53 protein-coding genes and 1 riboswitch (1 of these 54 cut by a window edge) are annotated in these 57,091 nt (G+C 72.0%); of the genes, 25 read left to right on the plus strand and 28 right to left on the minus strand.

Annotated elements, in window-relative coordinates:
- On the plus strand, positions 1–251 hold a 251-nt coding region (locus tag QJR14_09485; GenBank protein MDI3317829.1), incomplete at its 5' end, for a 2-oxo acid dehydrogenase subunit E2.
- A gap of 105 nt (positions 252–356) precedes the next feature.
- Here the strand turns inward: QJR14_09485 and QJR14_09490 are convergent.
- The 7 genes from QJR14_09490 to QJR14_09520 form a co-directional block, all read right to left on the minus strand.
- Positions 357–1,937 carry a hypothetical protein gene (locus tag QJR14_09490; protein MDI3317830.1) on the minus strand — a complete coding sequence of 527 codons (1,581 nt, stop codon included), beginning with the start codon at positions 1,935–1,937 and terminating at the stop codon, positions 357–359.
- A 240-nt stretch (positions 1,938–2,177) separates the two neighbouring features.
- The gene (locus tag QJR14_09495) at positions 2,178–3,149 is read right to left on the minus strand and encodes an undecaprenyl-diphosphate phosphatase (protein MDI3317831.1); all 972 of its coding nucleotides are present in this window, start codon (positions 3,147–3,149) and stop codon (positions 2,178–2,180) included.
- 39 nt (positions 3,150–3,188) lie between these two features.
- Positions 3,189–3,911, minus strand: a complete 723-nt coding sequence (locus QJR14_09500) for a ParM/StbA family protein (GenBank protein MDI3317832.1) — start codon at positions 3,909–3,911, stop codon at positions 3,189–3,191.
- A 33-nt stretch (positions 3,912–3,944) separates the two neighbouring features.
- Entirely contained in the window at positions 3,945–4,178 is a 234-nt protein-coding gene (locus QJR14_09505) for a helix-turn-helix domain-containing protein (GenBank protein ID MDI3317833.1), read from the minus strand.
- Positions 4,179–4,236: 58 nt separating this feature from the next.
- On the minus strand, positions 4,237–5,541 hold the full coding sequence (locus QJR14_09510) for a bifunctional DNA primase/polymerase (protein MDI3317834.1): 1,305 nt from the start codon (positions 5,539–5,541) through the stop codon (positions 4,237–4,239).
- Positions 5,542–6,198: 657 nt separating this feature from the next.
- The gene (locus QJR14_09515; protein MDI3317835.1) at positions 6,199–8,046 is read right to left on the minus strand and encodes a hypothetical protein; all 1,848 of its coding nucleotides are present in this window, start codon (positions 8,044–8,046) and stop codon (positions 6,199–6,201) included.
- The gene (locus tag QJR14_09520; protein MDI3317836.1) at positions 7,988–8,563 is read right to left on the minus strand and encodes a hypothetical protein; all 576 of its coding nucleotides are present in this window, start codon (positions 8,561–8,563) and stop codon (positions 7,988–7,990) included. Before QJR14_09520 ends, QJR14_09515 begins: the two co-directional genes overlap by 59 nt.
- A 141-nt stretch (positions 8,564–8,704) precedes the next feature.
- Between QJR14_09520 and QJR14_09525 the strand changes: the two genes are divergently transcribed.
- Positions 8,705–9,382 carry a helix-turn-helix transcriptional regulator gene (locus QJR14_09525; GenBank protein MDI3317837.1) on the plus strand — a complete coding sequence of 226 codons (678 nt, stop codon included), beginning with the start codon at positions 8,705–8,707 and terminating at the stop codon, positions 9,380–9,382.
- 192 nt (positions 9,383–9,574) lie between these two features.
- Here the strand turns inward: QJR14_09525 and QJR14_09530 are convergent, their stop codons facing one another.
- Positions 9,575–10,165 (minus strand): hypothetical protein, encoded by a 591-nt coding sequence (locus tag QJR14_09530; protein ID MDI3317838.1) that lies wholly within the window; start codon positions 10,163–10,165, stop codon positions 9,575–9,577.
- 11 nt (positions 10,166–10,176) lie between these two features.
- Positions 10,177–10,419: a hypothetical protein gene (locus QJR14_09535; protein ID MDI3317839.1), complete on the minus strand. Its 243-nt coding sequence runs from the start codon at positions 10,417–10,419 to the stop codon at positions 10,177–10,179.
- A 419-nt stretch (positions 10,420–10,838) separates the two neighbouring features.
- On the opposite strand from QJR14_09535, the gene QJR14_09540 reads away from it, so the two are divergent.
- From QJR14_09540 to QJR14_09565, 6 genes are all read left to right on the plus strand, one after another.
- A complete protein-coding gene (locus tag QJR14_09540) occupies positions 10,839–12,422 on the plus strand; it encodes a class I SAM-dependent DNA methyltransferase (GenBank protein MDI3317840.1) in 1,584 nt (527 codons plus the stop codon).
- Positions 12,412–13,677 carry a restriction endonuclease subunit S gene (locus tag QJR14_09545; protein MDI3317841.1) on the plus strand — a complete coding sequence of 422 codons (1,266 nt, stop codon included), beginning with the start codon at positions 12,412–12,414 and terminating at the stop codon, positions 13,675–13,677. The genes QJR14_09540 and QJR14_09545 overlap by 11 nt, the downstream gene beginning before the upstream one ends.
- Complete coding sequence (locus tag QJR14_09550; GenBank protein ID MDI3317842.1) at positions 13,674–14,762, plus strand: hypothetical protein; 1,089 nt, start codon at positions 13,674–13,676, stop codon at positions 14,760–14,762. The genes QJR14_09545 and QJR14_09550 overlap by 4 nt, the downstream gene beginning before the upstream one ends.
- Positions 14,759–17,878 (plus strand): type I restriction endonuclease subunit R, encoded by a 3,120-nt coding sequence (locus tag QJR14_09555; GenBank protein ID MDI3317843.1) that lies wholly within the window; start codon positions 14,759–14,761, stop codon positions 17,876–17,878. The genes QJR14_09550 and QJR14_09555 overlap by 4 nt, the downstream gene beginning before the upstream one ends.
- A gap of 94 nt (positions 17,879–17,972) precedes the next feature.
- A complete protein-coding gene (locus QJR14_09560; GenBank protein ID MDI3317844.1) occupies positions 17,973–18,185 on the plus strand; it encodes a hypothetical protein in 213 nt (70 codons plus the stop codon).
- Positions 18,186–18,470: 285 nt separating this feature from the next.
- Positions 18,471–19,730 carry an ATP-binding protein gene (locus tag QJR14_09565; protein MDI3317845.1) on the plus strand — a complete coding sequence of 420 codons (1,260 nt, stop codon included), beginning with the start codon at positions 18,471–18,473 and terminating at the stop codon, positions 19,728–19,730.
- 72 nt (positions 19,731–19,802) lie between these two features.
- Here QJR14_09565 and QJR14_09570 read toward each other — a convergent pair whose 3' ends face one another.
- Positions 19,803–20,057 carry a hypothetical protein gene (locus QJR14_09570; GenBank protein ID MDI3317846.1) on the minus strand — a complete coding sequence of 85 codons (255 nt, stop codon included), beginning with the start codon at positions 20,055–20,057 and terminating at the stop codon, positions 19,803–19,805.
- A gap of 259 nt (positions 20,058–20,316) precedes the next feature.
- Positions 20,317–20,769 carry a hypothetical protein gene (locus tag QJR14_09575; protein MDI3317847.1) on the minus strand — a complete coding sequence of 151 codons (453 nt, stop codon included), beginning with the start codon at positions 20,767–20,769 and terminating at the stop codon, positions 20,317–20,319.
- A gap of 815 nt (positions 20,770–21,584) precedes the next feature.
- Positions 21,585–21,753, plus strand: a riboswitch (M-box (ykoK) riboswitch).
- A 661-nt stretch (positions 21,754–22,414) separates the two neighbouring features.
- Here QJR14_09575 and mgtA point away from each other — a divergent pair.
- Complete coding sequence (gene mgtA / locus QJR14_09580; protein ID MDI3317848.1) at positions 22,415–25,117, plus strand: magnesium-translocating P-type ATPase; 2,703 nt, start codon at positions 22,415–22,417, stop codon at positions 25,115–25,117.
- Positions 25,118–25,227: 110 nt separating this feature from the next.
- Here the strand turns inward: mgtA and QJR14_09585 are convergent, their stop codons facing one another.
- From QJR14_09585 to QJR14_09605, 5 genes are all read right to left on the minus strand, one after another.
- The gene (locus QJR14_09585) at positions 25,228–26,406 is read right to left on the minus strand and encodes an ABC transporter permease (GenBank protein MDI3317849.1); all 1,179 of its coding nucleotides are present in this window, start codon (positions 26,404–26,406) and stop codon (positions 25,228–25,230) included.
- Entirely contained in the window at positions 26,403–27,125 is a 723-nt protein-coding gene (locus QJR14_09590; protein MDI3317850.1) for an ABC transporter ATP-binding protein, read from the minus strand. Before QJR14_09590 ends, QJR14_09585 begins: the two co-directional genes overlap by 4 nt.
- Positions 27,122–28,945 carry an HlyD family efflux transporter periplasmic adaptor subunit gene (locus tag QJR14_09595; protein MDI3317851.1) on the minus strand — a complete coding sequence of 608 codons (1,824 nt, stop codon included), beginning with the start codon at positions 28,943–28,945 and terminating at the stop codon, positions 27,122–27,124. Before QJR14_09595 ends, QJR14_09590 begins: the two co-directional genes overlap by 4 nt.
- A gap of 451 nt (positions 28,946–29,396) precedes the next feature.
- The gene (locus QJR14_09600) at positions 29,397–30,200 is read right to left on the minus strand and encodes an EAL domain-containing protein (protein MDI3317852.1); all 804 of its coding nucleotides are present in this window, start codon (positions 30,198–30,200) and stop codon (positions 29,397–29,399) included.
- Positions 30,201–30,345: 145 nt separating this feature from the next.
- A complete protein-coding gene (locus QJR14_09605) occupies positions 30,346–30,561 on the minus strand; it encodes a hypothetical protein (GenBank protein MDI3317853.1) in 216 nt (71 codons plus the stop codon).
- Between the two features lie 179 nt (positions 30,562–30,740).
- On the opposite strand from QJR14_09605, the gene QJR14_09610 reads away from it, so the two are divergent.
- The 3 genes from QJR14_09610 to QJR14_09620 are packed head-to-tail and all read left to right on the plus strand — an operon-like array spanning position 30,741 to position 33,068.
- Positions 30,741–31,682, plus strand: a complete 942-nt coding sequence (locus QJR14_09610; protein ID MDI3317854.1) for a hypothetical protein — start codon at positions 30,741–30,743, stop codon at positions 31,680–31,682.
- A gap of 20 nt (positions 31,683–31,702) precedes the next feature.
- Positions 31,703–32,569, plus strand: coding sequence for a carbon-nitrogen hydrolase family protein (locus tag QJR14_09615; protein MDI3317855.1), 867 nt, complete (start codon positions 31,703–31,705; stop codon positions 32,567–32,569).
- A gap of 25 nt (positions 32,570–32,594) precedes the next feature.
- Complete coding sequence (locus QJR14_09620; GenBank protein ID MDI3317856.1) at positions 32,595–33,068, plus strand: Fur family transcriptional regulator; 474 nt, start codon at positions 32,595–32,597, stop codon at positions 33,066–33,068.
- A gap of 239 nt (positions 33,069–33,307) precedes the next feature.
- Here the strand turns inward: QJR14_09620 and QJR14_09625 are convergent, their stop codons facing one another.
- The 12 genes from QJR14_09625 to QJR14_09680 form a co-directional block, all read right to left on the minus strand.
- A complete protein-coding gene (locus QJR14_09625; protein MDI3317857.1) occupies positions 33,308–33,538 on the minus strand; it encodes a hypothetical protein in 231 nt (76 codons plus the stop codon).
- A 178-nt stretch (positions 33,539–33,716) separates the two neighbouring features.
- Entirely contained in the window at positions 33,717–36,227 is a 2,511-nt protein-coding gene (locus QJR14_09630) for a CopD family protein (GenBank protein ID MDI3317858.1), read from the minus strand.
- A 24-nt stretch (positions 36,228–36,251) separates the two neighbouring features.
- Positions 36,252–36,863, minus strand: a complete 612-nt coding sequence (locus QJR14_09635; protein MDI3317859.1) for a copper resistance protein CopC — start codon at positions 36,861–36,863, stop codon at positions 36,252–36,254.
- 16 nt (positions 36,864–36,879) lie between these two features.
- Complete coding sequence (locus QJR14_09640) at positions 36,880–37,572, minus strand: response regulator transcription factor (protein MDI3317860.1); 693 nt, start codon at positions 37,570–37,572, stop codon at positions 36,880–36,882.
- Entirely contained in the window at positions 37,565–38,458 is an 894-nt protein-coding gene (locus tag QJR14_09645) for a histidine kinase (GenBank protein MDI3317861.1), read from the minus strand. Before QJR14_09645 ends, QJR14_09640 begins: the two co-directional genes overlap by 8 nt.
- Positions 38,455–40,179, minus strand: a complete 1,725-nt coding sequence (locus QJR14_09650) for a cytochrome c oxidase assembly protein (protein ID MDI3317862.1) — start codon at positions 40,177–40,179, stop codon at positions 38,455–38,457. Before QJR14_09650 ends, QJR14_09645 begins: the two co-directional genes overlap by 4 nt.
- A gap of 50 nt (positions 40,180–40,229) precedes the next feature.
- Positions 40,230–40,721: a copper chaperone PCu(A)C gene (locus tag QJR14_09655; protein ID MDI3317863.1), complete on the minus strand. Its 492-nt coding sequence runs from the start codon at positions 40,719–40,721 to the stop codon at positions 40,230–40,232.
- A 59-nt stretch (positions 40,722–40,780) separates the two neighbouring features.
- Positions 40,781–41,419 carry an SCO family protein gene (locus QJR14_09660; GenBank protein ID MDI3317864.1) on the minus strand — a complete coding sequence of 213 codons (639 nt, stop codon included), beginning with the start codon at positions 41,417–41,419 and terminating at the stop codon, positions 40,781–40,783.
- A gap of 247 nt (positions 41,420–41,666) precedes the next feature.
- Positions 41,667–43,019 carry an NCS2 family permease gene (locus QJR14_09665; protein MDI3317865.1) on the minus strand — a complete coding sequence of 451 codons (1,353 nt, stop codon included), beginning with the start codon at positions 43,017–43,019 and terminating at the stop codon, positions 41,667–41,669.
- Between the two features lie 96 nt (positions 43,020–43,115).
- On the minus strand, positions 43,116–44,654 hold the full coding sequence (locus tag QJR14_09670) for an amidase (GenBank protein ID MDI3317866.1): 1,539 nt from the start codon (positions 44,652–44,654) through the stop codon (positions 43,116–43,118).
- Between the two features lie 193 nt (positions 44,655–44,847).
- Positions 44,848–44,973: a hypothetical protein gene (locus tag QJR14_09675; protein ID MDI3317867.1), complete on the minus strand. Its 126-nt coding sequence runs from the start codon at positions 44,971–44,973 to the stop codon at positions 44,848–44,850.
- A gap of 123 nt (positions 44,974–45,096) precedes the next feature.
- Entirely contained in the window at positions 45,097–46,026 is a 930-nt protein-coding gene (locus QJR14_09680; GenBank protein MDI3317868.1) for a trypsin-like peptidase domain-containing protein, read from the minus strand.
- A gap of 229 nt (positions 46,027–46,255) precedes the next feature.
- Between QJR14_09680 and QJR14_09685 the strand changes: the two genes are divergently transcribed.
- The 13 genes from QJR14_09685 to greA form a co-directional block, all read left to right on the plus strand.
- A complete protein-coding gene (locus tag QJR14_09685) occupies positions 46,256–47,611 on the plus strand; it encodes a hypothetical protein (GenBank protein MDI3317869.1) in 1,356 nt (451 codons plus the stop codon).
- A 77-nt stretch (positions 47,612–47,688) separates the two neighbouring features.
- Complete coding sequence (locus QJR14_09690) at positions 47,689–48,249, plus strand: DUF2249 domain-containing protein (protein MDI3317870.1); 561 nt, start codon at positions 47,689–47,691, stop codon at positions 48,247–48,249.
- A 5-nt stretch (positions 48,250–48,254) separates the two neighbouring features.
- The gene (locus QJR14_09695) at positions 48,255–48,596 is read left to right on the plus strand and encodes a metal-sulfur cluster assembly factor (protein ID MDI3317871.1); all 342 of its coding nucleotides are present in this window, start codon (positions 48,255–48,257) and stop codon (positions 48,594–48,596) included.
- 308 nt (positions 48,597–48,904) lie between these two features.
- On the plus strand, positions 48,905–49,645 hold the full coding sequence (locus tag QJR14_09700) for a DUF2249 domain-containing protein (protein ID MDI3317872.1): 741 nt from the start codon (positions 48,905–48,907) through the stop codon (positions 49,643–49,645).
- A 9-nt stretch (positions 49,646–49,654) separates the two neighbouring features.
- Positions 49,655–50,155, plus strand: a complete 501-nt coding sequence (locus QJR14_09705; GenBank protein MDI3317873.1) for a copper resistance protein CopD — start codon at positions 49,655–49,657, stop codon at positions 50,153–50,155.
- A 113-nt stretch (positions 50,156–50,268) separates the two neighbouring features.
- Complete coding sequence (locus QJR14_09710; GenBank protein ID MDI3317874.1) at positions 50,269–51,321, plus strand: multicopper oxidase domain-containing protein; 1,053 nt, start codon at positions 50,269–50,271, stop codon at positions 51,319–51,321.
- 6 nt (positions 51,322–51,327) lie between these two features.
- On the plus strand, positions 51,328–51,573 hold the full coding sequence (locus QJR14_09715; protein ID MDI3317875.1) for a ferredoxin: 246 nt from the start codon (positions 51,328–51,330) through the stop codon (positions 51,571–51,573).
- Positions 51,574–51,683: 110 nt separating this feature from the next.
- Positions 51,684–52,388, plus strand: a complete 705-nt coding sequence (locus QJR14_09720) for a Crp/Fnr family transcriptional regulator (GenBank protein MDI3317876.1) — start codon at positions 51,684–51,686, stop codon at positions 52,386–52,388.
- Between the two features lie 233 nt (positions 52,389–52,621).
- Positions 52,622–53,767 (plus strand): TIGR04053 family radical SAM/SPASM domain-containing protein, encoded by a 1,146-nt coding sequence (locus QJR14_09725; GenBank protein ID MDI3317877.1) that lies wholly within the window; start codon positions 52,622–52,624, stop codon positions 53,765–53,767.
- Between the two features lie 63 nt (positions 53,768–53,830).
- Entirely contained in the window at positions 53,831–55,201 is a 1,371-nt protein-coding gene (locus QJR14_09730; protein MDI3317878.1) for a hypothetical protein, read from the plus strand.
- 26 nt (positions 55,202–55,227) lie between these two features.
- Positions 55,228–55,713 carry a M67 family metallopeptidase gene (locus QJR14_09735; protein MDI3317879.1) on the plus strand — a complete coding sequence of 162 codons (486 nt, stop codon included), beginning with the start codon at positions 55,228–55,230 and terminating at the stop codon, positions 55,711–55,713.
- 114 nt (positions 55,714–55,827) lie between these two features.
- Positions 55,828–56,184, plus strand: a complete 357-nt coding sequence (locus QJR14_09740; protein ID MDI3317880.1) for a helix-turn-helix domain-containing protein — start codon at positions 55,828–55,830, stop codon at positions 56,182–56,184.
- A gap of 750 nt (positions 56,185–56,934) precedes the next feature.
- Positions 56,935–57,091: the start of a transcription elongation factor GreA gene (greA, locus tag QJR14_09745; GenBank protein MDI3317881.1), read on the plus strand. 341 nt of this gene lie beyond the right edge of the window; 157 of the gene's 498 nt are visible here — the first part of the coding sequence; it begins with the start codon at positions 56,935–56,937; its stop codon lies off the right edge, out of view.

The following is a 57,091-nucleotide window of genomic DNA, read 5'->3' on the forward strand; positions in this document are numbered from 1 at the left end:
TCACCCTGACCAACCTGGGCATGTACCGGGTGGACGGGTTCACGCCCATCCTGAACGCGCCGCAGATCGCGACCTTGGGGGCGGGGCGGATCGCGCCCGAGGCGCGGGCCTTCGACGATGGCCGCATCGAGGCGCGGCCGGTCCTTCACCTGTCGCTCACCTTCGACCACCGCGCCGTCGACGGAGCGCCCGCGGCAGCCTTCCTGGACAGGTTGGTGCGCCGGTTGGAGGGCGCGGAGGGGCTCGAGTAGGCGGGTCCGCCGCCTGGCGGCCGTCGGGGGGAAGTCAGGCAGGGGTCTCACGGGCCGGCAGGCCGGGCGCAGGGACTGCCGGCCCCGCAGGACGCGCGGCCAGGCTCAGGGGCGCTCCCCCCGCTTGGCGGTCGCGGCCGCGGCCCCACTCGAGGAGCGCGGCGCTCCCCCCGGCTTCCTCCCCGTGTACAGGTGGGCACCCGCGAAGAGCAACGCGGCCAGCAACCATCCCGAGGCGTAGGAAGGCGCCGCTCCCCATCCGACCCGGGGCGCGTGCATCACGCCGAACCAGGCGAAGACCGAGCCCAGCACCGCCCAGGCGCCGGCGGCGTCGAAGCGGCGGTCGATCAGCTCGGTGATCACGGCCGCCGTCACCAGCACGATGAGGAGGAAGCCGTCCGCCAGCCCCCCGGCCGCCCGCCAGTAGACCGCCTTCTCCAGGACCGCGCGGACGTGGGGTGCCTCCGGGTCGATGTGGAGAGCGGTCAGCGCCGAGCTGAGCGGCGAGGTGACCAGGTAGCCGGCCGGGACCAGGAGCCCGAAGAGGAGGGCGGGGTAGTACTTCCTGTCCATGGCGCCGAGGGCGGTGTTGCCCACCTCCACCGCCACCCAGGCGGTGATGGCGGCCAGGATCGGCCAGGGGAAGAGTTCGGAGCCGAACCAGCCGAGACCGGCCACGGTCAGCGCCAGGTAGACGACGGGCGTCCAGAGCTGGAAGGCGGTGCGGGCTCCCAGCTTTTTGAAGGGCGGCTGAAGCGAGTAGATCAGGTTGGTGACGGGCGAACCGGCCAGGCCCCCCACCACGTTGGCCGCCCCGTCGGCCGCCAGCGCCCAGCGGACGTCGTAGCGGTCGCCGGTGGTGTCCGAGGCCTCGACGGCTGCCACGTCCTGGACAATCTGGTAGAGCGCCACGGGCAGGATGACCGAGAAGTACGGGAGGACGCGGAAGAGCGCCTCCAGGGGAGCGGGGGAGACGATCCAGGGCGCGGTGGGGTGGAGGCCCTGCCAGACCGGCCGGTGGTAGCCCACCGCCACGGCGAGGACCAGCGGGATCCACCAGACCACCAGGAAGCCCGGGATCCGCCAGCGGGTGAAGGGCAGGTCGGCGTAGAGGCCGACGAAGACCAGGGCCAGCGCCACCAGGCCGACGACGGGCTGGTCGAAGAGCCGGATCAGCAGGACCATGCCCAGGTAGGTGTACATGCCCGCCCCGAAGACCGTCATCACCGCCGGCCGCGGGATCCCGCGGCGGAGGAGGCGGCCGAAGGGCGCGGCCACCAGCTTGAGCAGCCCGGTCCAGACGGTGGCGGCGGCACCCATGGCCCAGGCGAGAAGCGGGTCGTGGCTTGTGCGGTAGACCGGCAGCATGATGGAGAGCGTGTAGGCGATCATGGCCGGCACGTTGCTCCCGTAGACCTGAGCCGTCACGTCGTTCCGCCTCTCGCGCGCGCCGAGCTTCAGCGCCATGCCCAGCATGGCCAGCGCGCCCAGGGCGAAGCCGAGCGCGCTCCCCGGCAGCATCCGGCCCACGGCCAGCGAGCGCGGGAAGCCCATCTCCACCAGAAGGAAGACGGGGATCGCGGCCTGCGCCACGTTGAACCCGAGCTCGATGACGAAGCCGTCCACGTCGCCCCGGCCCGGTCGCGTCCATGCCGGCAGCCTCTTGAACCCGCCCGCTTCCGCCATCGCTCTCGCCACCCCGGGCTAGGTTGCGCCCCGGGGAGAGGCGGCACTCGTGCGGACCGGCTCCCGCTCTTTTCGCGCGGCGGCGGGAGAGGGGACGGCTTTGCCTCCGCCTGGCTGAACGTTCGCCTGTCCGGCGCTCCGCGGAGATCCGTCCGGAACCCGGAAAACAAGTACGCTCCCGTGCTCCGGCGTGGCGAGCGGGCGGTTTCCGCCCCCCGCCCGGAGGACGCGCCGGGCTCTTCAGCCGCGCAGGACAAGCAACAGAAGCGAGACCAGCCCGGCCGCGGCGGAGTAGACCGCGAACGGCCAGAGCGTGCCCGTCCGGAAGTAGCGCGAGAGCCAGCGGACGCTGGCGTAGGCGGCGACGCCGGCCACGAGGCCCCCCAGCACGGCCGTGCCCAAGGCGCCGTGTACGCGCAGGAGCTTGGGGACCTCCAGCAACCCGGCCGCCAGGATCAGCGGCGCGCTGAGCAGGTAGGAGTAGGTGGCCGCCGTCAGCCTGGAGAGCCCCGCCCCCAACCCTGCCGTCATCGTCACACCCTCCCGCGAGAAGCCGGGCAGGAGAGCCAGCGCCTGCGTCACGCCCACCCAGAGCGCCTCGCGCAGGCCGAGCCGGTCGATCGCCATCTCGGCGTCGGGCAGGCGGGTACTGAGGGCTCCCGCGCCCTGGGAGAGCGCAGGCCGATCGCCCGCCTCCGCCGCCCGGGGGCCGACCGGCCGGAGCGCGCCGCCCGAGAGGCCACCGTCCGCGCCGCGTGCCCGCCCCGGGCGGCGGGCGTAGAGCAGCTCGCCCAGCGCCAGCACGCCGCCGTTCAGGAGGAGGAAGAGCGCCGCCAGCCGGGGCGAGGCGAAGAGGCGGGCCACCGGCTTTTCCAGGAGGAGACCCAGGAGACCCGTGGGAACGACGCCCACCACCACCAGCCAGGCGAGCCGGGCGGCCGGATCGGTCTCGGGCCGCCCCAGGCTCCGCCGGCCCAGGCTGCGGAAGAAGCCCCGGACCACCTCGACCCAGGTCCGCCAGTAGAAGGCGAGGAGCGCCGCGGCCGTCCCCAGGTGGAGCATCACCGCGAAGGGCAGGAAACTTGGGGCCGCCTGGTCGATCCGCCAGCCGGCCAGGGTGGGGAGGAGGACCAGGTGGCCCAGGCTCGAGACCGGAAAGAGCTCCGTCACGCCCTGGAGGAGGCCCAGGAGGACGGCTTGGAGCGTGTTCAATCGCCTCGCCTCCATCGCGGGTTACGGCCCGGAACGGGCTTACGCGCCGTGCTCCACGTGGCGCTCCGGGACCTCCAGGGCGGCGGCCCGCTCGGCCACCGCTCGGCGCACGCTGTCCACCACGGCGTGGTAGCCCACGTCGAGCGAGCCCGAGCGCCCCTCGTCCGGTACGGCGGCCCCGTCGGCGCCGGGGACGAGGAGCGAGAGGTCCGTCGTCCGGTAGCCGATGTCGATCACGCCCACTTCCGCCCCGGCCAGGCCGGGGTCGGTCCGCAGCGCGGTCAGGTAGGCCGTCAACGCTTGCGGCGCCACCGTCACGCCCGTGAACTCGACGTAGCGGGCGTCCTGCCCGTCCACACTGACCCAGGCACCGTGGCCCGCCAGCGCGTCGCGGAGCGCCCTCCGCTCGGCTCGCCGGATGTAGGCGGAGAGGGGGAGGCCGACCATCAGGCCCGCCTGCCCGTCCGCCCCAAGCAGGTAGGCCGCCGTCAGCACTAGCACCGCGTAGTCACGCCGCGAACTCGCGTCGCTCCAAGTCCGGCTCGCGCCTGCCCGGACGGCTGCCTCGCCAACCAGATACCGGCGGCTGTCACCGTCCAGCCCTTGGATCTGGACGACATGCTCCGACAGCCGCGCGCCAAGCGCGGCGGCGAGCTCGCCACTTCCGGCCGCCGCCGCCACCGCCGAGGGAAACATGAGCCGCCGCCCGTCTTGGGCGGCGGCCTTCGTGAAACCGTAACCCACGTCCGCCGCGACCAGCATCGACACCGCCCCCTCGAATCAATCTCTCGTCGCCTATTCAGCCGCGCCCCCGCCGGCGGCGCCATCGAGCATCGCCAACACGGCGCTCGCTGGGATGCGCAGGGCCCGCATCCCAGGCACCCGAACCGCCGCCAGCCGGCCCGACCACACGAGCCGGTACACGGTCATCTCCGACAGATCCAGCATCCGCGCCACATCGCGCACCCGGAGGTAGCGCTCGCCGCCGCCCCCCGGATCGCGCGCGGCCGCCCCCATCGCGCCCTTCATCGGAGCCACCTCCCCTCTGAGTCGTGCGTCCGCGCCGTCCATGACGGGCGGGCGGGGATCACCCCGCCCGCTCCCCGCCCTCGTCCCAATGCTCGGCCACCCACGCGGCCGCCCGCCAATCGGCCTTCATGGCGGCGTCGTCGCCCAGGGCGGCCGCGCCGAGCAGCGCCATGACCAGCCCCGGCGGGGCCCCGGCGCGGAGCATCAGAGCCGCCGCCCGCCGCCTGCGGCCCGGGGCGGTCGTCTCCGGGTCGAACGCGCGCGCGAGCTCGGGCGGCAGCCCGCCCGCCGCCTCGGCCCCGTCCAGGAACTCGGCCAGGGCGGCCCAGTCGGGCTCGGGAAATGGCGGGACGGCGGCCCGGTGCTTGGCGAGCATGTCGCCCAGGTACTTCCAGGGATCGCGCCGCTCGCGGAACTTGGCCGCTATCCCCCAGCCGGGCGTCAGATATACGGCGGCGATCAGGCGCTCCGGCACGCCCCGCTCGACCAGGTGGCGCGTCACCGCCCAGTCCGTCCCCGACCTGTCCCGCGCGCCATCCGGCCGCGCGTCGCCCTCCACGATCCGCCGGACGCACCACTCCGCCACGCCGTACCGGCGCAGCTCCTCCAGCAGCCCCTCGCCCCGCGGCGCGCCCTCGGCCGCCGCCGCCCCCAGGCCGGGCGCGGGGCCCATCGCCCTCCTGGCCTCGGGCTCCTCTAGGAACGCCACCGCCCAACCAGGCAGCGGGGAGAGCGGCGCGTCCAGCGCGAGCTCGTACCGCTCGCCCGACGCGTGGACGCTCGGCGGCGCGACCGTGTAGCCGGCGCTCAGAATGTCGATCTTGGCGGTGCGCCCGCGGCGCGTCGCCCTGGTGGCGGGGGCGCCGGGAGGGAGCAGGTAGTAGCGGTGCACGTGGTCGCCGCGCCGCACGACGGGGCCGGGCGGCAGCCCCAGCGCCTCCGCCTCCTCCACCGCCTCCCGCGAGTCGAGGTCCACCACCGCCAGGCCGCTCGGCCTCAGCGCGATCGCCACGTTGGCCTCGCGCCACGCGGACCACCGCAGCGTCCACGCCGGCGCGCCGTCCCACTCCATCTGGCGCAGGAGCCCGCCCGCCCTCACAACCGGCGCCTTGCCCACGCTGTGGGCCTTGGCGCCGCGGTGGTCGTGCCACCCGGCCGTGCAGCCCGACGGACCGGCCGGGTCCGGCGCGCACACCGGGATCGGGTGCAGCCCGGCGCCGTAGTAGATCCGCGCCGCCATCCACGGCGGGCGCCCCGCGGCCCTGGCGAAGACCCGCAGGTCGCGGGGCGGACTCGAGCGGACGGCGGCCGCCCACACGGCGGGGGCCGCGCCGGAACCGAGTGGATTTCCAAATTCGTCCATCGATCGCCCTCCTTCTCCCACCATCGACAGCGCCGGAACGCCCGCATCACGGCAGAAGCAGGAACCCCTAGAGCCAAGCGGGTTTCGGGAATTAAGGTCAGAAAAGGGCAAAACCAGCGCACCGCCGGTCGCGCCAAAGGCGGCGAAGCCGGGACGCCTAGAGCCGCAAGGCTTTCGGGAATTAAGGCAAGAGAAGGTCAAACACGCGCGCACGGCGCTTTTCGGCGTAGGGACGGCGCCCTCAAATCGGGCCGGTTTTCGGCCCTTTCCTCCCACCGATCGCCGGAAGCATTGATCCGCAAGGGTTTTAGGCGCCGCGCCACACCCGAACCAGGGGCGCGTGGGATCGGGCACCTGCGGGAGGTCCGCGGGAGGTCCGCGGGAGGTCCGCGGCAGACCTCCCGCAGCCGAAAGCCGCGCCGCTCAAGGCTTTCGGGGCCGCTGCGGGAGGTTGCGGGAGGTTTTTCGGACCCTATACACACGCGCGGGCGCGCGCGTGTGTGCGAAGGATCAGGAAAACCTCCCGCAACCTCCCGCACGTGCCCGCAATCCCGCGTCCCAAGCCGGTTTGGGCCGCGGGAGGTCGAGATCCCGACCTCCCGCAACCTCCCGCAACCTCCCGCGGACCTCCCGCGCCGATCCCGACCCGGCCGCGACTCAGAAGAGATCCACGTCGTCCGCGACGGCAGCCCCGGCGGCGACCTCTGCCGCGGGCGCGGCCCCCACGAGCCTGAAGACGGCCGATCCGGCGTGGCCGTCGCGCTCCCGGACGATCATCCTCCCGCCGATCACGCGCCCGGCGACGCGGCGCAGCGCGTAGCCCATCCTGGACGCCGCCGCCGGGCTCGCGTAGTCGTCGTGGCGGATCACCCGGCCGAGGAGCCCGCGCTCCGCCGCGATCCTGGCGACCTCCCTGGCGCCGACCGGCTCGTCGGCGTGCTCCTCCCACCACGCCTCGACCAGGGCGCGCCACTCGTCGGCCTCGGGGTCGGCCGACCGGATGAGCTCGTCACGATTCCCCAGGAATCCCTTGACGCCGGCGACGCGCAGGATCCCGCCGATCGCGGCCTGCCAGGACTCGTAGGAGCCCATCGTCATCGCAGGCGACGGATCCTCCGGCCGCCCGGCCGCGATCCACGCCTGGACCAGGGTGAGCGCCGCGCGGACCAGCTCCGCCAGGCGCTCCTCGGCCCACTCGAGGAGCCGCGGGTGCCGGAACCCGGTCCTCGTCCACGGCTCCTCGACGCGGGGGTCGATCCGGATGGGGACGACGCGGCGGGCCATCGTCCCGCCGTACTGGATGTTGTTCCCTGTGATGATCCAGGTCGTCAGGTTGGGCGCCCGGGCGGTCCGGGACTGCCCGAGGAGCCGCCCCTCGTACGCCGGCGCCGTAAGAACGGCCTCGAGCGCGTCGCCCCTGACCGTGGCGCCGTTGGCGTTGTCCCATACGACCGCGCGCTGGCCGCCGAGCAGCAGGGCCAGGAGCGTCTTGCCCGCCTCGGTCTCGTCCTCGGGCAAAGATCGCACGGGTACGACCTGCCCGACGCCCGGCAGGAGGAGGGCTTGGGCGAGGAGCGACTTGCCCGACCCCGCCTGCGGGGCGTCGATCGCCCAGAGCGGCGACGGCGGGCGGAACAGCGGCCGGCAGACCGGCTCGAGGAGCAGCCCGAGGGCGTTGGCGCGGCTCGCTTGGTCCACGAACGGGAAGTCGCCCAGGTACTCGCCGAGCAGCAGCTCCAACGCCCGCCGCACGGCGCCGTCCGACGGCTCGGGGTCCACGCGCAGGTCGGCGCCGGCCAGCCTGGGGTGCGGCCAGTAATAGACGCCGGTGGCGGGCTGGTAGCCGGGCTCGGCGTGGATGCCGTCCGCCGCCACGACGGGCACGCGCGAGACGTACTTCAGCGGCGCGGCGGGCTTGGTCGGCGCCGCCACCACGGCCTCGGCCAGCACGCGCGGCGGGCTCGCGCGCCGCGCCCCGTCCCGGGTGAGCCGCAACCAGTCCGCGCGTTCGGCCAGCCAGACCTCCACGGTGGCCGGCGTCATCGGCACGATGCGCGGCGCCCGCTCGCCGCCAGCCGGGTCGGTCTCCTCGCCAACGGTCACCAGCTCGCCGGCGCGCTCCCACAGGGTGGGCTTGTCCGAGGCCGCGTCGGCGGCGATCAGGCTCATCGCGACCCGGTAGGCCGCGGCGAGGTCGTCGACGCAGACTTCCGGCCGGCCGCCACCGCCCCCGCCGGCGGCGGCTTGGGCGGCGCCCCCGTCCTCGCCCGCGCCGCTGTCGGCCCGGCCCCGCTTGCCGCGCCCGCCCCGTCCGCGCCCGCCCCGGGCGCCGTCTCCGCCGCCGGACCGGGCGGCCAGCTCCCGGATCCGCGCGAGCAGTTCCGCGGGCGGCGCCGCCCGGCCGGCGGGTTGACCGCCGGCGTCGGGCTGACGTACAATCTTGCTGTCAAGGTCCGCAGCCCCGCCCGCCGAGCCGACGGCGGGCGCTGCCTTTTCCTGGTCCACGCTTCGTCACCTCCCCCCCTCCAGCGGCGGCTGCCCGGGCGGTCCGCCCCTCGGACGTCCTCCAGGGCGTCCGCGTCCGGTGGCGCTTGCGCGCCAGCGGCGCGGCCATCAGCCGCTCTACCGCCGCCCGGAGCTCATCGTCGAGCGCGGCCAGGAGCGCCGCGCCCCACGCCGCCCAGTCGGCCTCGCCCCACTTCCACAGCTCCGCCGGACCGGGCCAGGGCAGGCCCGCGGCCTCCGCCACGGCCGCCGCCGGCCGCGCGCCGACCAGGGCCAACGCCCCCTCCACCTCCCGCAGACGGCGGACCCTGGCGGCCACGGCGTCGCGCAGCGCCCGCGCCGTGCGCGGGTCCTCGGCGGCCCGCTCCTTGGTCTCGGCATCCGTGATCGGCGTCAACAGGACGATGGCCCCGGCGCCGCGCCAGACCGCCCGGCCCCGGCGCACCGCCCGGCGTGCGCGGCCCGGAGTGCAAGTCGAGACCAGCCGACCGCCAGGGTCATAGACCACCACCCGCATGTGGGCGCACTCCTCCCCCGGAGGTGTGTCGCGCTGTGGTCGACAGCGCGGGAGGAGATATAGTACCGTCATAGCTGGCAACTCCTCCGGTTCATAGTGGAGCACAGCCCGACGCGGCTGTCAACCGGAGCGGTTGGGAGGATGATCGACGTGGCTAGGAGGTATGGGGTGCTGCTGCGAAGGTGGCGGGAGCGCGAGGGGCTGTCGCTCCGCGCCGCCGCCCGCAGGTTCGAGTGCACTGAGATCTTCATCGCCGACGTGGAGCGGGGGAGGAAACGCGCACCCGCCTATTCACGGACCGCGTTCAAGATGTTCGAGCTTGTGAGGCCGGACCGCGCTGTGGATCGGCTGTACGAGGACCTTTTGTGGGACCTGACCGATGGCCGGAGAAACCAGCAGGTGGCGATCAAGGCGACCCAGGCGGTGTTGTCGGCGCTCGCCAGTCCGGTCGGGGACTGGCACGCCGTCAGCGACGCCTTGGTCGATGCGGCGCAAGCGGGCGATCTCGCGGAGGTGACGGTCGAGGGGGATCGGATGCGGTTGTCCGGCGCGGCCGCGTCTGTGTACGCTTGGCCGCGCTCCGTGCTGATCGACTTCCTGCTTGAGACGACCGATGAGTTGGTTTTCCGCTTCCATTCGGCGTCGGACCCGCATCACACGCTGATCCCTTGGGATGGCCAGCTCGGCGTGCGGATCCGGCCGGAGTTCGCGGACGAGCGCGCGCCGTGGGTCCGGGAGCACTTCCCAGATCTCATGCTCACGACCATCCTGGATTACGAGCCGGCGCCAGACGGGGCCGGCGGTGGGGCCGAGAGGTGAGGGGACGGCGTTCGTCCGTTCCGCTGGAGGGCCGGGCGGCCCCCCCCGTCGCACCCGGACGGAGTACCGGAAGAGGTGCTGGGGCTGCTGGGGGAGGGGCCGGGCGAGGAGAAAGGGGAGGAATGAGCGGCACGGAGGGCGGGCCGACCGGGGCGGGGAAGGCGGCGCAAGGCACGAACGCCCCGGTCACTTTCAGGGGCATTCTCCTTCTTTGGTCTCGATGCCAAGAACGTCTCCGGAGTCGGTGGCGATCGTCACGCGCGCGACGTACCTGTTCCCGTCTATGTCCGAGTACCGTACATAGAACGACCACGGGTTTTCCATCGGCTTTTTGTCGGCCTGATAGCCGAGAAGTACCTTGATCTCGAGCTCGTCGCCGGGGGCCAAGATGTTCGGGAGACGACCGGCATTCTGGAGATCAGCAACCCTCTCGTCGTCGGGCGGCGGGAATGGTGCGCGCCCCACAGCAGCTTGCTGCAACACGCTCAGGTCAGGGTCGCAAAAGAAGTTGGTGCCCAAGATGGCTGGCCCATGCCCCGCGTTGCGGATTGCGAAGTGATACCAGCGGGAGGACGGTGCGCCGCCCACAGCCGACTGTGTTGCAATGGGCTTGCCGCGCTTGTCGAAGGTCACCAGCGGTCGGATCTGGGCCTTGATGCCATTTTGGGCGGCCTGGACACCAGCTCTGGCGGCAGCCGCCGACCTCATTGTGTACATCGCCATCGCAAAGTTGGCCATGGCGACAAAGCCGTTCACGATGACGTTAGCAACCTGCCAGTCCATACAAGAATCCTCTAAGGGGAATGCAAGTCAAGGCCAGGCCAGGCCACATCGTCGGCGAGGTAGCCCCTGAACCACGCATCGAAACGCCGCCGGGCCTCCCGCCTCTCCTCGTCGGTCATGCGGGCCTCGAGGGCGGCCAGCTCGCGGCGGGCCGCCGCCGCGTCGCGCTCGGCCCTGTCCCAGTCGCCGGAGTCCTCCGCCTCGGTCAGCGCCCGGCGCGCCCTGACCCACCGCTCCACCAAGCCGGCGGCCATTCAGCGCTCCTCCTCCACGTCGATGCTCTTGATTTCCATGGCGTTCTCCGCCTCCCTGCACCGGATCTCGGTCACGGCAGAAGGATCATGGGTAATGCCCTGGTAGTCTCAGGCAACGAGCCCATGCTGGTGGAACGGCCTGCCACGGGGCGCGTAGCCGGGCGGGCGCGTGACGTTGGCTCTGCGGCTCCGGTGTCGTTGGCGGGAAAGGCAGGCTGCAACTCGTGGCAGTATCTCCGCCGATCCTTAGCGGCCAGCCGGCGTCTGCTAGGACGGTGGGGCGAACAGTCTTGGAGGTCCCGCCAGTGAGTTGGCGAATGATGTCAAATTGACGAAGGAGATCCCGGCCACTATGTCCCGGCCCGTGGGGATGCCATGAGAGGGATCTCTCCACGTGAAGCGAGGCTGCGAGGTGGGCCATGCCAAGGACCAGGAAGAACACGGCTAGCTCGAACGCCACGACGGCGAACGTCGGCTATGAGGCGGAGCTGTGGCAGATGGCCGATGCCCTGCGCGGCAGCATGGACGCGGCCGAGTACAAGCACGTCGTGCTGGGCCTTCTCTTCCTCAAGTACGTCTCGGACGCATTCGAGGAGCAGCGCGCCAAGCTCGAGGCGGAGAGGGCGCAGGGCGCCGACCCCGAGGACCCGGACGAGTACCGCGCGGTAAACGTCTTCTGGGTGCCGACCGAGGCGCGGTGGGCGCGCATCAGGGCCGCCGCCAGGCAGCCCAGCGTCGGCGAGGTGGTGGACGAGGCCATGGCCGCCGTCGAGCGCGCCAACCCGGCGCTGAGGGGCGTGCTGCCCAAGGAGTACGCCCGTCCGGCTCTTGACAAGCAGCGGCTCGGCCAGCTCGTGGACCTCGTAAGCAACATCAGGGTCGGCGACGGCGAGGCGCGGGCAAAGGACGTGCTCGGACGGGTGTACGAGTATTTCCTCTCCAGGTTCGCGAGCGCCGAGGGCAAGAAGGGCGGCGAGTTCTTCACCCCGGCATCCGTGGTGCGGTTGCTCGTGGAGATGATCGAGCCCTACCGGGGGCGGGTCTACGACCCCTGCTGCGGTTCGGGCGGGATGTTCGTCCAGTCGGTCCGCTTCATCGAGGCTCACGCCAACGGCAACGGGAACGGCGGCCGCGCCCGGTCGCAGATCAGCGTCTACGGCCAGGAGTCGAACTACACCACTTGGCGCCTGTGCAAGATGAACCTGGCCATCCGCGGCATCGACGGCAAGATCGAGCAGGGCGACAGCTTCCACAACGACCGCTTCCCCGACCTGAAGGCCGACTTCATCCTGGCCAATCCGCCCTTCAACGTGAGCGACTGGAGCGGGGAGCGGCTGCGCGAGGACAAGCGCTGGAAGTTCGGCGTGCCGCCGGTGGGCAACGCCAACTTCGCCTGGGTCCAGCACATCATCCACCACCTCGCCCCGACGGGAGTGGCGGGCTTCGTCCTGGCCAACGGCTCGCTGTCATCGAACCAGTCCGGCGAGGGCGAGATCCGGAAGAACATCGTCGAGGCCGACCTGGTGGACTGCATCGTGGCGCTTCCCGACAAGCTCTTCTACTCGACGCAGATCCCGGCCTGCCTCTGGTTCATCGCGCGGGACAAGAGGAACCACAGGTTCCGCGACCGACGGGGCCAGGTGCTCTTCATCGACGCCCGCAGGATGGGCGTGATGGTGGATCGCACCCACCGCGAGCTCACCGACGAGGAGATCGCGGACATCGCTCGCACCTACCACGCTTGGAGGGGCGAGCCAGGGGCGAGCGAGTACCAAGATGCCCCTGGCTTCTGTAAGAGTGCCACACGAGATGAAATCAGGCAGAACGCGTATGTGCTGACACCCGGGCGTTACGTCGGCACAGAGGCGCTGGAGGATGACTCCGAAGCAGTCGACGTGAAGATCAGGCGCTTGGCGGCCCAGTTACGCGCGCAGCAGGCCGAGGCGCGCCGGCTCGACGACATGATCGCTAGGAGCCTGGAGGAGCTGGGATATGAGGACTGAATACCCGGCTCGCCAGCTCGGGGAACTCGTCGAGAACCTGGATTCGAGACGGATACCATTGTCCAGTCGGGTCCGGGCACAACGGCGAGGACCGTATCCGTATTACGGGGCCACGGGCGTCATGGACCATATCGACGGCTATTTGTTTGATGGCTTGCATCTGCTTGTCGCTGAGGACGGCTCCGTGGAAAGAGAGGACGGAGCACCTTTCATCCAACTAGTGCAGGGCAAGTTTTGGGTCAACAACCATGCGCATGTCCTCCGGGGTGTTGACGACGAGGACACCAAGTATATCTACTATGCACTATCTACAGTACCGGTACGCCCGTTCGTGACCGGATCCGTGCAGCCTAAGTTGTCACAAGCCAACCTAAACCGGATACCAATTCCCTACCCGCCGGACCGCGCAACTCGGCGCGCCACTGTACGTGTCCTTTCGACGCTGGATGAGAAGATCGACCTCAACCGTCGGATGAGCGAGACGCTGGAGGCCATGGCGCGGGCGATCTTCAAGGCGTGGTTCGTGGACTTCGAGCCGGTCCGTGCGAAGATGGAAGGGCGATGGCGGAGGGGCGAGTCGCTGCCTGGTCTGCCGCAGCACTTATACGACCTGTTCCCTGAAGGATTCGCAGACTCCGAGCTTGGGGCGATCCCGGAAGGCTGGCGTGTGGAAGGGCTCAACGAGATCGCCCAGTTCCTCAACGGCTTGGCCCTCCAGCAGTACCGTCCCGGGACGGGACCGGCCTTGCCTGTGATCAAGATTGCCCAGCTTCGGAAGGGAGATACCGACGGGGCCGATCGGTGTAGTGCAGATGTGCCGGTAGAGTACATTGTCGATGATGGTGACGTGCTCTTCTCGTGGTCCGGTTCTCTCGAGTGCATCGTGTGGGCTGGGGGCAAGGGTGCTCTCAACCAACATCTGTTCAAGGTGACGTCCAACAAGTACCCTAAGTGGTTCTATTATTTCTGGATACACGAACATCTTCCAGAATTCCGCTCCATTGCGGCTGATAAGGCAACGACTATGGGCCACATCCAGCGCCATCACTTGGCAAGTGCACAAGTGGTGGTCGCTAGCGCGGACGTGATGGCCGCGGCAGATCGCGTCATTGCTCCAATGCTAGAGCGCGTACTTACCCTGCGGCTCGAGTCTCGGACCCTGGCCAGGTTGCGCGACGCGCTGCTACCTAAGCTCATCTCAGGCGAGCTCAGGTTAAGAGATGCTGAGCGGTTCATCGGGAGCGCCGTGGGATGAGACGGGAGGCGAAGCGCCTGCTGGAGAAGGCAACCGACTCGCTGCTGCTGAGCGTGGAACTGTTCAACCGGCCGCAGGATCGGGGCAGGGTCAGCGCGGTCCTCATCTTGCTGGATCACGCCTTCGAGATGCTGCTCAAGGCGGCAATCCTCCATCGTGGCGGGCGGATCAGGGAGCGACGCAGCAGGGAGACCATCGGGTTTGACAAGAGCGTGCGAATCGGGTTGAGCGATGGCAAGGTTAGGTTTCTGTCAGAGGAGCAGGTGCTCGTCCTCCAGACGATCAACGGGCTGCGGGACGCGGCGCAGCATCATTTGCTGGACGTCTCAGAGGGGCAGCTGTACATGCACGTGCAGTCGGGGGTCACTCTCTTTCGAGACCTGCTCAAGAGCGCGTTCGGGCAGGAGCTGACATTCTACCTGCCGACGCGCGTCCTGCCGGTCTCGACGGCGCCGCCCACGGATCTCGTGACGCTCTTTGACTTTGAGGTGGAGGAGATTAAAAAGCTGCTCGGCCCCGGACGAAGGCGGCACGTCGAGGCGCGGGCCAGGCTCCGGCCGCTGGCCATTCTGGACTCGACGCTGAGAGGGGAGAAGACGCAACCGAGCGATGGTGAATTGCGCCGGATCGGCCGAGAGCTCCTCGCGGGGAAGCACTGGACCGAGGTCTTCCCAGGGGTTGCGGCGGTCGAGATTACTCCCGACGGTGGCGGACCCGCGCTGTCGTTGCGCCTGTCGAAGAAGGATGGCGTCCCTATCCAGCTTGTTCCCGAGGGCACCCCAGGAGCGTCCGTCGTGGCCGTGAAGCGGGTGAACGACCTCGATTTCTACAACCTCGGGGCCAGACAGCTCGCCGAGAAGGTCGGCCTGACGGCGCCGAAGCTGGTGGCGGTCGTGGGGCACCTTGGTATCCGGGATGATCCCGATTGCTACAAGGAGATCAGGATCGGCAGGAGCGTGCACAAGCAGTACTCGCGGCGGGCGATCGAAAAGATCAGAAAGGCCCTGGCGGATGGTTTAGACGTGGAAGCGGTGTGGGCGGCCTGGCGGGGCCGCTGGCAAACCGATCGGAAGGTGGACCCATGAGATCGGGTATCGCGGAGTCCGACTTGGAAGAGGCCGCGCTCGAGTGGCTGGAGAGCCTCGGCTGGCAGGTCCAGCACGGCCCCGAAATCGCGCCGGGCGCGCCGGGCGGGGAACGGCCCGACTACGACCGGGTCGTGCTGGAGCAGCGGGTTCGCGCAACTCTCAAGCGGCTGAATCCCGAGTTGTCCCCCGAGGCGCTGGAAGACGCGTTCCGTAAGCTCACACGGCCAGAGGGCGCCACCCTGGAAGCCCGCAACCGCGCTGCGCACCGCATGCTCGTGGACGGCGTGACGGTCGAGTACCGTGCGGATGACGGCGGGATCCGCGGCGCCCAAGCGCGGGTGCTGGACTTCGAGCGCCCCGAGGCGAACGACTGGCTGGCCGTCAACCAGTTCGCGGTGAAGGAGAAGAGGCCGCACCGGGCGGACGTTGTGCTGTTCGTCAACGGCCTGCCTCTGGCCGTGGTGGAGCTCAAGAACCCCGCCGATGAGCAGGCCACCGTCTGGACCGCCTACCACCAGATCCAGACGTACAAGGAAGACGTCCCGTCCCTCTTCACCTACAACGAGGCGCTGGTCATCTCCGATGGCCTCCAGGCGCGCATCGGGTCCCTCACCGCGGACCGGGACCGCTTCATGCGTTGGCGGGTAATCAGCGGGGAGGATGTGGCCGACGCCAGCCTGACCGAGCTCGAGGTCGCGCTCCGCGGGGTCTTCGACAAGCGGCGGTTCCTGCAGATTATTCGGGATTTCATCGTGTTCGAGGACCGGGGCGGCGGCAACCTCACCAAGGTGATGGCGGGCTACCACCAGTTCCATGCGGTCAACGCGGCGGTGGAGGAGACGCTGCGCGCGGCGGCGGAGCAGGAGCGCGGTCCCGCGAGGGGGGGCCGCCAGGGCGGTGCCCCCGGTGACAGGCGCATCGGCGTGGTGTGGCACACGCAAGGCTCCGGCAAGAGCCTGACGATGGTCTTCTACGCCGGTCGGATCATCCGTCACCCCGAGTTGCGGAACCCCACGATCGTCGTGATCACGGACAGGAACGACCTCGACGGGCAGCTCTTCGGCGTGTTCTCGCGGTGCCGGGAGCTGCTGCGCCAGGACCCGGTGCAGGCGGAGTCCCGGGTGGACTTGCGGCGGCTTCTTGACCGGGAGGCGGGCGGGGTCGTCTTCACCACCATCCAGAAGTTCTTCCCGGACGAGAAGGACGCCAGCCACCCCGTCCTGTCCCGGCGGCGCAATATCGTGGTCATCGCCGACGAGGCCCACCGGAGCCAGTACGACTTCATCGACGGCTTTGCGAAGCACATGCGCGACGCCCTGCCGAACGCCTCGTTCATCGGCTTCACCGGAACGCCTATCGAGAAGGCCGACAGGAACACCCGCCAAGTCTTCGGCGATTACATCTCGCCTATCTATGACATCCAGCGGGCCGTCGAGGACGGGGTAACGGTCCCCATCTACTACGAGAGCCGGCTGGCGAAGCTGGAGCTGGACGAGGCGGAGCGCCCGCGGATCGACCCCGACTTCGAGGACGTCACGGAGGGCGAGGAGGTCGAGCGCAAGGAGAGGCTCAAGAGCAAGTGGGCGCAGCTCGAGGCCGTCGTGGGGGCCGAGAGGCGGATCCGGCTCATTGCCGAGGACGTCGTGGAGCACTTCGAGCGGCGGCTCGAGGCTCTCGACGGCAAGGCGATGGTCGTGTGCATGAGCCGCCGGATCTGCGTGGACCTCTACCGCGAGATCGTGCGGCTCCGCCCCGAGTGGCATAGCGACGACGACGACAAAGGCGTCGTCAAGGTGGTCATGACGGGCTCGGCGTCGGACCCGCTGGACTGGCAGCCTCACATCCGCAACAAGCAGAGGCGGGAGTTGCTCGCCAACCGGTTCCGCGACCCGAATGACCCCTTCAAGATGGTCATCGTCCGGGATATGTGGCTCACGGGCTTCGATGCGCCAAGCCTTCACACGATGTACGTCGACAAGCCGCTGCGCGGGCACGGGCTCATGCAGGCCATCGCGCGCGTCAACCGGGTGTTCCGGGACAAGCCCGGCGGCCTGGTGGTGGACTACCTCGGGCTGGCGCACGAGCTGAAGGAAGCGCTGGCGACCTACACCGAGAGCGGCGGCAAGGGGCGGGCCGCGATCGACCAAGAAGAGGCCGTGGCCGCGATGCTCAAGCACTACGAGGTCTGCTCCGACCTGTTCCACGGCTTCGACTGGTCCCAGTGGAAGACCGGAGGGTATCAAGGTCGCATCGCCTTGCTGCCCCCCGCCCAAGAGCACATCCTGGCGCAGCATGACGGCAAGGAGCGCCTCCTGGACGCCGTGTCCAACCTCTCGAAGGCCTTCGCGCTGGCCGTTCCCCACGAGGAGGCCCTGCGGATCCGGGACGACGTGGCCTTCTTCCAGGCCGTCCGGGCGGCCCTGGTGAAGCGCTCCGCCGGCGAGGCCAAGCCGGAGGAGGAGCTCGACCACGCGATCCGGCAGATCGTCTCCCGGGCCGTCGCGCCGGAGGGTGTCATGGACCTGTTCGAGGCCGCGGGCCTGAAGAAGCCCGACATCTCGATCCTGTCGGACGAGTTCCTGGCCGAGGTGCGCGGCATGCCCCAGAAGAACCTCGCGGTGGAGGTGCTGCGGAAGCTCCTCGAGGGGGAGATCTCCGCGCGCAGACGCAGGAACATCGTGCAGGCGCGCTCCTTCGCGGAGATGCTGGAGCAGGCGATCCGCCGATACCATAACCGCGCCGTCGAGGCGGTGCAGGTTATCGAGGAGCTGATCGCGCTCGCCAAGCAGATGCGCGAGGCCGACCAGCGCGGCGAGTCGCTCGGGCTCTCCGACGAGGAACTGGCCTTCTACGACGCCCTGGAGACGAACGACAGCGCGGTGAAGGTTCTCGGCGACGAGACGCTGCGCACCATCGCCCGGGAGCTCGTCGAAAGCGTGCGGCAGAACGCGTCTATCGACTGGACCGTACGGGAGGACGTGCGCGCCCACCTCCGGGTGCTGGTGAAGCGGATCCTGCGGAGGCACGGCTACCCGCCGGACAAGCAGGAGAAGGCGACGGACACCGTGCTCAAGCAGGCCGAGGCCTTCGCGGAGGAGTGGGCCGAGGCATGATGGCTGGGAAGGGCGGCGTGAGCCGCTATCTCGGATCGTTTGGCGCCTTCGCCCTACGAGGAGCGCTGGCGGTTCCTGGGAGGGTTCAGCGCCGTTGGACAGTGCTGACTTGGTCTTGAGGTGGGCGGCCGCTCGCCAGCGTCTGACGCTGGCGGAGGATTCGGGCGACTGGGCGGCGGCGGAACTGGAGGCCGAGGCGGGGCGGCGGGAGCTGGCTGAGCTGGAGGCCCGCATGACGGCGGGCGAGCTGCGCGAGGCGCGTCGGCTCTTCGACGCGTGGTTCAAGCGGTACTTGGAGGAGGACTAGCGGGTCGGCGGTGAGGGCGTGTGGCGCAACTGTCTGACGTCATCGCGGGCGGCCTCCTTACCCTCGCGGGCGCGCTGGCTGATCGGATCGCGGCCCATTGGCTCGACGGCAGGCGCGAAGCTCGGCGGGGGGAGGCCGAGCGCAGGAGGCGGGAGAGGGAGAGGAGCGGTCGAGCTCGGATGCTACCGCTTGGATGCTCACCAAGAGTCCGTTGGAGCGCGCTGCCGAATGGCGGAGCATGGTGTTGGCCGCAGCTAGTCCCGGGTGGAGGGCGGTAGGTACGACATGTCGCTGGTGGACGATCTTCGCGAGCGCCTTCGCGCAGCCGAAGCGGCCGGGCGGACCAGGGAAACTCTACTGGAATTCATCGCGCAGCGCCTGCCGGAAAGCACGGTCTTGGACTACAAGCGGACTCTCGACCTCGCTGAACCGAGGCACAGGCGGACTCTCGCCAGGACCGTGGCCGCGTTCGCCAACGCCCACGGAGGCGTCCTGGTACTCGGCGTGGCGGAGAAGGATCGGACCGGGGAGCCGGACGCAGAGGCCGAGTTGACGCCGGTGACCACGCCCGTAGGCGTCGATCTGTCCCAGCAGATCACGAACATTGTGAACGACTTGGTCCGGCCCACGCCACGGTACGATCTCGTGACGTTCCCGGCTGGCGACGGTCGCGGCGTCGTGGTGTTCGTGTGGGCCGGGGAAGACAGGCCGTACACCGTGCAGGACGGAGCCGACTTCGAAGTCCCGGTGCGGCGGGGCACATCGGTCGTGGGCGCGTCTCGCGAGGAGCTGGACCGGATCTACGAGGGGCGGACGATATCCCGGATGACTTTGGAGGCCGAAGGCGAAGCAGAATGCAGGCGATACGTGCCTGCTGCTCTGTTGGATGTGCCGCTCGCCTTTATCTACATCGTCCCGGACATCAGACGTCCAGATCTCCTTAGCCTGGAGAAATTGAACGCTAACAGGGTATGGAGACCGGAAGCGACATATGCGTATAGGAATCTGCCACCGGTATTCCCGATGGTTGATCGGTGGAGTGCGCACGAAGAAGCGGCTACGCACGAAGTATGGACAGGAGATCGAGAATCCTATTGGTCCAGCGTCGTGGTGTACCGCGATGGCAGATTGGCCGCTTGGTATCGTCTCTTGAACGTGACTGGGGAGCGGGTTTCCCCAGTGTACCTCATCCATGCGCTTCACGCTACTTTGGGCCCTTATGCGCGGGCCATCCGAGAGTTTGGGCTCCTGGCCGGCTTCAGTGTGATGCTGTCCCTCTGTAATGTGTCTAGGAGAGAGGTCGACCCGCTCGTTTCAGGCGATGGAGTGAAGGCGTTCGCGTACGCTCCCCGACCTCGATCCGGGCGTCTCCTGGCCGGAGCCAGCCACGAGGACGTCGATCGGCTCTGCTTCTGGCTTTGGGAGCAAGCGCTCCGGGCAGCTGGCGAGGGCCGTCAATTGCATGATTGGAGTGCGGATCCGATAGCTAGTGTAGTATACAACTACCTCTGGCACGCCGAACCTGCGGGGCTGCCTACAATCTGACGGCATATCGAGTTGAGCTTCGGCACCCGGATGAAGCGAACGAGGAACCCGTATCTCCGAGCCCGGGCCGATTCAGACGGGGCCGCCGACGAAGAGCGCCGTCGGCTCCACGACCGCGCCCTCGCCGAGCAGGAGGGCCTCGCATGCGATGTGCGCTCCGGCCGCCGGGCGGGCACCGGCCGCCAGCGCCGCGCCCCTCCCCGTCAGGGTGCGCACGCGCCCGGCCAGGTCGATGAGGGCCTCCCACGGCCGGTCGTCGGGGACGGAGGCGAACAGCGCGCGCTCGACGTCATCCGGGGAGGGGAACAGCTCCGTCAGCATGTCCACCGCTGCAGCCTGAGCGCCCGCGGATGCCGCAGCTCCGACGCGCCCACTACCCCGCGGCCGTCGAGGTGGCGCGCCACCGCCAGGCTGAGCGCTCGGCCCAGCCGATCCCGCTCCCGCAGCGCTGCCATCCTCCATTGCCGGGCCGCCGTCAGGCGAGTGGACGGCTCGTTAATGCCGCAATCCGAAGTCGGACTCATTTGCCGATCTCCCTCCGACGACATGTCCGCGCCGGCCGACAGAAGCGGGGGCCATGCGCGCGTCACAGCGCCTTGCCATGCCCGCCGACACCGTAGAGGATGTCCTTCACGCCGTCGCGCAAGCGCTCGCAGTACTCCGCGGCGGCCAGGCACGCTTCGGGCTCCAGACCGCGGCTCGTGATGGTCGCCAGGAATCCTTCGACCGTGCTGATCGAGGTGGGATCCGCCGCAACGCCCAGGGCAGCGCGGGCGCGGGGCCAGTTGCGACGCGGACCTCGCTGATCGAAGAACCAGCGGAAATCCGGGCTGCGGCGGTCCAGCTCAAGCCCGCCGCGTTCGGCCGCTTCCCGGAGCTTACGGCTCGTCATGTCCATGTCCACGGCGAAGGCGTGGAGCGCGCGCAGCTCCGCATCTCGGTTGGCACGGCTCCTCAGGTGCGACTGCCACGCGGACATCAGCAGCGGCAGGGCCGCTTCGGCCGATCTGATGAGAGCCGCCAGCTCGTCAGGTGTCATGGGAAGCGTTTCTTGACCACGGGTCTGATTCCTACGCGGTGTTCGCGAAGGCGCCCAACGGGTCTGGCGCGGTGTGGTTGGAGGGGCCGCCCCGCCTCGTTCTTGGGGGCCGGGCGAGCGCCCGGCGTGGAAGGATTTAGGCGAAATCTTGGGGACCGGATTGGGGACCGAAGCCCCCGTGGTCCCCGATTTCAGGCGGCGCTCTGCGCGGCGCCCGGCGCCGGGAGGCCGCGTCGTGCAAGGCTTGGCGCTCGTGGCGGTGTTCGCCAGAGCGCCGCCAGCCGAGTCCCACCTTCGGCACCAGAGAGTTCAGAAAGCCTTGTGCCAAGCCGCTTTCCGGCCTTGCCCCCGCTGGTTTTGGGGACGGATTGGGGACAGGGCCAGGGTGTGGTTTGGGAGCCGCTGGAATTCGCGGTACCGAATTCTGGCGGCTCTTCTTCTGTCCGAGGCTCTACTTCGCGCGCGGGAGCGCCCGAACGGGGGAGATGATCGCGTCGGCCGCCGCGGCCGCGCCTCCTGCCGGGCCGGCGGGATCTCGGTACCGGTTGACTTGCGCTCGCGGGCAACGCCCCGTCTTCCGTCGCGCAGCTCCCGGCCAAGGCGTCGAGCCACGCCCGCTCGGACGCCGCGCCCGGATTTGGCTGGCCCGCATGTCGCCCATCCTCCACGGCCAGGTCCCACCGCGCCAGCGCGACCTCTCCTTGCCGGTCCCCCAGGGATTCCACCCGGCCGTCCCACCGGTTGACCACTGGAAGCCCCCTCTTCGTTGACGCGCGGGTCTCCCGGCAGCATAATGGCCCACGGCAACAGGAGCCATCGCACCTCGTTAGGCGAGGCGTGCACGCAAACAGAGGCCGCTGACCGGAAACGTCGAGAGACGCCCACGGTCAGGACAGGCGAGGTCGGAGTAAGGCTTCGCCCGAAGCGGCTGGGGCCCGCGCCCTTACGTTGCGTGCTGCTGAAGCTCGACGAGAGGGGAGCGGTGGGCGGGCAGCGCCCAGCATGCCTCTCGCGTCGAGCGAGAGGCATTTTTCTTCTGTGCGTCGTGCGGGTCCACCGGGAGACCGCAGGCGGTCGACGCCGGCCCTGGGCCCCACGGCCGCCCGCATGGCCGGGCGGAGGTGCGCGCGGGGGAGACCCGCCGTCGCGCCGCGCGCCGGCCGGGCGGACCCGTCCTTCAGCCGCGGCGAGCCTCCATGGGACCTCGCCCGCCTCGGGAAAGGGGGGACAGTCATGAACCCGGGTGACCCGGCGGAATCTCCGAGCGACCGAAGACCTGGGAGCTCCCGCGGCCTCGACCACCCAGGGAAGGCTGTGGCATGGCTGTCCTCCGCGCCGACCGCGCGATGATCCTGCGAGCGTCGTTGCGACGACGCCTCCTCCGGGGGTGCAGGCAGCCCTCCTCGTGAGGGCAGGCATCGCACCGGCCCCTGCGGATCACAGCCCCCGGCATCCTCGTGACGGCCGGCAGCAGGCCTGCCGGGGCATCCTTGCGCATGCGGCCGCCGGAGCTCGCCGTTGGATCCGTCTTCTCCGTCTTTTGACCCGCTTTGACCCGGAGAACGGGATGGGGACATCGACCCGATCCGGTCTCTCCCGGCACGAAGATGACGCAGCGAAGGAGAGGAGGAGAGATCGCATGCTCATGTCCACGGTTCTGCAGCGCCGGTCCCGGACCGCCGTGGAGCGCCAGGACCACGAGAGGACGGATGCGCTCCTCCGCATGAGCGACCTTCCGGAGGAGCAGGTCGTCGAGGAACTGGGGACGACATGGAACGGCCTGAGCGATGCCGAGGCGGAGGCCCGTCTGGACCGTTACGGTCCGAACGAGGTCCCCGAGAGGCAGCAGCCCTCCTGGGCCAGGCGGCTGTGGGACGCCTTCGTCGATCCCTTCATCGTCGTGCTGCTCATCCTGGCCGCCGTCTCCACCTTCACGGACATCCTGTTCGTGGCGCCGAAGGAGCGCGATCCGTCGAGCGTGATCATCATGATGACCATGGTCCTCGTCAGCGGAGCGCTCCGCTTCCTCCAGGAATGGCGGTCTGACGAGGCGGCGAAGAGGCTCAGGGCCCTCGTGACCCTGACCGCCCTCGTCGAGCGCAGGGAGGCGGGCAAGCAGGAGAGGCCGTTCTCCGTCCTGGTCCCGGGGGACATCGTCCACCTCGCCGCGGGGGACATGATCCCGGCGGACCTGCGCATCCTCGTCGCCAAGGACCTCTTCGTCAACCAGTCGGTCCTCACCGGCGAGTCGGAGCCGGTGGAGAAGGTGAGCTCGCCCTGCGTCGGGGGGGCGGAGCGGCCTTCGGGCAACCCCGTGGAGCGCCCGAACCTCGCCTTCATGGGTTCCAACGTGGTGAGCGGCACGGCCGTCGGCGTCGTCCTGGCCACGGGCCGGCAGACCTACTTCGGCTCGGTGGCCGAGTCGCTGGCCACCCGGCGGGAGGCGACGGGCTTCGAGATCGGCGTCCGCCGCACGAGCTGGTTGCTCATCCGCTTCATGGTGGCGATGGTGCCCGTCGTCTTCTTCCTCAACCTGCTCACCAAGAGCGAATGGCTCGACTCGCTCCTCTTCGCCCTCGCGGTCGCCGTCGGGCTGACGCCGGAGATGCTGCCCATGATCGTCAGCGTCGGCCTTGCCAAAGGGGCCGTCATCATGAGCCAGAAGAAGGTGATCGTGAAACGCCTGGGGGCGATGCAGAACTTCGGCGCGATGGACGTCCTGTGCACCGACAAGACGGGGACCCTCACGCAGGACAGGGTCGTCCTCGAGTTCTTCCTGGACGTCCACGGCGACGAGGAGCCGCGCGTCCTCAAGCACGCCTATATCAACAGCTATTTCCAGACCGGGCTCAAGAACGTCCTGGACCGCGCGATCCTGGCCCATGCCGGCGAGGAGTTCGCCTGGATCGAGCAAAACTATGAGAAGGTCGACGAGATCCCCTTCGACTTCGTGCGCAAGCGGATGAGCGTGGTCGTCCGCGACAGGACCGGGAAGACCCAGCTGATCACCAAGGGTGCCGTCGAGGAGCTGCTCGCGATCTCTTCTCATGTCGAATACCGCGGGCAGGTCGTGCCGCTGACCGGCGAGCTGCGGGCGGAGATCCTCACGACGGTCCGGCAGCTGAACGAGAAGGGGCTGCGTGTGATCGCCGTCGCCCAGAAGACCAACCCGCCGGCGGCCGGTGCCTTCACCGTCGCCGACGAGAGCGACATGGTCCTGATGGGCTACCTCGCCTTTCTCGACCCGCCGAAGGAATCGGCTCCGCAGACGATCCGGACCCTGAGAGAGTACGGTGTCAACCTGAAGATCCTCACCGGTGACAGCGACGTGGTCACGCGCGCCATCGCCGGGAAGGTCGACATCCCCGCGGACCGCGTCCTGCTCGGCAGCGACGTCGACCGGATGGACGACGGAGCGCTTCGGCGGGCGGTGGAGGAGACCATGATCTTTGCCAGGCTCACGCCTGCCCACAAGGCGCGCATCGTCAGGGCGCTCCGAGCCAACGGTCACGCGGTGGGCTTCCTCGGCGACGGCATCAACGACGCCCCGGCCATGCATGCGGCCGACATCGGCATCTCCGTCGAGAACGCCGTCGACATCGCGAAGGAAGCGGCGGACATCATCCTCCTGGAGCGGGACCTGCGGGTCGTGGTGGACGGGATCATCGAGGGAAGGAGGACCTTCGGCAACATCGTCAAGTACATCAAGATCACCGCGAGCTCCAACTTCGGCAACGTCTTCTCGGTCCTCGTGGCCAGCTGGCTCCTGCCGTTCCTGCCGATGACGCCGCTGGAGCTGCTCTTCCTCAACCTCACCTACGATCTCGCCATGACCACCATGCCCTGGGATCGGATGGACCGGGAGTACCTGCTCCGCCCCCGCCAGTGGGACGCACCCGCCATCGGCCGGTACATGGTCTGGTTCGGGCCGACGAGCTCCGTCTTCGACGTGACGACGTACGCCCTCATGTTCTTCCTCGTCGCGCCGGCGACGGTCGGCGGCGCCTACGCGGTGCTGCCGGAGCCCCTGAAGGCGCAGTTCGTCGCCCTCTTCCAGAGCGGGTGGTTCGTGGAGAGCCTTTGGACGCAGACGCTGGTCGTCCACATGCTGCGGACCGAGAAGGTTCCCTTCCTGCAGAGTCTCGCCGGCTTGCCCGTGCTGCTGGCCACGGGTGCGGCGGTCGCCGTCGACACCGTCATCCCCTTCACCCGGCTGGGAGCCCACCTAGGCATGAGCCCCCTGCCCGCCTTCTACTTCCCGTGGCTCCTGGCCACGCTGCTCGGCTACCTGACCCTCGCCCAGCGCGTCAAGAGCCGGTTCATCCGGCGGTTCGGCGCGCTGATCTGAGGGGGAGGAGCCGGGGCGGGGAAGGATATGGCGAGGCAGGATGCCGCCGGCGCGCGGACGCCGGAGCAGCCGGCGGGCGGGAGGCACGCCCCGCCCGCCGGGCCCGCCGGTCACTCGTAGCGGAGCGCCTCCACCGGATCGAGCGCCGCCGCCCGCATGGCCGGGTAGACCCCGAAGAAGAGCCCCACTGCCGCCGCGAAGGCGAAGGCGCCCAGGATGGCGCTCCAGGAGACCACCGCGGGGAAGCCCATCAGCCGGTCGATCACCAGCGAGCCGGCCGTGCCCACCGCCATGCCGACGACGCCGCCCGCCAGGCTGAGCACGGCCGACTCGGTCAGGAACTGCGCCAGGATGTTCCGGCGCGTCGCCCCGAGCGCCTTGCGGATGCCGATCTCCCGCGTCCGCTCGCTGACCGTCACCAGCATGATGTTCATGATCCCGATGCCGCCCACCACCAGCGAGATGGCGGCGATGGCCGCCAGCATCAGGGTGAGCGTCTGCGTGGCCGTCCCCAGGGCGGAGAGGAGCTGCGTCTGGTTGAAGACGCGGACCGGCGGCTGGCTCTCGCCGGGCTGGCCGTGCTCCAGGTCCATCACCGTGGCGATGTGGTTGGCCGCCAGCTGGGCGTCCTGTGAGCTCCGCGCCTGGGCCATGATCTGGCCGACGCGGTCGGTCCCGGCCAGCTCCTGGGCCAGGCTGAGCGGTATGAAGACCACGTCGTCGTTGTTCTGGCCGAAGCTGGAGCCGACCGGCGCCAGCTCGCCCACCACCGTGACCTCGGTCCCGTCGACCTCCATCGTCTGCCCGACGGCGGGGCCGCCGCCGAAGAGCTCCTGGGCGACGGTCTGCCCGATCACCGCCACGGGCAGGCGGCGGTTCTCGTCCAGCGCCTGGAGGAAGCGTCCCCGCGCCACCTTCAGGTCGCGGATCGCCGCGTACTGCGGCCAGGTGCCCTCGACCGTGGTCGCGTAGCTGAGCCGCCCGCGGGCGACGGTGCCGTTCGGCACGGTGACCACCGGCACGGCCGCCGTGATGGTGGGCACACGCCCGACGAGCTCCTGCGCGTCGGCCGCGGTCAGCTGCACGCCGCCCGCCGGCGTCACCGAGATCAGGTTCGACCCCAGCCCCTCCAGCTGCGCGGTCACCGAGGAGCAGGCGCCCTGGCCGACGGAGACCAGCAGGATGACCGCGGCGACGCCGATGATGATCCCGAGCATGGTCAGGAAGGTGCGCAGCTTGTTCTCCCCGATCCGGAGCAGCGCGTCCCAGATCGACTCGACCCAGCTCACCTTCCCTCCCCCTCCCCGCCGCCGGCGGCTGCGGCCGCCGCAGGCGTCCGTTCGTCCGCCTCCAGTCGCCCGTCGCGGATGCGCAGCTGGCGCCGCGCCCTGGCCGCGACGGAGGCGTCGTGGGTGACCAGGATGACGGTCATGCCCTCGCGGTTGAGCCGCTCGAAGAGCTCCAGCACCTCCGCCCCGGCCACGCTGTCCAGGTTGCCCGTCGGCTCGTCGGCGAGGACGATCGCCGGCTCGGTCACCAGCGCCCGCGCGATGGCCACCCGCTGTTCCTGCCCGCCCGAGAGCTCGCTGGGCCGGTGATCCATCCGTTCGGCCAGCCCCACCGCCGCCAGGGCCGCCTCCGCCCGGGCGCGCCGCTGGCGCGCCGGCACGCCGGCGTAAAGGAGCGGCAGCTCCACGTTCTGGCGCGCCGTCAGGCGGGGAAGCAGGTTGAACTGCTGGAAGACGAAGCCGATGCGCCGGTTCCGGATCCGCGCCAGCTCCTCGTCGCTCCGGTCCTGCACCGGGATCCCGTCGAGCTTGTAGACGCCGGAGCTGGGCCGGTCCAGCGCCCCCAGGATGTGCATCAGCGTCGACTTGCCCGAGCCCGACGGACCCGTCAGTGCGAGGAACTCGCCCTTCTCCACCGAGAACGAGATCCCGCGCAAGGCATGCACGTCGATCCCGCCGCGGTGGTAGACCTTCTCCACCTGTTCAACCTCGATGATCACCGGCCGGAGCCTCCCGTGCCGCCGCCTGCGCCTCCCGTACCGCCGCCTCCTCCGCCGAAGCCGCCACCCGAGGCCGGGCGACCTCCGTTGCCGAAGCCACCGCCTCCCGGTCGACCGCCTCCGAGGTCAAAGCCGCGGCCGCCCTCCCCGCCCAGGCCGAAGGGGCGGAAGCCCGCCTGCGGCGTGCCCCCGCTCGACGAAGCCTGGCTTGTGGCCACGATCACCTGCTCCCCCTCGCTCAGCCCGGAGACGATCTCCGCCCAGCGCGGGGTGACGACGCCGAGCTCGACCACCTTCCTGACCGGCTGCCCGTTCTCAAGCACCTGCACGAGGCCGCGGCTGTTGGGCGCCGCGCTCAGCCCGCCCGAGGGCTGGACCACCGCCTCCGTCGGCACGCGGAGCACGTTCTGCCGCTGGGTGACGACGATCTGGGCGTGGCCGGTCATGCCCGGCAAGAGCCCCGTCGGCTGCTGGATCGAGATCCAGACCGGGAAGGTGGCCACCCCGTTCTGCGAGGTCGCCTGCCCGGCGATGTCGCTCACCGTGCCCTGGAAGAGCTTCCCCGGGAAGGCGTCCACGGTCACCGTGGCCGGCTGGCCCACGTGGATCTGGCCGATGTCGAGCTCGCTGACGTTGGCCTCGAGATCGATCTCGCCCTGGGGCCGGATGGTGAGAAGACCGCCGGAGTTGGCGGAGCCGCCGCTGGCTCCCGAGCTTCCTGCGTCCTGCCCACCGGCCGAGCCGCCTTGGCCCACGCTGTCCCCCACCTGCACCGCGACGTCGGTGACCACGCCGTCCACGGGCGCGACCACGTGCAACTTCGCCTTCTGGTCCAGGTCGGACTGGAGCGTCAGCTGCGCCGCCTGGACCTGAAGCCTTTGCTGGCTGACCTGGGTCTCGTCGGCGGGGTTGGTGGCGATGGAGAAGAGGCGCTGGCCGGCATCGACCCATTGGCTGGCGCTCACCAGCACCGTCCCCACCGTCCCGGCTCGCGGCGCCAGGACCTGGACCGGGTCGTTGTAGGCGAAGCTGCCCTGCTCCGTCAGCGGCCCCTGAGCCGTCTGGATCGTCGCCTGGCCCGTCATCCCCGCCTTCAGCAGGCCGGGGTTGGTCAGGCGGAGCTTGACGGTGTAGAGGATGGTCTGCGAGCCCGGCGTGCCGCTCCGGTCGACGCTGACCACCGTCGCCGGGAGCGGCTCGGGCGCGAAGTTGTCCGCGACGACGCTCGCCTTCTGACCCGGCTGGATCCGCTCCATGTCCGGCTGGATCACCTGGCTCTGGAAGAGGATCGTCCGGTCGTCGACCAGCGTGGCCAGCACGTCCTTGGCCTTGACTTGCTGGTTGGAAGCGACGTTCAGCGATTGCACCCGGCCCGCCGACGGCGCCGTCACCCAGATCTCGCCAGGAAGGGAGGCGGACATCGCCTGCTCGGGCGGGACGTTCAACGTGCTGGCGAGCGTCAGGAGGGCGTTCTGCACGTTGATCTGATCCCTCTGGATCTGGGTGTCGAGGCTTGGGTCGCTCAGGTCGACCAGAGGATCGCCCTTGTGCACCGCCTGCCCGTTCTTGACGTGGACGGCGGTGACCACCATCTGGCCGCCCACCTCGGGAGGTCCGACCGTCACCGCATCGGGGCTGACCAGCGTCCCGTCGGCCTGGACCGTGACGGTGATGTCACCGCGGCGCGCCGGTACGGTGGTGTACCGGACGGACGGCTCGGACTTGAGGACGCGGGCGCGGACGTACCATCCGCCGCCCCCGACCACCGCGAGCACGATCAGGACGCCGAGCGTCCACTTCCACCAGCTTCGCTTGCGCACGGAGCTCCCTCCACCCTGCCACGCGGATGCTAGATCGAACCAGCGGGATGATAGCCCCGGCCGCCGGGGCGAAGATGAGAGGGCCCTGAGAGTTCTCTGGGAATACGCCGAGACCTTCAACGGGGGCGCCCATGCCGGGAGCTTCGACCGGATCGCCGAGGGGTTCGGGCGCAGGCGATCGCCTCGGAGAGAGCGGACCTCCGCGTTTTTTCCTCTGCACCCTTGCACGGTACGTTGCCGGCGGCCCGCTCGGCAGGCGGGAGCAGGATCGAGCCCGGGGAGAGCAGGAAAGTGGCCGCATCCACGGCCGGGGCGGCCTCCGGCACCGGGGCGGCTGCGCCCGGCAGGCTGACGGCCCTGTCTCCCCCGCCGCCGGGAGGACGACGGCAGACCCGGCGTCCGGACGTGGCGGGTCCTGTCGCCCCATGAGGATCCCTGCTTCCGGGCGGGGCTAGCCCCGTGCGGCGAAGCCCGGTGAGCCCGCCTCCCCGCTGCCCGCGGCCATCGGCCGCAGCCGGCCCAGCACCGCGGGTGCCGGCCGCGGCGGCTCCTCCGCCGGCTCGGCCAGGAGGAAGCCCTGGAGCAGATCGACCCCCATCTCCCCGACCGCTTCCAGCTCGCCCGCCGTCTCCACGCCCTCCGCCACCGCCATCGCTCCCAGGGAATGGGCGAGACCGACCAGGGCGCGGACTACCGCCCGCCGGGCGCGGTCCCCATCCACCCCCCGCACCAGCGACATGTCGATCTTGAGGAAGTGGGGCTCGATCTCCGCCACCGTCCGCAGGCTCGAATAGCCCGCGCCGACGTCGTCCACCGCGATCCGGTAGCCCTGCTCGCGGTAGATGTGCAGCGCCCGCCGGAAGGCCTGGTAGTCGTCGATAAGCCGCCGCTCGGTGATCTCGAAGACCACCTGGGCCGGGTCGATGGCCATCTCGTCGAGCCAGCGGTGGGTCACGCCCAGGCGGAAGGAGGGCGAGCGCACGACCAGCGGGTCGACGTTCAGAAAGAGCGTGCCGGCGTCGGGGAACCAGCGCCGTTTGGCGCGCAGCGCGGCATGGCGGCAGGCATAGTCCAGTTCGATGACGCGGTCCTCGGCCTCCGCGGCGCGCCAGAGCGCCTCCGCCGCCTCCAGCGGCGAGCCGGCCGGACCCCGGCTGAGCGCCTCGTAACCGTAGACGACCCCGTCGGCTGCGCGCACCAGCGGTTGGAGCAGCGTCCGGATCCCGTTCGAAGAGAGGACTTCTTCCACGGTCATGGCCGTCTCCCCGTTCCGTGGCACGAGATGGCGGTCCCCTTTCGACGTTATTCATCTTACCCATTTGCGGAACAGCCCGGCTTCTGCCCGCCAGGCCGCCGCTCAGAGCATCGGGTGACGCGGGCTCTCGTTGAGACGCGGGCGCTCAGGTCCCCTGGCCGCGGTGCTGCGGCCGGATGCGGGTGCGACCGACCTTGGCCCGCACGTCCGGATCGGCCAGCTGCCGCCCCGGCAGGTCGCCCGCCAGGTCGACGGCGCTCTCCGCCCCGGGGTCGGGCCGGCCGGCCCGGCCATCCCCGGGGGGCGCATCGCGGCGACCCCGGGCGGGGCGGTCGTCTCCCGTCCCCCGTCTTCTCGGCATCCCCTCCTCACCTCCGACGTCCAGGATGCCCGTCCGGGTGCGCATCCAGCTGCCTCTCGTCCGCCGGCCGTTGCCAAGGTGGTTGAGACTGCGTATCATAGACAGCACAGAGGAACGAGATTTAGTATCAAGTGCGCAAGAGGCCGGCACGCCGGCCAGGAACGGGAGGCGAGGGCCCTGTGCCCGACATCCTGAACCAGTTCCCGATCGGACATTCGACCGCGTCGCTGGGGGTCGTCCTCCTGGCAGCCTTCCTGCTGGGCGTGGTCCACGGCGTGACGCCCGACGAGCACACGTGGCCCATCACCTTCAGCTACGCCATCGGCAGCTTTTCGGCACGGCGGGGCCTCCTGGCGGGGCTGGCCTTCTCGCTCAGCTTCACCTTCCAGCGCGCGCTGGCGTCGGAGCTCGCCTACTTCGCGCTGCTCCGCTTCGCGCAGAGCGACCCGGCCTGGGACCTCCGCCTGGCGGTGGTCGTCGGGCTCGTGATGGTCCTGGCGGGGGTCTACGTACTCCGGCTCGACCGCTCGCTCCACCTGCATCTCCACCTCCGGCTCCCCTGGCTCGAGCTCGCCGGGCATCACCACCGGGACCTTCCCGAGGCGGAGGAAGGACGGGAAGAGAGCCGGATGCCGACGCCGGCCATGGCGGCCGTGCACGGCTTCATCGCCGGCTGGGGCTTCGGCGCCTTCGCCCTCGTCCTCTACTCGGTCCTGGCACCGGCGATGCCCAGCGCCAGCCTGGCCTGGCTGCCGGGAGCCGCCTTCGGCCTGGGGACGACGGCGGTCCAGGCGACGGCCGGGGCGGCCTTCGGCTGGTTCTCGCGCCGGCTGGGCCTGCCCGGGGAGAGCGCGGAGAGGCTGGCCCACCGGGTGGCCGGCAATACTCTCACGTACGGCGGGCTGGCCTTCGTCCTGGCGGGCGCGCTCGGTCTCGCCGACCCGGCGCTGACCGCCTTCGCGATTCCCACCGGCCTCCACCTCCCCGGGCTGGAGCACCTGGACATGGAGCTCCTGCTGGTGATCGTGGTCGTCCTGGGGATCGGCATGGGCAGTCTGGTGGCCGGCTGGCGGCGCGAGCTGGCGCGGTCGCTCGGAGAGCAGCGGGGCAGCGCGTCGTGAGAGAATAGGGAGACGGGGTGGTGGCTTTGCGCGTAGCCGTCGGCCAGTTCCGCTCGCTTCCCGACAAGGAGGCGAACCTGGAGCGGATGGAGAGCTTCGCCCGCTCGGCGGCCCGAGCGGGCGCCGAGCTGCTCCTCTTCCCGGAAGGCGCCATGGCGCCCTTCGACGACGAGGCGGCCCCGCGTCTGCCCGAGTGGGCGGAGGAGCTGGACGGGCCCTTCGCCCGGCGCCTGGCGGAGATGGCGCGGCGGTACGGCCTTCTCCTGGTGGCCGGGCTCCTCGAGCGGCCGGCCGGGGCCGGCGACGCGGCCGGCGGGCGGCGCGTCTACAACACGGCGGTCGCCTGGGGCCCCGACGGCAGGCGCCTGGCCGCCTACCGGAAGATCCACCTCTTCGACGCGCTGGGGAGCCTGGAGTCCGACCGCTTCCTCGCGGGGGAGGAGGAGCCGCCCGTCTTCGACTGGAGCCCGCGGGAGGGGGCGCGGCTCCGCCTGGGCCTCGCGATCTGCTACGACGTTCGCTTCCCGGAGGTGAGTCGCCGCCTGGCGGAGCGGGGTGCGGAGCTGCTGCTCCTCCCCTCGGCCTGGGTGCGCGGCCTTCTGAAAGAGGAGCAGTGGGAGCTGCTGGTGCGCGCGAGGGCGCTGGAGAATACCTGCTACGTGCTGGCCGCGGACCAGGTGGGCGGCCCCTACTGCGGCCGGAGCCTCCTGGCCGATCCGATGGGCCTGGCCGCGGCGGCTGCGGGCGAGGAGGAAGCGCTGCTCCTGGCGGACGTCGATCCGGGCCGGGTGCGGCGGGTGCGCGAGAAGCTGCCGGTCCTCCGCCACCGGCGGCCGGAGCTCTACCGGCGCTGGCAGGCGGGAACGGCGGAGGGGACGGAGGCGTAGACCGGAAGGGGACGGAGTGGGAGGCATGGGCGAGACCAGCGGTCAGCATCGGAAGGAAGGAGCGGTGGAGCGCCTGCGGCGGGCCCGCCGCTCGATGACGCCGGCGCGCCGTTCGGTGATCGAGGCGATGTCCGAGCTCTCGCAGCCCTTCTCGGCCGGAGAGCTGTGCGACGCGGTGGCTGCCCGCTTTCCGAAGGTCGGCCGCGCCTCCGTCTTCCGGACGCTGGCGCTCCTGGAGAACCTGGGTGCCGTCCAGCGGATCCATACGGGCGGCCGCGAGAGCTACATCCTCTGCGAGTCGACGGCCCATCACCACCACCTGATCTGTACCCGCTGCGGCCGGACCGAGGAGATCCAGCTGGCGCTCGACCAGCAGATGGAGTCGGCAGCGGCCTCCCGCGGCTACACCCACCGGGAGCATATCATCGAGATCTTCGGGCTCTGCCCGGAGTGCCAGGCGGCCGAAGCCGCCGGGAGCGGAGCGGGGAGATCCCGGTAGTTTTCGGACTTTACAGTGACTTTTCGACAGGCGGTTGACATGGCGCACCGTGGAGCTATATTCAAGATGAACGCACTTCTGGGGACCAGCTCCGGAAGCTCGACAGGGGATCGCCGGAGCGAGCCGAAAGGCGAAGGACTCTGGAGGTGCGTTCAGGCGTTTAACCCCTGGAAGCGCGCCCGGTTCCCCTGCTCCACCAGCCCGCGCCGTCGAGGTCGCCCGACCCGCGGCGGGCCGTCTCAGAGGTGCGACACCAGGCGACGCTCGAGCCAGAGGCGGAGCGTCGTCCTCAGGAGCTGCCGCTCCGGCGGGGCCAGCGCCACCCCGGGTGGAAGACAGCTCGCGACGGTGTGAAACAGGTCCTCCACCAGCCCCTGGATCACCGGCTCGTCCGGCCGGATCGGCGCCCGTTCCGGATCTGCTCCCGCTGCCACCCCTTCTTGCCGGGCCATGGGGCTCTTCTCGTCCACGGCGGTATCCCCCCGGCCGGCCCCCACAGGCTCCGCACCGGACGGACACCCGGCTCCGCCCGGTGTCGCCCCGCGGCCAGCCCTCGCCTCGATGGTACGTGTGCTCCGGGCGGAGGGCGATGACCCGGCCGAGCGATCGGAGCGGCACCGGTGCGGCGCCTCCTCCCTCGCGTCGACATCAGGGCTGCGGTTCGAGGCGGAGCAGGCCGCGGGAGTCGCCCACCCAGATCAGGGGCCTGCCGCGACTCTCTCCTCCGGTCAGGTAGAAGACGGTGGCGGTGGGACAGGCCACCGTCTGCCAGGTGCTGCCGCCGTCCCGGCTCCGGGCGAGACCGCCGCCCATGGATCCGGCCACGAGCTGCCGGCCGCCCTCCCAGGCGGCCAGACCCATCAGGCCTTTGACGAAGATACCCTGGTCCGCCTCCTCCCAGCTCCCCCCACCGTCGTGGCTCACCCAGGCGCCGGAGTCCATGGCTGCGGCCCAGACGACCGAGCGCGGCAGCACCAGGATGCGGTAGGCGAGCCTGGCGCGCCTCTCGACCAGCCGCCAGCTCCGCCCGCCGTCGTCCGAGCGGAGGAGACCCTCGGCGCCCCCTGCGAAGAGCCTTCCGGTTCGGTCCGGGTCGGCCGCCAGAGCGATCACGCCTCGAAGCTGGGGAGACCCGGCGAGCAGCCGCCAGCTGCGACCCCGGTCCGGGCTGTAGGCGATTCCCGCCTCGGTGGCGGCCCAGAGGCCGCCCGGATGCCAGGGCGAGGGAAGGATCGCGGCCACCGAGCGGCCGGGCGCGCGCCCCGCCCGCCAGTGGACACCCCCGTCGGTGGAGAGCCAGAACCGGTCGCCCGCGCCCAGGTACCAGGTGCGCCCGTCCGGGGCGATGGCGGCCGCCTCCACCGCCCGGCCGCGGGCAAGCGCCACCCGGTGCCAGCTCCGGCCGCCGTCCCGGCTCCAGACGGCGCCGTCCCCCGTGCCCACCAGGAGTGTGGCGGCCGAGCGAGGCGAGGGCGCGATCGCGTAGACCGGGGCGCCGAGGTCGGTCCGCCGCGGCCGGAGGGCGGGATCGATGGCCCAGCTGCAGTCGGGGGAGGCGCCGGGCGGCGCCACGGACAGCTGGAATCTGGCCTGGAACGACGGGCCTTCCGCGGCCGGTCTCCCCGCTGCCGCCGCACCCGGGCGGGCGCTCGAGCGGAGCGTGAGCACCACCTGCCAACCGCCTGCCATGCTGAAGGCGTCGGTCGACCCCGTGTAGCGGCCGGAGCCGCCGGGCGCGAGACGGACGGTGGCCGTGCCCATCTCCATGTCGAGGCTCTCCACCTCCGCCTGCACGGCGAGCCCGTCCACCGGACGGCCCCGCGAGAGGACGGTGAGCGCCAGCTGGTTCCGGCCGATCACGGCGGGGGAGACCCGGAGCTCGAGCCGGTAGGGACCGGCGGTTTCGGACGCCTGGTAGCGACTGGGGGCCGGGCGGCCCAGCACCCAGCCCGGGTTGGCCACCAGCAGGGCACCTCCCGCCAGGAGGAGCCCCGGGAGGGCGAAGGCGGCAGCGTGGGGGCGGCGGGCGCGGACCGGCACGGCCACCACGGCGGCCAGACCGACGCCGACCAGCGCCGCCCAGAGCGGAAGGGCCGGCTGCTCCAGCGTCCAGGCGAGCGCATAGCCGGGAAGCGGCTCTTCGGGGTCAGGAGGCGAGCTTCCCGTCAACACCCCGGTAGCGAGAAGGACCAGGAGCAGGGCGGCCGCCTCGAAGCGCAGCGCGCGGGCGAAGAGACGCCCGGGCCGCGGCCTCTGGCGCGCGGCGTCGGCGCTCTCCAGTCGCCGCGCGGTCCAGAAGCGGTGGCTCCCTGCCGCAAGGAGCGCGAGCGCCCAGAAACCCAGCTTGACCAGCAGGGCGTGACCGTAGTCCGACCGGAGCGGGTCGGGCAGCGGCAGGAAGCGGTCGGTGGCGGAGACGAGCCCGCTCAGGACCACCAGCGCCAGCGCCCGCGCCGCCAGGCCCGAGAAGCGGCCGAGCTCCTCGCGGGTCAGCTCGCGCCCCTGGCGCAGGCGGCGCGGCCGCTCGACCAGGCTCAGGAGGAGCACGCCGCCCAGCCAGACGCCGACGGCCCACTGGTGGAGCACATCCGCCGGGACGGCCAGCCACGGGCGGGGGCTCGAGCCGGCGTGGGCGCCGAGCGCCACCAGGACGCTCAGCGCGAGGAGGAGACCGGTCTGGATCCAGCCGGGCGCAGCCCGCCTCCACTCCAGCAGCCACGCCACCCCGGCCAGGGCCAGGCGGAGAAGCCAGAGACGCCCGTAGCGCGTGGCCTCCAGGAAGAGCAGCGCCCCCGGCTGACCCGGCGGGAAGGGAGTACCCAGCACGCCGGCGACCCGGACCCAGGTGAGCGCCGCGTCCGCCAGCAGATAGCCGAGGCCGGCGGAAAGGGAGATCGGGCGGTAGGGTGCTGCCGCCGGGGAACCGCCGAGCCGCGAGGCGACGAAGGGCGGCGCGATCCAGAGCGCGAAGGCCAGCGCCCGCAAGGCGACCAGAAGGCTGCTGGCCGGATCGGGCGGCTCCATGCTGACCGCCTGGAGGAGATGCCAGCTGGCCAGGGCGGCGAGGGCGAAGGCGCCCGTCGCCGACGCCCACCGGAGCCCCTCCCAGAGCGGCCCGGCCGGGCCCGGAGCCGGCGCAGCCCCCCTCCGCACCTCCACCCCCCTCGCTTCAGGCCCCATGCGCTATCGCCGCAACCACCGGTCGACGAGGAAGACCGCGACGCCGCCGGCGACGAAGCCGACCGCCGCCCAGAGCACCGGGCTCCCCGCGGGCCGGGTGGCGGCCGCTTCCCGCGCGGGCTGGGCACCCGCCCCACTCGCGCCCGCCCCACCGGCGGAGGCGGGGGCCGCACCGGTCGGCGGCGTCGAGCCGGCGGAAGCGGAGCCCGAGCCGGAGGCCGAAGAGGAGGCGACGCGGAAGGTGAAGCTTCCGCTCAGCTTGTGGCCGTCGCTGGAGAGGTTCTGCCAGTCGACCGTGTAGACGCCGGGCGGCAGGTCCGGCTTGAGCGGCACCTGCATCGACCGGTTCCCGGCCAGGACGTGGCTCGGTCCCGAGGTGACCGGATGGCCCCCCGCGTCGACGACCGTCATCGAGGAGAACGAGGGCTCGATCTCCTCGCCGAAGGTGGCGGTGACGGCGGCCGGGGAGTGGTCGAGCACGCTGCCGGGGGCGGGATCGGACCGGACCAGGTGGGCGTGCGCCGAGACCGCCTGCAGCGGAACGAAGGCGGCCAGCGCCACGGCCAGAAGGAGCGCGGCGAGCCGCGGCCGCGGGTGGTGCATGCTTCCTCGCATGGCTGACGACCTCCCGTCACGAGGTGGGTTGTGCGGGACGCCCCCGGGGCGGACGGACCAGACCGCTTCCGTAGGCGTACGAGGCCAGCTGCGTCCGGTTGCGCAGGTGCAGCTTGGCCAGGATGTTGCGCAGGTGGTTCTTCACCGTCGCCGGCGAGAGGTGGAGCCGCCGGGCGATCTCGTCGTTCTGGAGACCGGCGGCGGTCAGGCGCAGCACCTGCGTCTCGCGCTCGGTCAGCGGCGGGGCGGCCTCGTCCCCGCCGGGCGAGGGCGCGGGGTTGGTGGAGGCGAACTCGGCCACGATCAGGGCGGCGATCTCGCGCGAGATCGGCATGCCCTGCGAGACCACCTGGCGCAGGTACTCGATCCAGTGGCCCGGGTCCAGGTTCTTCAGGAGGTAGCCCTGGGCGCCGTTGCGGATCGCCTGGAAGAGGTCGGCCACGTCGCTGGAGACGCTCAGGATGACCACCACCGAGCTGGGCGAGAGGGCGCGAAGCCGGCGCGTCGCCTCGATGCCGCCGATGCCCGGCATGCGCACGTCCATCAGCACCAGGTCCGGCGCCAGCTCCCCGGCCACGCGCAGCGCCTCCTCCCCCGAGGCCGCCTCGCCCACCACCGCGAAGTCGGGCGCCTCCTCCAACACCGTGCGGATGGCGCGGCGGGCGAGGGCGCTGTCGTCCACCACCAGCGTCCGGACCGGTTCAGGCACCGCCCGCCGCCTCCACGCGCGGCTCCCGCACGGCGAGAGGGCCGCCGCGCAGTCGGAGCTCCGTCCCGCGGCCCGGCGCGCTCTCCAGCGCCAGCTCCCAGCCCGCCTCCGCCGCCCGCCGGCGCATCAGGGCGAGCCCGAACCCGCGCGGCACCCGCTCCGGATCGAAGCCCACGCCGTCGTCGGCGATGGTGAGCAGGAAGCGCCCGGGCACCTCTTCGTTCCAGCCGACGCGGACCGTCTGCGCCCGGGCGTGCTTCCTCACGTTGACCAGCGCCTCGCGCACGATGGCCGCCAGCCGGCGGCGCTCCGCGGCTCGCAGCGGGAGCGGGGCGGGGAGGGGCGGCTCGCAGCGGAGGAGGATGCCGGATCCCAGGAGGACCTCTTCCATGACGCGGGAGAGGTCGTCCCCCGCCTCGTCGGCCGCTTCCTCCTCGGACGCGCGCAGGCGCCGGAGGGCCCGGCGCACCTCCGCGTCCACCTCCCCCAGGGCGGCCAGCACGTCGTCCATCGCGCCGCTCAGCTCCTCCGGCGCCCTCTGGCGGAGGTGGCGCAGCTCCACGCCCAGGAAGAAGAGCGCCTGCAGGACCCGGTCGTGCAGCTCCGCCGCCACCGCCTCGCGCTGCTCCAGCGCCAGCCGCGCCGCGCGCTCCGCCTCCGCCCGCCGGATCCAGCGCGCCATCAGCCGGAGGACGACGCGGAAGTAGACGAGGCTGCCCAGCAGGGCCAGCGCCCCCGTCGCCAGGTTGCCCAGCGGCGTCGGCATCCGCTCGAAGAGCGGCAGGCCGTGCCGGAGGAATTCGAAGCCGCCGGCCATCGCCGCGGGGAGAAGGATGGCCGGCCAGAGAATGCGCCCCGGGATGAAGGCGGCGGTTTCCCTCGTCATCCCCGTGCCTCACCTCCCGCGGGCTCCGCCTCCAGCCGCCCGAGCAGGAGCGCCAGCTCGACCAGGGTGGCCAGGCCGAAGAAGAGGCCGAAGCCCATCATCACCGCCCCCGCCAGCTGCTGGTCCAGCATCACCGGGAGGCCGTAGATCCAGGGCTGGGCGAAGCTCGCGTAAAAGCTGTAAATGGGCGTGGGACTGAACAGGAACCAGATGGGGATGGTCTCCCCGACCAGGAAGGCGAAGCCGAAGTAGGCGACGCCCACCCCCGGCCCGAAGCGCCCCCGCCGGCCCGGCAGGAGCCCCACCGCCGGCGCCCAGAGGAGGAGCGCCGTGAGGAGGAAGGTCAGGTGCTCCGCGTCGTGCACCCAGACGGCGCCCTCCGCCAGGTTGTAGAAGAGCGGCGCGTGCCAGAGGAGCAGCAGCGTGTGGAAGGCGAACCAGCCAGGCCACGGCCGCTCCGCGACGCGGGCCGCCAGCCGGCCCGCATGCTGCGCGAGCCTTGGCGCCAGGCGGCGGCGCGCCCCCTCGGGCAGCGCCCAGGGAAGGACCGCCAGCGGCGCGCCCAGCAGCAGGAGCGGCGCCGCGACCATGATCAGCAGGTTGTGTTCCACCATGTGGAAGGTCATCAGGTGGTCGGCCAGCGCGTCCACGGGCGACTCCACCGCCGCCACCCCCGCCGCCAGGCCGCCGAACCAGGCCAGCGCGCGCCAGGCGGGCAGCGCCGGCCTCGGGCTCCTCGCGCGGAGCCGGTACCCGCCGAGCCCGTAGGCGGCCGCCAGCAGCACGGCGGGCAGCCAGACGGGGGCGTCGGACCGCCAGGGGCCGGTGAGGAGGACCGTGCGGATGTCGGTGCCCACCAGGCGCGAAGGGTCCTCCAGCGCGGCGCGCGTCACCGGACTGGCATAGGTGCGCTGGGTGCGGAGGAAGGCGACGATGGCGTCGATCTCCTGCGCCTGCAGCTTCCTGGGCAGCCGCATGGTGGTACCCGGCTTCACCCCCGCCGGGTCGCGCAGCCAGGCGGCCAGGTGCGCCTCGTCGGCCGGCACCAGCGCCATGGCGCCCACGCCCAGCCGGTCGCCGATCCCCGTCAGATTGGGCCCCGCCTTGCCCTGGGCCGGCGTGCCGTCGATGGTATGGCAGCTGCTGCATCCCGCCGACCCGTCGAAGAGCCGCCAGCCGGCCAGCGCCTCGCCCCCCAGGCCGCGGAGCCCCACCGGATGCCGGTGCGAGGCGACCCAGCGGGCGAAGTCGGAGGGCGACTCCGCCACCACGCGCAGGCGCATGTTGGCCTCGTTGAGCCCGCAGAGCTGCTTGCACTCACCCCAGTAGACGCCGGCGCGCCGCGCCACCATCAGGCCCTGGTCGGGCCTCCAGGGGTCGGCGGTCAGCTGGCCGACCAGGTCCTGCACCCAGAAGCTGTGGATCACGTCGGCCGAGCGGACCTCCAACGCCACCGGCCTGCCCACCGGGATGTGCAGCTCGTTGGCCGTGACGAAGCCGTACTGCGGGTAGCGGAACTCCCACCACCAGGTGTGGCCGATCACCTGGACGCGGAGCGCCTGCGAGGGCGTCGCCCGGGAGGCCGGGGGGAGGAAGCGGTAGACGGCCGCGCCGGCCAGGACGAGAAGCATGAGGAAGGCCAGCCCGAGGCGGGGGTGACGGAGACGGAGGCCCCCGGCTGCCAGCTCAAGCGTCGGACGGCGCCAAGCCCTGCCGCGCACGCGATCGCCGCTCCTTCCCCGTGCCTGTCTCCGACCCGGTCACACGCCGGTCACATCCCCGGCATGGCGGCCGCCGCGCTCCGCACCTCCACGGGCACCTCGACGAGGCCGGCCCGCCGGAAGCGGAGCTGGAGCTGGAAACGGTCGCCCGGCCGGAGGCTCCTCCGCAGGTCGAAGAGCATGATGTGGTAGCCGCCCGGCGCCAGCGAGAGGCTCTTTCCGGCGCCCACCTCCAGCCCGCCGGTGACCGGCTGCATCTCCATCACCCCGCCGTTCATCCTGCTCTGGTGGAGCTCGGCGCGGCCGGCCACGTCGGTGCGGACGTCGAGCAGCCGGTCCGCCTGGCCGGTGGGGTTCTCGATGGTCAGGTAGACGGCGGCGTTCTGGCCGGCTTCGGCGGCCCGCGCCCAGGCCTGGCGGAGGCGAAGCGAGTTCTTTCCGGAGGCGGGCGAGGCGGCCCGGGCGGCGCAACCCGCCAGGAGCAGGAGCGAGGCGACCGCCGCCACCGCGGCCCGTCGCATCCACCGTGGACGTGCTTCCATCTGCTTCCTAGACCTCCTCGCCCGGACGCGAGGCGGCAGGCCCGCTGCTCCGCCTGCCGCTAGCGCCCGGCCAGGATGAGACGGACGTCGTGCAGCATCGCCTCCGGCCGGGTGCCGAAGGAGAAGAGAAGCCTGAGCTGACCGCGCGGGTCGATCAGATAGACGTAGGACGAGTGGTCGACCAGGTAGGTGGCGGCACCGGCGGCCTGCCGCTTGTGGACGTAGACCCCGTACTCCTTCCAGACCGGCTGCAGCTGCCCAGGGCTTCCCGTCAGGCCGATGGCGGCCGGCTCGAAGCCGAAGGGCTCCAGGTAGCCCGCCATGCGGGCGGCCGTGTCCCGCTCGGGATCGACGGTGACGAAGAGCACGCGCACCCGCCGGGCGTCGGCCCCCAGCCGCTCCTGGACCTGGCGCAGGTCGGAGAGGGTGGTGGGGCAGACGTCCGGGCAGGTCGTGTAGCCGAAGTAGAGCAGGACCACCTTCCCGCGCAGCGACGCGAGGTCGAAGCTCCTCCCCCGCGTGTCGGTCAGCCGGAAATCCGGAGCCTGCGCAGGCGGCTGGAGAAGCTCGCCCTGGAAGCGGGGAGGCGCCAGCAGTTGCAGGCGCCAGGCCGCCGCCGCCACGAGAAGGAGGGCGGCTCCGGCCAGCCCCAGCCAGAGGCCCACCCTCCGCCTTCGCCCGAGCTGCCCGTTCCGCACGCGACGTCACCCCAGACAGGCTGACGGAACATCTGCCGCACGACAATTGTAAGCGAAGCAATTGTAAGAAGGGTGGAGGGGGGGTGGGATAGCCCGAAAGAACCATTTCTCCATGGCAATGTGCGTAAACGTTCCGGCCGGGGCGGGCCCATGCGCGCAGCGGATGACGGCCCGCGGCAGCGCGAGAGGGCGGCGCGCCCGCCGGCGCACCGCCCTCTCGGCTCGTCACGGATCGTTCGAATGCGCTTCAGGCAGGCAGGACGAAGCTGAGCGCGAAGAGCGCCGCCACGATCCAGAGCGCCCAGTGGACCTCCCGCGCCCGCCCGGTGGCCAGCTTGATGACGCAGTAGCTGATCAGGCCGTAGCCGATGCCGCGCGAGATGCTGTAGGTGACCGGGATGGTCAGCAGCGTGACGAAGGCCGGGAAGGCGTCGGCGAAGTCGTCGAAGGGGATGTCCCTGACGGCGCTCATCATCAGGAAGCCGACCACGATCAGCGCCGGCGCCGTCGCCTGGGAGGGCACCATCAGGAAGAGCGGCGCGAAGAAGACCGAGACCAGGAAGAGGAGCCCGGTCACGAGCGAGGTGAGCCCGGTCCGGCCGCCCTCGGCCACGCCGGCCGAGGACTCGACGTAGGTGGTGACCGAGGAGGCGCCGAAGAGGCCGCCCACCATCGCCGCCAGCGAGTCGACGAGCAGGATGTTGCGCAGGTTGGGGAGGCGCCCTTCCTTGTCCAGGAGGCCGGCTTCGCCGCCCACGGCCACCACCGTGCCCATGGTGTCGAAGAAGTCGGTCATCATGAAGGCGAAGACCGCGGCCAGCATGCCCAGCCGGAGGGCCCCGGCGATGTCCAGCTGCCCGAAGGTGGCGAACGAGGCGGCGCCCGGCACCTCGAAGAGGCGCGTGGTCACGTGCGTGATGCCCATGGGGATGCCGATCAGGGTGGTGCCGATGATCCCCAGGAGGATGGCGCCCCGGATCCGCAGCGCCACCAGCGCCGCGGTCAGGAGGAGCCCGATGACGGTCAGGATGACGCCCTTGTCGGTGACGGAACCGAAGGTGACCACGGTCGCCGGGCTGGCCACCACCAGCTTCGAGTTGACCAGGCCGATCAGGGCGATGAAGAGGCCGATGCCGACGCCGATCGCCTTCTTCAGGTGGAGCGGGATGGCGTTCATCACCGCCTCGCGCACGTTGGTCAGCACCAGCAGCGTGACGATGGCACCCTCGACGAAGACGACGCCCATGGCCGTCTGCCAGCTGACGTGCTGGCCGGCGACCAGGCCGTAGGTCAGGGCGGCGTTCAGCCCCATGCCCGAGGCCAGCGCGAAGGGTGCGTTGGCCACCAGTCCCATGGCGATGGTCATGATGCCGGCCGCCAGCGCCGTCGCGACCGCCGCGCCGGCCTTGGGCACGCCCGCGTCGCCCAGGATGGCCGGGTTGACAAAGAGGATGTAGGCCATGGTCATGAAGGTGGTGAGACCGGCCGTCACCTCGGTGGAGAGGCTGCTCCCCCGCTCGCGCACGCGGAAGAGCCGCTCGAGGAAGGAGTCGGATCCCGCCGCCGCGCGCGCTTCCTGCTCCGCCTGCAAGACGCCCACCGCAAGCCCTCCTCAAAAACCGAACGTTCGGAATGACAGAGAAAAGAACGATCGGAAACCGGTGCGAGTGTAGCACCTCTCGGAGGGCGGTGGCAACTAGCCGGCACTGGGCAGGAAGCGCGGCGGCCGCCGTGCCCGTGTCGCCTGCTCGAAGGCGTGGGCGATGCGGAGCAGGGTTGGCTCGCTCCAGGCGGTGCCCATGAAGGTGATCCCCACCGGCAGCCCGCGGACGGAGCCGGCGGGGACCGTGATCAGGGGATAGCCGGCCCGGGCCGCCGGCCCCGAGCTTCCCCAGACGCCCTGGTCGCCGTTGACCGGATCGATCAGCCAGGCCGGCCCCCCGCTGGGTGCCACGAGCGCGTCGAGGCGGTGGGCGCGCAGGACCGCGTCGATCCCCTCCTCACCCCCCAGCCGGCGGCTCCGGGCCAGAGCCTCGCGGTAGGCCGGCTCCGTCAGCGGCCCCTTCTCCGCGGCCATGAGGAAGAGCTCCTGCCCGAAGAAGGGCATCTCCTCGGCGGCGTGCGCCTCGTTCCAGGCGATCAGCTCGTCCAGCGTCCGCACCGGGACGCCCGGCCGCCCCGCCAGGTAGGCCTCCAGGTCGGCCTTGAACTCGTAGAGGAGGACGGTCATCTCGGCGTCGTCCTCCTTGTAGCGGGTGGGCGAGGGGAGGTCGGCGGGGTCGACCAGCTCCGCGCCCAGCTCGCGCAGGGCCTGGAGCGCCCCCTCGCAGACGGCGTCCGCCTTCTCGCTGAACCCCCAGAAGCCCTGGCGGGCGACGCCGATGCGGACCCCGCGCAGGTCGCCGCCCAGGAAGCGCGTGTAATCGCCGGCCGCCTTCGCCGCCGCGGCCCTGGTGGCGGGATCGCGCTCGTCCGGCCCGGCGATCGCCGAGAGGAGGAGCGCCGCGTCGCGGACCGTGCGCGCGATGGGCCCCACCGTGTCCTGGCTGTGCGCGATGGGGACCACCCCGGCGCGGCTGGTCAGGCCGACCGTCGGCTTCAGCCCCACCACTCCGCAGGCGCTGGACGGGCTGACGATGGAGCCGTCGGTCTCGGTTCCCAGGGCGGCCGCGCAGAGGTTGGCGGAGACGGCGGCGGCGGAGCCGGAGCTGGAGCCGGAGGGATTCCGGTCCAGCGCGTAGGGATTCCGCGTCTGGCCCCCGCGGCCGCTCCAGCCGCTGATGGAGTGGGTGGAGCGGAAGTTGGCCCACTCGGAGAGGTTGGCCTTGCCCAGGAGGACGGCGCCGGCGGCGCGGAGCCGCTCCGCGACGGTGGCGTCGCGGGGCGCGGGCGTCCCGGCCAGCGCCAGCGAGCCGGCGCTGGTCTGCATGCGGTCACCCGTGTCGATGTTCTCCTTGACCAGGACGGGGATCCCGTGGAGGGGGCCTCGGACCCGGCCCTCCCGGCGCTCGGCGTCGAGGCGTGCGGCGATCGCCTCGGCGTCGGGGTTCAGTTCCAGCACGGAGCGGAGGCCGGGGCGACCGCCCGGCTGGTCGCGGTCGAGGAGCGCGATCCGCTCCAGGTAGAGGCGGGTGAGGGCGAGCGAGGTCAGCTCGCCGCGCGCCAGGGCGGCCTCGAGGTCGGCCAGCGTCGCTTCCTCCAGGGGGGCGAAGTCGGGCGTTGTCACGGCGATCACCTCCGGGTCGTGGCGGGAGCCCGGTCCGCCCAGGGAGCGGCTCCGGGTCGCCCGTCGCTGGCTTCGCCCCGGCGGGGCCGCTTCCCTGTGAGGGGCAGGACGACCGGGCTTTCCGCCGCCTCCGGGGGGGGGCGACGGGGGGAACGAAAGACCCCCTGCGCACCGCGCAGGGGGTGGGCGGGCCATCCCCCCTCTACCGGAGGAGCGCCGCCCGCCGCAGACGGAGAAAGGCGCCGAGCCAGTCCTCCAGTTCGACCCAGGCGACCACCGCCGAGGTCAACAGGGCCACCAGGAACGCATCGGCCAGCCACCAGGTCATCCCCACAGCCCCCTCCTCGCCTGCCGGCCGGGCAGACCGTCCCGGTCACACCGGGACGGGTGCGGAGCCCTTGTAAAAACGTTTGTTACTACACCTAGTATGCGTATTCCTGCCACCGGGCGCTCATCTCGGAGGGGATCCGCCGCCGCGACCCCCCTGGCTCGAGATCCGGTCGTAGGCCGCCACCGCCCGGGCGACCTCCTGGGCGGGGATGTAGCTGAGCGTGGCGGCGCCGGCGCTTCCTCCCACGCTGGTGAGAAGGCCGAGCCAACGCCCCTCCAGGAGGCCTCCGGCCTGGGGCAGGGCGAGAAGGGCTCCGCCGGAGCAGCCGGGCAGCGCCGCCGGCGCCTCGGTGGCCACCGTCGCCCCCTCGAAGCCCGTGGCCGACGTCCCTCCGCCGCGAAAGGCGACCGGGAAGGACTGGAAGGACCAGGCGGGGCCGCGGACGCAGTCGACCTCCCCTGCCGTCGCCGCCGCCGGCGCCCCGCTCGGGTCGCTCGAGCCGGTTCCGCCGCCCGCCCCCGCGGGGGCGACCGCGGGAAGCGGGAAGGGCGTCACCTGGTTCGGGTCCAGGGAGGGCACCTCCAGCACCGCCAGATCCACCCCGTCGGCCAGGAAGACCTTCCTCGCCGGCAGCGCCTCCGGGGAACCGGGCAGGTGGACCGCGACGCCCAGCCAGGTGGCGCCCGGCGGCCCGAGCACGTGCGCCGCGCTCACCACCAGGATCCGCCGCGGTCGATCCGGAAGCGGGGCGGCCACCACCGTTCCCGTCCCGGTCCGGCGCCCCGCCTGCCCCGCCTGCACGTAGTCCGCCTCCACCCCCACCTCGCCGGGCGCGGGCGTGGAGCGCTCCGGAGCGGGGGGTGTCCCCAGGTCCACGAGACGGCCGCCGGCCGGCTGGGCGGCGGCCGGAGCCCGACCCTGCGTCCGGGAAGACGCTCCAGCCCCCGCCAGGGGCCTCCCCTGCGGGACGGCGAAACTGACGAAGCCCACCAGCGTCATGGCCACCAGGAAGCGACGCAGGTGGCGGAAGATCGCCCGTCCGTCACGCAACCGCGTCACCTCCGCCGCCTCTCGACAGGGCCATGGTGGCTCCGGCCGCTCACAAGAGGACGAGATGGCGCTGAGAAAACGATAAGAAGACGCCCCGCCCGGCGGCGTGTGACCGCGATCACGGCGCCGGCACCGCTGCCCGCCTACGCTGGGGCCGCGGGCTGGCGCGGCGCAGACCGCCGCCTCCGGCGGTCGCGAGCGCCGGCGCCCGCGGAGGAAGGTGGCCCGGATGCCTTCGACCCGCGTCTCGCGCTGGACCCCCCGCTTCTTCGCGGTGGCGTTGCTCTGCTTCCTCGCCGCCCAGTCCTGGATGGCGGCGGGGTTGACCTGGCCCTTCCGGTCGCCGGGCTCGCCGGGGACGCTGGTGGCGGTCCACCTCCTCACCGTGGGTTGGCTGACCACGCTGATGCTGGGCGCACTCCACCAGTTCGTGCCGGTCATCACCGCCGGCGCGCCCGCGAGCGAGCGGGCGGCCGGATGGACGCTGGCGCTGGTGGCGGGCGGGCTCGCCCTGATGCTGACCGGCTTCCTGGCCTACGGGGCGGGCGCCTGGCCGCTGGCGCTGGCGCTGCCGCCGGGCGGCCTGTGGGTGGCGGCGGGCGCCTGGCTCGCCGCCGCGCAGCTCGGCCGGACGCTGGCGTCGGCGCGGCCGCTGCCGCTGCCCGCCCGGTACGTGGCGGGCGGCCTTCTCTTCCTCGTGCTGGTGCCTGCGCTGGGGGCGGCGCTGGCGCTGGCGGTGGTGGTGCCCGAGCGGGTCGGCCTCGCCGGGGCGGGCTTCCTGCTGGGGAGGGGGCTGTCGCTCCACCTGCTCGCGGGGCTGGGCGGCTGGTTCACGCTCACCGCCATGGGCGTCGCGCTCAAGCTGCTCAGCATGTTCGCCCTGGCGCCGGAGGATCGCGGCCGCCTGGGAGCCTGGGCCTTCGGCCTGGCGGCCGCGGGTCTGGGCCTCGCCTGGCTCTTCGGCTGGGGAGGCGCGGGGTGGGCGGCGCCGGCCGGGCTGGGCCAGGCGGCGGCTGCCGCGGGCGTGGCGCTCTACCTGGCCGACATGGTCCGGCTCTACGGGCAACGGCGGCGGAAGCGGCTCGAGCTCAACGCCGCCTTCGCCGCCTGGGCCCTGGCGGCACTGGGCCTGGAGCTCCTGGCGCTGGTGCTGGCGCGCCTCGCCGGCGGGCTGGCGGAGTGGGCGCCGGTGCTGGTCCAGCTGGCTCTCTTCGGATGGCTCTCCGGTCTCGGGCTCAGCCAGCTGGTCAAGATCGTCCCCTTCCTCACCTGGGTCGAGCGCTACGGGCCGCTGATGGGCCGCGCCCCGGTCCCCCGCGTGCAGGACCTGCTGGACGAGGGGCGGGCACGGCCGTGGCTCGTCGCCTACTTCGCCGCGGCGGCGACCGGGGTGGCGGCGGCCGCCGGCATCGTGGCGAGCGGCGGGGCGGGGGCCGCGGCCGCCGGCTGGTCGGCCGTCTGGAGACTGGCCGTGCTGGGCCAGCTCGTGGGCACGGCCGGCCTGGGGCGGGAGCTCTGGCAGGTCCGCCGGGCCCGGCCGGCGACATCGGCGACCGCGCCCTCGATGGTGGCAGGACGGCGGTGAGCGGTGCCCGGTCCGCCCGGCCGCCGGGGACCGCGGGTGGGGAGGGCGGGAGGAGATCGACGACGGGAGGGGTCGACATGCGGGAAGGCAGGACGGCGGCGGTCTCGCTCCGGACGCTGGACGTGCGCGACGACCTGCGGGCGGGGCGGGAGCCGCTGGGGCGGATCCTCGAGGCGGTGCGGCAGCTGCGCGAAGGCGAGGGGCTCCGGCTCCTGGCCACCTTCGAACCGCTGCCCCTCTACCGGGTGCTGGAAGCCAGGGGGTTCGAGCACCGGGCGCGCCGCCTGGAGGGCGGCGACTGGGAGGTGACCTTCCTGCCCCGGGAGGGCGGCCGGGGTGGCGGGGCCGCGGACACGGCCGTCGGCCGCGCCGGTGGAGGTGACGGAGAGGGCGGGGCGTGGCCGGAACCGGTTCGCTTCCTGGACAACCGCGGGCTGGAACCGCCCGAGCCCATGATCCGGATCCTCCAGACGCTGGAGGAGATGGCGCCGGGCGAGGTGCTGGAGGCGGTCAACGAGCGCGAGCCGGTCTTCCTCTACCCGGAGCTGGAGGCGCGGGGTCACGCCATCCGGAGCGAGAGGCGGCCGGACGGCGTCCACCTCCGGATCCGGCGGGGGCAGGCGGGAGAGGGGAGGTGAGGCGCGTGCGCGAGGAAGATCGCGGGCAGCCGGCGCCCGCCGCCGACCCGGGCCTGGAACCGCGGCTCTGGGAGGCGCTGCGCGAGGTCTTCGATCCCGAGCTCGGCTACAACGTGGTCGACCTGGGCCTGATCTACGGCCTCGAGGTGGAGGGCGGCCGCGTCCGCGTGGTGATGACCATGACCACCCCCGGCTGCCCGGCCGGCGACATGCTGGAGGAAGGCGTCCGCCAGCGCCTCCTCCAGCTCCCCGGCGTCGAGCGGGTGGAGGTCCGCCTGGTCTGGTCGCCACCCTGGACGCCCGGGATGATGAGCGACGATGCCAAGCGCTACTTCGGCTTCGCCTGAGGGGGTGGCGGCGATGGAGAAGCGCGAGGCGCTCCAGGCGCTGGCGGGGCTGAGGGCGGGCGGGTTCGATCCCCTGGCGGAGGGGCGCTGGAGACGGAGGTCCTGGCGCGGATCCCCTTCGAAGAACCCTCGCGCCAGGGGCGGCGGGCCGGCCTCTTCCCGCCCCGGAGCCCGGCGGGCTCGGCGTACGCGGAGCTGGCCCGGCGGGTGGCCAGGGAGCTGGGGCTGGAGGGGGAGGCGGTCCCCCTGGCTGCGGGCAGGCCCGCGGGGAAGGAGACCGAGAAGGAAGAGGAAGCGGGGGATGGGGCATGACGGAGAGCGTTCGCCCCGAGGTCGCCGGGGCGGGGCGGGAGCCGGCGCCCGACCCGAACCGGGCGGCCCGGGAGCAGATCGTCCGGCACCATGCGCAGCTCCTGGCGGGGCTGGAGCGCCGGACCCGGGAGCTGGTGACGGCGCCGGAGGACGGGTGGGCGGCGGCGCGGCAGGCGCTGCTCGACTACGTCGACGCCGAGCTCCTGCCGCACGCGCGCGGGGAGGAGAGAACGCTCTACCGGCAGGCGGTGAGGCTTCCGGAGCTGGCGCTGCTCGTCGACTCGCTCTTCGGAGAGCACCGTCGCATCGCCGAGCTGCGGGAGGCGGTGAAGGGCGCCTCCTCCCCCCTGGAGGCGTCGCCCGCCGCCGGCGGCCTGCTGGAGATCTTCCGCCTGCACGCCGAGAAGGAGAACCGCTACGTCGTCTCGGCCCTGGCGGCCGACGCGGGCACCGACCTGGAGGCGCTCCTGGGCCGGCTCCACGAGCGGAGCCAGCCGGGGGAGGGGCTGCTCGACGTCCGCCACCTGCCGCCCGCCGAGCGGCACCGCCGGATCTTCGCCACCTGGCAGGAGCTCGAACCGGGGGATTCCTTCCTCCTCGTCAACGACCACGATCCCGCGCCGCTCCACTACCAGCTGGCCGCCGAGCAGCCGGGCCGCTTCAGCTGGGAGGTGCTCGAGGCGGGTCCGGCGGTCTGGCGGGTGCGGATCGGCCGGCGGGCGGAGACGGGCAGGTGACGGGGCGCGGTGTCGGTCCCCTGGGCGCGGTGGGTCCTCTTCCTTCACCTGGCGGCGGCCATCTTCTGGATCGGCGAGATGCTGACGCTCTCGCTCATCCTGGTCCCCGCCTCGCGCAAGCTGGGCGGCGCCGCCGAGCGCGCGCGGCTCTTCCAGGCGGTCGGCCGCCTCTCGCGGCCCTGGATGCTCGGCGCCCTGGCGGTGCTGATCGCGACCGGCCTCGGCAACCTGGCCTTCCGCGGCGTGGGCGGGACAGAGCTGCTCGCGCCCTCGTTCTACGCTTCCGGCTTCGGGCGGCTCCTCGGCCTGAAACTCGGGCTGGTGACGGTCATCCTGCTCCTCACCCTCCTGCACGACCGGGTCAGCCTGCGCTCGGCCGGCGGCCTCCCGGCCGCCCCGGGCGATGCGGGGGCGGCCTGGCCCAGCCGGCTCAGCGCCTGGCTCGGCCGCCTCAACCTGCTCGCCAGCCTTGCGGCCGCCTATGTCGGCCTCCGACTCCTGACGGGCTGAGGACGACCGCCTCCACCTTCCCGGGGGAGGGGGCGCTGAGCGGCCGGGCGTGACCGCGGTCACAGAGGGGTGGGCGGCCTCGCCCTAGCCTTGTCAGCGGGGAGGGGAGGATCGTGCAGGGGAAGCCGACCGTACGCTGGAAGCTGCTGTCGACCGCCGCCCTCCTGGCCGCGGTGGCGTTCGTCGCCGGCTGCAGCTCCGCCGCATCGCCGGCGGGGGGCGGAGGGGAGCCTGCGGCGACGAAGGGCCCGCAGGCCGCGGCGCAGGGGCCGCAGGCCGCCGCCGAGGCCGGACGGATGCTCACCGGGCGCTGCCCGAGCCCGAAGCCGGTGCCCCTGGCCTTCCGGCGCCAGGGGTCGCACGTCTGGGTGGAGCTGGTGGCGGAGCCGGCCACCCTGCCCATCGCGCCCGACCGCTGCTACCGGGCCTGGACCTTCGACGGGCAGGTGCCCGGGCCGGTCATCCGCCTGCGCCAGGGCGACCTCGTCACCTTCACGCTGGTCAACCGCGACCCCGAGATGGCCCACTCCATCGACTTCCACGCCGCGCGGACGCCCTGGAGCGTCAACTACCAGCCGGTCCTGCCCGGTCAACGCCTCACCTTCACCTTCCAGGCCGCCGACCCGGGGGTCTTCCTCTACCACTGCGGTGTGGCGCCCGCCATCCAGCACCTGGCCAACGGCATGTACGGCGCCGTCATCGTCGATCCCAAGGAAGGGCGCCCGCCGGCGCGCGAGTTCGTCCTGGTGGAGGGCGAGTGGTACCGCTCGGACGACCCCGACGCGCTGCCGACGCAGGCGCCCGTCTACACCGTCTTCAACGGCTATGCCGACCGCTACCTCCGCCACCCGCTCGCGGCGCGGCCGGGCGAGCGCGTCCGCTTCTACGTGGTCAACGCGGGGCCGAGCCGGTTCGCCTACTTCCACGTGATCGGCGCGATCTTCGACCGGGTCGAGACGGACGGGAATCCGGCCAACCTCCTCCGGGGCGTCGCCGGCGCCGTGATCGGGCCGGGCGGTGCCGCCGTCTTCGAGACCCGCTTCCCGGAGGCGGGCAAGTACCTCTTCGTCAACCATGCCTTTGCGGATGCGGCGCGCGGCGCGACGGGCGAGATCGACGTGCGCCCGCAGGCGCCCGCGCAGCCGCTCATGCCCATGGAGCCGTGAGCCGCGATGCGCGTCACCGTCGACCAGGAGATCTGCATCGGCTGCCCGTTCTGCGAGTCGGTCTGCATCGAGCTCTTCCGCGTGGACGGGGGTCTCGCCTTCGTCCTCCTCGACCCCGTCCCCCCGGAGCTCGAGGCGTGCGCCCGGGAGGCGGCGGAGGCCTGCCCGGTCGGGTGCATCGCGCTCCACGCCGACGACGAGCCGGTCGAGCCCCGCCTCCTGGCCTCGATCCTGCGGGAGCCCGCCCCCTGAGGCAGGGGCGCCGGGCGATCCGGCCGGACTCGCCCGGCGCCGGTCGCGAGGCTCTCGCCGGGCCGTGCCGGCGCTCCCGGCCGTGGTAGCCTTGCGGGAGGGGGAGGTCCATGCCCAGCGACGGCCGTGTCTCCGAGCTGCTGGCGCGGAGCCCGATCTTCACCGGCCTGGATCCGGGCTCCCTCGCGGCCATCGGCGCGCTGCTCCGCCGCCGGCAGCTGGCGCCCTCCCAGGTGCTCTTCGAACAGGGCGAGCCCGTCACCGACCTCTTCGTCATCGAGAGCGGCCTGATCAAAGCCTTCGTCCTGACGCCGGGAGGGCGGCAGCAGACCATCAACCTGCTGGGCGCGGGCGAGGTCGTGCCCCACGTGGGCTTCCTGGAAGGAAGCACCTATCCCGCCACCGCCACCGCCCTCGAGCCGACCACCCTCTGGGCGCTCGGGCGCGACCCGCTGATGGCGCTCCTCCGCCGGGACGCCCAGCTCGCCATCCGCCTCCTGGAGATCACCGCCCGGCGGCTGGCCGAGCTCCAGCACCGGCTCCAGGAGACCGCGCTGGGCGACCTCCGCCAGCGCGTGGCCTATGCGCTGGTCCGCCTGGCGAGCGAGCACGGGCGCGGCGAGGGCCGCTGGCGGACGCTCCCGGCGGGGATCACGCACCAGGAGATCGCCAACCTGGCGGGGGTCAGCCGCGAGAGCGTCAGCCGCATGATGAGCCGCTTCCAGCGGAACGGCTGGGTGCGCGAGGGAGCGGAAGGCCATCGCCTGGACGTGGCGGCGCTCGCCCGGGAGATGGAGGGGTTCGACCGCCGCTGAGGGAGGGCCGTCCTTCGGCCCCTCGCCCGGTCGCGCTAGGGCGGACACCCGATTGCCTCCACTCGGATCCTTGTTCTGTGAGCCCTCTCACTTCGCGCGTCGCTCTCCTCGCCTACGGTGGTCGCGGGACGACGCTCCGGCCGGTGGCTTCCGGGGGGCACCTGGCCTGCGGGCGGTCCGCGAGATGCTCTCCGCGAGACGCTCTGGAGACGCTCCGGGAGGAGGCGGGGGCCATGCCGGCCCTGGCATTCGATCAGAAGCCCTTCATCGTCATCTGGGAGACGACGCGTGCCTGCCAGCTGGCCTGCCGCCACTGCCGGGCGCGGGCGGTGCGCCGGCGCCACCCCGGCGAGCTGAGCACCGAAGAGGCCTTCGGCCTCGTCGACCAGCTGGTGGAGATGGACCGGCCGCTCTTCGTGCTGACAGGCGGCGACCCCATGGAGCGCGACGACCTGGTGGAGATCGTCCGCTACGCCAGCGCGCGGGGGCTCGTCACCTCCATCACGCCCAGCGCCACGCCCAGGGTGACCTTCGAGCGCATGCGGGCGTTGCGCGAGGCCGGTCTCGCCCACTGGGCGTTCAGCCTGGACGGCTCCACCCCGGAGATCCACGACCGCTTCCGCGGGTTCCCCGGGACCTTCGCCCTGACCATGGAGAGAATCGGCTGGCTTCGGCAGCTCGGGATCCCCCTGCAGATCAACACCACCGTCAGCCGTTTCAACGTGGACGACCTGCCGGCCATGGCGGAGCTGGTGGAACGGCTGGGGGCGGTCCGCTGGAGCCTCTTCTTCCTGATCCCCACCGGCCGCGCGCGCCTGGGCGACCTGCTCTCGCCCGAACAGCACGAGCAGGTCCTGCTCTGGCTCGACGACCTGAGCCGGCAGGTGCCGTATGACATCAAGACCACCGAGGGGCCCCAGATCCGCCGCATCCGGGCGATGCGCGAGGCGGCGGCGACGGGAGGAGGGTCGCCGTCCGCGGAGGACGCCGAGGTCGTCGAGACGGCGACGGAGGCCGGTCGGAGGGAGGCGGGGGGCGTCCCGCGCAGCCGGCGGCCGGTCTGGGACGGAAACGGCATCCTCTTCGTCTCCCACGTGGGGGAGGTGTACCCGTCCGGCTTCCTCCCCGTGGTCGTGGGCAGCGTGCGCGAGACGCCCCTGGCCCGGCTCTACCAGGGGTCGCCCGTCCTGCAGGCGCTGCGCGACCCCTCCCGGTACCGAGGGAAGTGCGGCTACTGCCCGTTCCGCCGGCTCTGCGGCGGCTCGCGGGCACGCGCCTATGCCGTGACGGGAGAGTACCTGGAGGCCGATCCCTTCTGCACCTACATTCCCGACCCGCGCGCCGCCGCGCGGGAAGGGACCGGGGCTAGGGCGGGCTGAGCCGCGGCTCCGGCCGGCGCCGTTCTCCCAGCGGATGTGGATCGAGAAAGGGGGGAAGGCCGGATGCAGCCGCTGACCCTGGAGCGGCGCCCGGAGGCGGCTCTGCCCCTCGGCCAGATGGCCCTGGCCACGGCCGGCCTGGCGCTCTTCTCGCTCGCCGTCGGCCTGCTCGGGCCGGACCTGTTCGGGCCGGACGGCTGGCGAACCCCGGCGGCGCTCCTGACGGTTCACCTGGCGACGCTCGCCTGGTTGACGCCCTTGATGATGGGCGCGCTCTACCAGCTCGTCCCCGTGGTGCTCCACCTGCCCCTGGCGCTGCCGGGCTGGGCCGTTCCGGCCCGGCGTGTCTACACGCTGGGGCTGGTGCTCTTTCTCGCGGGCCTGGCCGCATGGAGCGGCGTGCCGGGCTTCGGCTGGCTGGCCGCCCGGCCCTCGGCCGCCTGGATCAGCCTGGCCGCCGGAGGAAGCCTCCTCGCCCTGGCGATCCTCGTCTTCCTGGTGCAGATGGGCTTCACGCTGGCCGGCCTGCGGCAGGCCGGCTGGAGCCTGCAGGCGGCGGCGGTGCTGGCGGCCCTTCTGGCGCTGGCGGCTGTCGCCGGCTGGGGGCTGACGCTCGCCCTCAACCTGCGGCTCGGCTTCCTGGGGGCCGGGGTGGAGAAGCAGCTGGCGATCCACGTGACGCTGGGGCTGGGCGGGTGGTTCGGCAGCCTGGCCATGGGCGTCGGCTACCAGCTGATCCCCATGTTTGCGCCGACGCGCCACCTGGAGCTGCCGGAGGCCGGCTGGGTGCTGGGCGCTTGGCTGCTCGGCCTCGCCGGCGTCCTGGGCGGCCTCTGGCTTGCGCCTGCGAGCGTACGCTGGCTTCTTCTCCTCCCCGGGGCCTCCATGGTCGCCTGGGCCGGCGACGTCGTGCGCATCGTCCGCCGCCGCAGCCGCTCCCAGCCCATGCCCCTGGTCACCCGCTTCAGCCTGGCGGCCGCCCTGACCCTGGGCGCGGCCGCCCTCTGGGCGATGGCCGCCGCCTGGGGTCGGGCTCCGGGCGCGCCGGTGGCGCTGGGCGGCTTCCTGGCGCTGGCCGGTTACACGCTCCTGGGGGTGGGTCAGATGTTCAAGATCGTCCCCTTCGTCCTCTGGCAGCGCCTCTACCTGGCGGCAGGAAGCGTGCGCCCCTCCCCGGCGGCCCTCGCCTCGCCGCCACCCCCGCTCAAGACCGGTCTCTGGCTTCCCGAGCCTCCTGCGCAGCTGGCCCTGCCGCTCTTCCTGGTCGCCCTGGGGCTGGTCGCGGCGGGCGCGGCCGGCGGCCTCCCCGCCCTCCTCGTCCCGGGCTGCGTCCTCTGGGGGCTGGCCGGCCTGCTCTCGACCGGCCTGATCGGCTGGGCCTACCGGGCGGCGGCCCGCTCCGCCCGGGCGCTGGAGGGGTCCCGGCTGCGGTGATATCCTCCCGGCCGGGGGGGCGGACGTTGGAAGCGACCGGCGGGGAGCCGGCGCGGGGCGGGGACCGGCTCGAACTTCCCCGGGGGCTGGTGCGGGAGATGCTGGCCTACGCACGGAGCCAGCTCCCCAACGAGGCGTGCGGTCTCCTGGGCGGCCGGGCCGGCCGGGCCGAGCGCTTCTATCCGGCCACGAACCAGGAAGCCAGCCCCACCGCCTACTCCATCCCGGCGGAGGAACTCCTCCGTATCCTCACGAGCCTCGAAGGCGAGCAGCTCGAGCTGGTCGCCGTCTTCCACTCGCACCCGCGCGGTCGCGCCTATCCCTCGCCCGTCGACATCCGCCAGGCGTACTACCCGGAGGCCGTCTACCTGATCGCCTCGCTGGCCGGACCGGAGCCGGAGCTGCGCGGCTACCGCATCCGGCGCGGACGGGCGGAGAGGGTCGCCCTGGCGTTCCCGGGCGAAGGGAGCGCCTGGCGAGGGCGGCCCGAGGGGGCAACCGGGCGACTTTAGCAAGTTTCGGTTGGGAATAGTTGACGGAGCAGCGCCGGGGTGCAAGACTTCCGGTAAGGACCCCACGCGCGCAACAGTCAGCTGGCAGCATTCGCAGGGGAGGGGGCGCGGGCGATGTCGCAGGCCGGGCTCGAAGAGGAGCTGGAGCCGGAGCCGAGCCATGCCGGCCCGGTCCTCTGCGGGGAGTTCCAGCGCGCCGCGGAGCTGGTCGGGCGGCGCTGGGTGGTGGAGATCCTCTGGACGCTGGGCGAGGGACCGCTGCGCTTCATGCAGATCCGGCGGCGTGTGCCCGGGTTGAGCGACCGTCTCCTCTCGCAGCGCCTTCAGGAGCTGGAGCGGGAAGAGCTCGTGGCGCGCGAGGTGGACGCCTCCTCGCGCCCGGTTCGGGTCGCCTACGCGCTCACCTCCAGGGGCCGCGGGCTGGTCCAGGTGCTCCGCCACCTCCACGGCTGGGCTCACCAGTGGGTCTGAACGAAGCCTGGCGGCGCCGGAGGTTGACGCCTCACGCTCCCGCTTCGGTGAGGACGAGAAAGGGTCCCCGGGCCCGGTGGACTCGCTCGACGCCCAAGCCGGCCCGTACCACGTTCTCCGCGCGCGCCGGTCGATGCGGGTGCCTCTCGGACCGGCCACCAGCGGGTCGGAGGGATTCCTCGGCGGGCCGATGAACGGCCGGTGCCCAGGGCCGGACCGGGCACCCTGCAGAAGACGCAAGTGGCCAGCACCGTGTCGACCGAGCCGTCGCGGAAGGCCAGCCGTCGTGCGTCCGCCGCCTGGAGGATGACGGGGAGAGGGGCCTTCCCGTCCCGGGCATGTGCCAGCCTCTTCGGGCTGAAGTCGACGCCCGCCACCTCGCGGGTGGCGGCGGGACCGTCAAGGGGCGGGTTCTTCCCAGTGCCCGCGCCGATTTCCAGCGTCCGGCCCCGTGCCCGGAGCAGCGTCCGGCGGCGCCAGCCGTCTCGGATCCACCCATCCATGACGTCACAGACCCCAGACCCGGGCGTTCCGGTCCGCCTTGCGGCGAACCCTCTCGCTGAGGCGATCGCCGGGCGCGCCGCCTTCCCTCCGTGAGAACCCGTGAGCCGATCTGGGCGACGCGCCTCCCGGCGGAGGCGTCGGGCAGGAAACGCCTGCCATTGCCAGGCGGCAGGAGGCCGCGCATGAATAGATGAGCACATCGCATGCCTGGGCCCAAATCCCGTCCAGAGGGAGGCGGATGCGGCGGTGGATGAGGAGGTCATCCTCACCCAGGAAGGCTTGAAGAAGCTGGAGAGCGAGCTCGAGGAGCTGAAGAGGCGGCGGTTGGTGGTGGCCGCCCGGCTCCATGACGCCCGGGAACTGGGCGACCTCTCGGAGAACGGCGAGTACCAGGCGGCGCGGG

The organism is Bacillota bacterium (assembly GCA_029961055.1).
GTDB lineage: Bacteria > Bacillota > Sulfobacillia > JAIMAT01 > JAIMAT01 > JAIMAT01.

Bases quoted from the DNA above. Each gene is read 5' to 3' on its own strand.
- QJR14_09530 (MDI3317838.1), bottom strand. From the start codon at position 10,165: ATGGACTGGCAGGTTGCTAACGTCATCGTGAACGGCTTTGTCGCCATG.
- QJR14_09575 (MDI3317847.1), bottom strand. From the start codon at position 20,769: ATGACACCTGACGAGCTGGCGGCTCTCATCAGATCGGCCGAAGCGGCC.
- QJR14_09645 (MDI3317861.1), bottom strand. From the start codon at position 38,458: ATGACGAGGGAAACCGCCGCCTTCATCCCGGGGCGCATTCTCTGGCCG.
- QJR14_09685 (MDI3317869.1), top strand. From the start codon at position 46,256: ATGCCTTCGACCCGCGTCTCGCGCTGGACCCCCCGCTTCTTCGCGGTG.
- QJR14_09545 (MDI3317841.1), top strand. From the start codon at position 12,412: ATGAGGACTGAATACCCGGCTCGCCAGCTCGGGGAACTCGTCGAGAAC.
- QJR14_09635 (MDI3317859.1), bottom strand. From the start codon at position 36,863: ATGCGAGGAAGCATGCACCACCCGCGGCCGCGGCTCGCCGCGCTCCTT.
- mgtA (MDI3317848.1), top strand. From the start codon at position 22,415: ATGTCCACGGTTCTGCAGCGCCGGTCCCGGACCGCCGTGGAGCGCCAG.
- QJR14_09740 (MDI3317880.1), top strand. From the start codon at position 55,828: ATGTCGCAGGCCGGGCTCGAAGAGGAGCTGGAGCCGGAGCCGAGCCAT.
- QJR14_09565 (MDI3317845.1), top strand. From the start codon at position 18,471: ATGTCGCTGGTGGACGATCTTCGCGAGCGCCTTCGCGCAGCCGAAGCG.
- QJR14_09715 (MDI3317875.1), top strand. From the start codon at position 51,328: ATGCGCGTCACCGTCGACCAGGAGATCTGCATCGGCTGCCCGTTCTGC.
- QJR14_09540 (MDI3317840.1), top strand. From the start codon at position 10,839: ATGCCAAGGACCAGGAAGAACACGGCTAGCTCGAACGCCACGACGGCG.
- QJR14_09690 (MDI3317870.1), top strand. From the start codon at position 47,689: ATGCGGGAAGGCAGGACGGCGGCGGTCTCGCTCCGGACGCTGGACGTG.
- QJR14_09600 (MDI3317852.1), bottom strand. From the start codon at position 30,200: ATGACCGTGGAAGAAGTCCTCTCTTCGAACGGGATCCGGACGCTGCTC.
- QJR14_09555 (MDI3317843.1), top strand. From the start codon at position 14,759: ATGAGATCGGGTATCGCGGAGTCCGACTTGGAAGAGGCCGCGCTCGAG.
- QJR14_09700 (MDI3317872.1), top strand. From the start codon at position 48,905: ATGACGGAGAGCGTTCGCCCCGAGGTCGCCGGGGCGGGGCGGGAGCCG.
- QJR14_09520 (MDI3317836.1), bottom strand. From the start codon at position 8,563: ATGCGGGTGGTGGTCTATGACCCTGGCGGTCGGCTGGTCTCGACTTGC.
- QJR14_09730 (MDI3317878.1), top strand. From the start codon at position 53,831: ATGCAGCCGCTGACCCTGGAGCGGCGCCCGGAGGCGGCTCTGCCCCTC.
- QJR14_09550 (MDI3317842.1), top strand. From the start codon at position 13,674: ATGAGACGGGAGGCGAAGCGCCTGCTGGAGAAGGCAACCGACTCGCTG.
- QJR14_09720 (MDI3317876.1), top strand. From the start codon at position 51,684: ATGCCCAGCGACGGCCGTGTCTCCGAGCTGCTGGCGCGGAGCCCGATC.
- QJR14_09675 (MDI3317867.1), bottom strand. From the start codon at position 44,973: ATGACCTGGTGGCTGGCCGATGCGTTCCTGGTGGCCCTGTTGACCTCG.
- QJR14_09505 (MDI3317833.1), bottom strand. From the start codon at position 4,178: ATGAAGGGCGCGATGGGGGCGGCCGCGCGCGATCCGGGGGGCGGCGGC.
- QJR14_09605 (MDI3317853.1), bottom strand. From the start codon at position 30,561: ATGCCGAGAAGACGGGGGACGGGAGACGACCGCCCCGCCCGGGGTCGC.
- QJR14_09725 (MDI3317877.1), top strand. From the start codon at position 52,622: ATGCCGGCCCTGGCATTCGATCAGAAGCCCTTCATCGTCATCTGGGAG.
- QJR14_09500 (MDI3317832.1), bottom strand. From the start codon at position 3,911: ATGCTGGTCGCGGCGGACGTGGGTTACGGTTTCACGAAGGCCGCCGCC.
- QJR14_09620 (MDI3317856.1), top strand. From the start codon at position 32,595: ATGGGCGAGACCAGCGGTCAGCATCGGAAGGAAGGAGCGGTGGAGCGC.
- QJR14_09535 (MDI3317839.1), bottom strand. From the start codon at position 10,419: ATGGCCGCCGGCTTGGTGGAGCGGTGGGTCAGGGCGCGCCGGGCGCTG.
- QJR14_09510 (MDI3317834.1), bottom strand. From the start codon at position 5,541: ATGGACGAATTTGGAAATCCACTCGGTTCCGGCGCGGCCCCCGCCGTG.
- QJR14_09655 (MDI3317863.1), bottom strand. From the start codon at position 40,721: ATGGAAGCACGTCCACGGTGGATGCGACGGGCCGCGGTGGCGGCGGTC.
- QJR14_09490 (MDI3317830.1), bottom strand. From the start codon at position 1,937: ATGGCGGAAGCGGGCGGGTTCAAGAGGCTGCCGGCATGGACGCGACCG.
- QJR14_09525 (MDI3317837.1), top strand. From the start codon at position 8,705: ATGATCGACGTGGCTAGGAGGTATGGGGTGCTGCTGCGAAGGTGGCGG.